Source organism: Streptomyces sp. NPDC102278 (assembly GCF_044766345.1).
Lineage (GTDB): Bacteria > Actinomycetota > Actinomycetes > Streptomycetales > Streptomycetaceae > Streptomyces.
Map to the genome: position 1 here is coordinate 1 of NZ_JBIWLV010000027.1, position 54,067 is coordinate 54,067.

General features: G+C 71.2%; 59 protein-coding genes. 27 read left to right on the plus strand and 32 right to left on the minus strand.

The window, feature by feature from the left end:
- Nucleotides 1-113, plus strand: a 113-nt coding sequence (locus tag ACIRO3_RS34715) for a sigma factor-like helix-turn-helix DNA-binding protein (protein ID WP_361786802.1), incomplete at its 5' end; no start/stop codon positions are given.
- A gap of 143 nt (nucleotides 114-256) precedes the next feature.
- Here ACIRO3_RS34715 and thpR read toward each other — a convergent pair.
- Together thpR and ACIRO3_RS34725 are read right to left on the minus strand one after the other, a co-directional pair.
- Nucleotides 257-838 (minus strand): RNA 2',3'-cyclic phosphodiesterase, encoded by a 582-nt coding sequence (gene thpR / locus ACIRO3_RS34720; RefSeq protein WP_404143490.1) that lies wholly within the window; start codon nucleotides 836-838, stop codon nucleotides 257-259.
- A 44-nt stretch (nucleotides 839-882) separates the two neighbouring features.
- Entirely contained in the window at nucleotides 883-2,286 is a 1,404-nt protein-coding gene (locus ACIRO3_RS34725; RefSeq protein ID WP_404143492.1) for an alpha/beta hydrolase family protein, read from the minus strand.
- Between the two features lie 504 nt (nucleotides 2,287-2,790).
- Here ACIRO3_RS34725 and ACIRO3_RS34730 point away from each other — a divergent pair.
- On the plus strand, nucleotides 2,791-3,213 hold the full coding sequence (locus ACIRO3_RS34730) for a subtilase-type protease inhibitor (protein WP_404143494.1): 423 nt from the start codon (nucleotides 2,791-2,793) through the stop codon (nucleotides 3,211-3,213).
- A gap of 27 nt (nucleotides 3,214-3,240) precedes the next feature.
- Here ACIRO3_RS34730 and ACIRO3_RS34735 read toward each other — a convergent pair whose 3' ends face one another.
- From ACIRO3_RS34735 to ACIRO3_RS34755, 5 genes are all read right to left on the minus strand, one after another.
- Nucleotides 3,241-3,588, minus strand: coding sequence for a VOC family protein (locus ACIRO3_RS34735; RefSeq protein ID WP_404143496.1), 348 nt, complete (start codon nucleotides 3,586-3,588; stop codon nucleotides 3,241-3,243).
- Nucleotides 3,589-3,598: 10 nt separating this feature from the next.
- Entirely contained in the window at nucleotides 3,599-3,967 is a 369-nt protein-coding gene (locus tag ACIRO3_RS34740; RefSeq protein ID WP_404143498.1) for a VOC family protein, read from the minus strand.
- Between the two features lie 277 nt (nucleotides 3,968-4,244).
- A complete protein-coding gene (locus ACIRO3_RS34745) occupies nucleotides 4,245-4,658 on the minus strand; it encodes a rodlin (RefSeq protein ID WP_404143603.1) in 414 nt (137 codons plus the stop codon).
- Between the two features lie 163 nt (nucleotides 4,659-4,821).
- Nucleotides 4,822-5,433: a GPP34 family phosphoprotein gene (locus tag ACIRO3_RS34750; protein ID WP_404143500.1), complete on the minus strand. Its 612-nt coding sequence runs from the start codon at nucleotides 5,431-5,433 to the stop codon at nucleotides 4,822-4,824.
- Between the two features lie 156 nt (nucleotides 5,434-5,589).
- A complete protein-coding gene (locus tag ACIRO3_RS34755) occupies nucleotides 5,590-7,233 on the minus strand; it encodes an alpha/beta hydrolase (RefSeq protein WP_404143502.1) in 1,644 nt (547 codons plus the stop codon).
- 266 nt (nucleotides 7,234-7,499) lie between these two features.
- Between ACIRO3_RS34755 and ACIRO3_RS34760 the strand changes: the two genes are divergently transcribed.
- Nucleotides 7,500-8,903: an FAD-binding oxidoreductase gene (locus ACIRO3_RS34760; RefSeq protein WP_404143504.1), complete on the plus strand. Its 1,404-nt coding sequence runs from the start codon at nucleotides 7,500-7,502 to the stop codon at nucleotides 8,901-8,903.
- A 152-nt stretch (nucleotides 8,904-9,055) separates the two neighbouring features.
- Here the strand turns inward: ACIRO3_RS34760 and ACIRO3_RS34765 are convergent, their stop codons facing one another.
- From ACIRO3_RS34765 to ACIRO3_RS34780, 4 genes are all read right to left on the minus strand, one after another.
- Entirely contained in the window at nucleotides 9,056-9,454 is a 399-nt protein-coding gene (locus ACIRO3_RS34765; protein WP_404143506.1) for a hypothetical protein, read from the minus strand.
- Nucleotides 9,455-9,739: 285 nt separating this feature from the next.
- Entirely contained in the window at nucleotides 9,740-10,195 is a 456-nt protein-coding gene (locus ACIRO3_RS34770) for a DUF2809 domain-containing protein (RefSeq protein ID WP_404143507.1), read from the minus strand.
- Nucleotides 10,196-10,635: 440 nt separating this feature from the next.
- Entirely contained in the window at nucleotides 10,636-11,136 is a 501-nt protein-coding gene (locus tag ACIRO3_RS34775) for a lamin tail domain-containing protein (RefSeq protein ID WP_361786778.1), read from the minus strand.
- Nucleotides 11,137-11,350: 214 nt separating this feature from the next.
- Nucleotides 11,351-11,929, minus strand: a complete 579-nt coding sequence (locus ACIRO3_RS34780) for a TetR/AcrR family transcriptional regulator (RefSeq protein WP_404143509.1) — start codon at nucleotides 11,927-11,929, stop codon at nucleotides 11,351-11,353.
- A gap of 131 nt (nucleotides 11,930-12,060) precedes the next feature.
- Here ACIRO3_RS34780 and ACIRO3_RS34785 point away from each other — a divergent pair, with 131 nt between their 5' ends.
- The gene (locus tag ACIRO3_RS34785; RefSeq protein ID WP_404143511.1) at nucleotides 12,061-12,939 is read left to right on the plus strand and encodes a hypothetical protein; all 879 of its coding nucleotides are present in this window, start codon (nucleotides 12,061-12,063) and stop codon (nucleotides 12,937-12,939) included.
- A gap of 91 nt (nucleotides 12,940-13,030) precedes the next feature.
- Here ACIRO3_RS34785 and ACIRO3_RS34790 read toward each other — a convergent pair whose 3' ends face one another.
- Nucleotides 13,031-14,089, minus strand: a complete 1,059-nt coding sequence (locus tag ACIRO3_RS34790; RefSeq protein WP_404143513.1) for a VWA domain-containing protein — start codon at nucleotides 14,087-14,089, stop codon at nucleotides 13,031-13,033.
- Nucleotides 14,090-14,361: 272 nt separating this feature from the next.
- On the opposite strand from ACIRO3_RS34790, the gene ACIRO3_RS34795 reads away from it, so the two are divergent.
- Nucleotides 14,362-14,736, plus strand: coding sequence for a VOC family protein (locus tag ACIRO3_RS34795; RefSeq protein ID WP_366001278.1), 375 nt, complete (start codon nucleotides 14,362-14,364; stop codon nucleotides 14,734-14,736).
- 121 nt (nucleotides 14,737-14,857) lie between these two features.
- Here the strand turns inward: ACIRO3_RS34795 and ACIRO3_RS34800 are convergent, their stop codons facing one another.
- Nucleotides 14,858-15,841 carry a hypothetical protein gene (locus ACIRO3_RS34800; protein ID WP_404143605.1) on the minus strand — a complete coding sequence of 328 codons (984 nt, stop codon included), beginning with the start codon at nucleotides 15,839-15,841 and terminating at the stop codon, nucleotides 14,858-14,860.
- 428 nt (nucleotides 15,842-16,269) lie between these two features.
- Between ACIRO3_RS34800 and ACIRO3_RS34805 the strand changes: the two genes are divergently transcribed.
- The 4 genes from ACIRO3_RS34805 (at nucleotide 16,270) to ACIRO3_RS34820 (ending at nucleotide 18,768) form a co-directional block, all read left to right on the plus strand.
- The gene (locus ACIRO3_RS34805) at nucleotides 16,270-16,680 is read left to right on the plus strand and encodes a MarR family winged helix-turn-helix transcriptional regulator (RefSeq protein WP_366001606.1); all 411 of its coding nucleotides are present in this window, start codon (nucleotides 16,270-16,272) and stop codon (nucleotides 16,678-16,680) included.
- A gap of 292 nt (nucleotides 16,681-16,972) precedes the next feature.
- On the plus strand, nucleotides 16,973-17,284 hold the full coding sequence (locus ACIRO3_RS34810; RefSeq protein WP_366149885.1) for a hypothetical protein: 312 nt from the start codon (nucleotides 16,973-16,975) through the stop codon (nucleotides 17,282-17,284).
- 274 nt (nucleotides 17,285-17,558) lie between these two features.
- Entirely contained in the window at nucleotides 17,559-17,753 is a 195-nt protein-coding gene (locus ACIRO3_RS34815; protein ID WP_404143516.1) for a hypothetical protein, read from the plus strand.
- 100 nt (nucleotides 17,754-17,853) lie between these two features.
- On the plus strand, nucleotides 17,854-18,768 hold the full coding sequence (locus ACIRO3_RS34820; RefSeq protein WP_404143517.1) for a hypothetical protein: 915 nt from the start codon (nucleotides 17,854-17,856) through the stop codon (nucleotides 18,766-18,768).
- 132 nt (nucleotides 18,769-18,900) lie between these two features.
- Here ACIRO3_RS34820 and ACIRO3_RS34825 read toward each other — a convergent pair whose 3' ends face one another.
- Nucleotides 18,901-19,491, minus strand: coding sequence for a TetR/AcrR family transcriptional regulator (locus ACIRO3_RS34825; RefSeq protein ID WP_404143518.1), 591 nt, complete (start codon nucleotides 19,489-19,491; stop codon nucleotides 18,901-18,903).
- Nucleotides 19,492-19,642: 151 nt separating this feature from the next.
- Complete coding sequence (locus ACIRO3_RS34830) at nucleotides 19,643-20,527, minus strand: MBL fold metallo-hydrolase (RefSeq protein WP_404143520.1); 885 nt, start codon at nucleotides 20,525-20,527, stop codon at nucleotides 19,643-19,645.
- A 149-nt stretch (nucleotides 20,528-20,676) separates the two neighbouring features.
- Here ACIRO3_RS34830 and ACIRO3_RS34835 point away from each other — a divergent pair, with 149 nt between their 5' ends.
- Nucleotides 20,677-21,105, plus strand: a complete 429-nt coding sequence (locus tag ACIRO3_RS34835; RefSeq protein WP_404143522.1) for a MarR family winged helix-turn-helix transcriptional regulator — start codon at nucleotides 20,677-20,679, stop codon at nucleotides 21,103-21,105.
- A 123-nt stretch (nucleotides 21,106-21,228) separates the two neighbouring features.
- On the opposite strand, the gene ACIRO3_RS34840 is transcribed toward ACIRO3_RS34835, so the two are convergent.
- The 5 genes from ACIRO3_RS34840 to ACIRO3_RS34860 all read right to left on the minus strand — a co-directional run bounded on the left by ACIRO3_RS34840 (nucleotide 21,229) and on the right by ACIRO3_RS34860 (nucleotide 25,192).
- On the minus strand, nucleotides 21,229-21,486 hold the full coding sequence (locus tag ACIRO3_RS34840; protein ID WP_404143524.1) for a helix-turn-helix domain-containing protein: 258 nt from the start codon (nucleotides 21,484-21,486) through the stop codon (nucleotides 21,229-21,231).
- The gene (locus ACIRO3_RS34845) at nucleotides 21,486-21,983 is read right to left on the minus strand and encodes a DUF2975 domain-containing protein (RefSeq protein WP_404143526.1); all 498 of its coding nucleotides are present in this window, start codon (nucleotides 21,981-21,983) and stop codon (nucleotides 21,486-21,488) included. Before ACIRO3_RS34845 ends, ACIRO3_RS34840 begins: the two co-directional genes overlap by 1 nt.
- Nucleotides 21,984-22,097: 114 nt before the next feature.
- Complete coding sequence (locus tag ACIRO3_RS34850) at nucleotides 22,098-22,862, minus strand: amino acid ABC transporter ATP-binding protein (protein ID WP_404143527.1); 765 nt, start codon at nucleotides 22,860-22,862, stop codon at nucleotides 22,098-22,100.
- A 46-nt stretch (nucleotides 22,863-22,908) separates the two neighbouring features.
- Nucleotides 22,909-23,871, minus strand: a complete 963-nt coding sequence (locus ACIRO3_RS34855; RefSeq protein ID WP_404143528.1) for an ABC transporter substrate-binding protein — start codon at nucleotides 23,869-23,871, stop codon at nucleotides 22,909-22,911.
- Nucleotides 23,872-24,022: 151 nt separating this feature from the next.
- On the minus strand, nucleotides 24,023-25,192 hold the full coding sequence (locus tag ACIRO3_RS34860) for an LLM class flavin-dependent oxidoreductase (protein ID WP_404143530.1): 1,170 nt from the start codon (nucleotides 25,190-25,192) through the stop codon (nucleotides 24,023-24,025).
- 668 nt (nucleotides 25,193-25,860) lie between these two features.
- Here ACIRO3_RS34860 and ACIRO3_RS34865 point away from each other — a divergent pair.
- From ACIRO3_RS34865 to ACIRO3_RS34905, 9 genes are all read left to right on the plus strand, one after another.
- Nucleotides 25,861-26,904, plus strand: coding sequence for an amino acid ABC transporter permease (locus ACIRO3_RS34865; RefSeq protein ID WP_404143532.1), 1,044 nt, complete (start codon nucleotides 25,861-25,863; stop codon nucleotides 26,902-26,904).
- A gap of 228 nt (nucleotides 26,905-27,132) precedes the next feature.
- Nucleotides 27,133-28,095 carry an amino acid ABC transporter permease gene (locus ACIRO3_RS34870; RefSeq protein ID WP_404143534.1) on the plus strand — a complete coding sequence of 321 codons (963 nt, stop codon included), beginning with the start codon at nucleotides 27,133-27,135 and terminating at the stop codon, nucleotides 28,093-28,095.
- On the plus strand, nucleotides 28,092-28,883 hold the full coding sequence (locus ACIRO3_RS34875) for an amino acid ABC transporter ATP-binding protein (RefSeq protein ID WP_404143536.1): 792 nt from the start codon (nucleotides 28,092-28,094) through the stop codon (nucleotides 28,881-28,883). The genes ACIRO3_RS34870 and ACIRO3_RS34875 overlap by 4 nt, the downstream gene beginning before the upstream one ends.
- A 106-nt stretch (nucleotides 28,884-28,989) precedes the next feature.
- The gene (locus ACIRO3_RS34880; protein ID WP_361783413.1) at nucleotides 28,990-30,012 is read left to right on the plus strand and encodes a transporter substrate-binding domain-containing protein; all 1,023 of its coding nucleotides are present in this window, start codon (nucleotides 28,990-28,992) and stop codon (nucleotides 30,010-30,012) included.
- Between the two features lie 54 nt (nucleotides 30,013-30,066).
- Nucleotides 30,067-30,801, plus strand: a complete 735-nt coding sequence (locus tag ACIRO3_RS34885; RefSeq protein WP_404143538.1) for a GNAT family N-acetyltransferase — start codon at nucleotides 30,067-30,069, stop codon at nucleotides 30,799-30,801.
- 125 nt (nucleotides 30,802-30,926) lie between these two features.
- Nucleotides 30,927-32,171 (plus strand): LLM class flavin-dependent oxidoreductase, encoded by a 1,245-nt coding sequence (locus tag ACIRO3_RS34890; RefSeq protein ID WP_404143540.1) that lies wholly within the window; start codon nucleotides 30,927-30,929, stop codon nucleotides 32,169-32,171.
- A gap of 30 nt (nucleotides 32,172-32,201) precedes the next feature.
- Nucleotides 32,202-33,575 carry an NtaA/DmoA family FMN-dependent monooxygenase gene (locus ACIRO3_RS34895; RefSeq protein ID WP_404143542.1) on the plus strand — a complete coding sequence of 458 codons (1,374 nt, stop codon included), beginning with the start codon at nucleotides 32,202-32,204 and terminating at the stop codon, nucleotides 33,573-33,575.
- The gene (locus ACIRO3_RS34900) at nucleotides 33,572-34,627 is read left to right on the plus strand and encodes an LLM class flavin-dependent oxidoreductase (protein WP_404143543.1); all 1,056 of its coding nucleotides are present in this window, start codon (nucleotides 33,572-33,574) and stop codon (nucleotides 34,625-34,627) included. The genes ACIRO3_RS34895 and ACIRO3_RS34900 overlap by 4 nt, the downstream gene beginning before the upstream one ends.
- Nucleotides 34,628-34,638: 11 nt before the next feature.
- Complete coding sequence (locus ACIRO3_RS34905) at nucleotides 34,639-35,757, plus strand: LLM class flavin-dependent oxidoreductase (protein WP_404143544.1); 1,119 nt, start codon at nucleotides 34,639-34,641, stop codon at nucleotides 35,755-35,757.
- Nucleotides 35,758-35,804: 47 nt separating this feature from the next.
- Here the strand turns inward: ACIRO3_RS34905 and ACIRO3_RS34910 are convergent, their stop codons facing one another.
- From ACIRO3_RS34910 to ACIRO3_RS34925, 4 genes are read right to left on the minus strand one after another with little or no spacing between them, the layout of a single operon-like run.
- The gene (locus ACIRO3_RS34910; RefSeq protein WP_361783394.1) at nucleotides 35,805-36,305 is read right to left on the minus strand and encodes a MarR family transcriptional regulator; all 501 of its coding nucleotides are present in this window, start codon (nucleotides 36,303-36,305) and stop codon (nucleotides 35,805-35,807) included.
- Nucleotides 36,306-36,357: 52 nt separating this feature from the next.
- On the minus strand, nucleotides 36,358-36,783 hold the full coding sequence (locus ACIRO3_RS34915; protein WP_404143546.1) for an STAS domain-containing protein: 426 nt from the start codon (nucleotides 36,781-36,783) through the stop codon (nucleotides 36,358-36,360).
- On the minus strand, nucleotides 36,780-37,862 hold the full coding sequence (locus tag ACIRO3_RS34920) for a B12-binding domain-containing protein (protein WP_404143548.1): 1,083 nt from the start codon (nucleotides 37,860-37,862) through the stop codon (nucleotides 36,780-36,782). Before ACIRO3_RS34920 ends, ACIRO3_RS34915 begins: the two co-directional genes overlap by 4 nt.
- Nucleotides 37,859-39,520, minus strand: a complete 1,662-nt coding sequence (locus tag ACIRO3_RS34925) for a PP2C family protein-serine/threonine phosphatase (RefSeq protein ID WP_404143550.1) — start codon at nucleotides 39,518-39,520, stop codon at nucleotides 37,859-37,861. The genes ACIRO3_RS34920 and ACIRO3_RS34925 overlap by 4 nt, the downstream gene beginning before the upstream one ends.
- Nucleotides 39,521-40,404: 884 nt before the next feature.
- Between ACIRO3_RS34925 and ACIRO3_RS34930 the strand changes: the two genes are divergently transcribed.
- On the plus strand, nucleotides 40,405-40,890 hold the full coding sequence (locus tag ACIRO3_RS34930) for a peptidase inhibitor family I36 protein (RefSeq protein WP_404143552.1): 486 nt from the start codon (nucleotides 40,405-40,407) through the stop codon (nucleotides 40,888-40,890).
- A 66-nt stretch (nucleotides 40,891-40,956) separates the two neighbouring features.
- Here ACIRO3_RS34930 and ACIRO3_RS34935 read toward each other — a convergent pair whose 3' ends face one another.
- Nucleotides 40,957-41,799, minus strand: coding sequence for a helix-turn-helix transcriptional regulator (locus ACIRO3_RS34935; protein WP_404143554.1), 843 nt, complete (start codon nucleotides 41,797-41,799; stop codon nucleotides 40,957-40,959).
- Between the two features lie 183 nt (nucleotides 41,800-41,982).
- On the opposite strand from ACIRO3_RS34935, the gene ACIRO3_RS34940 reads away from it, so the two are divergent.
- Complete coding sequence (locus tag ACIRO3_RS34940) at nucleotides 41,983-42,717, plus strand: SDR family oxidoreductase (RefSeq protein WP_404143556.1); 735 nt, start codon at nucleotides 41,983-41,985, stop codon at nucleotides 42,715-42,717.
- An 11-nt stretch (nucleotides 42,718-42,728) separates the two neighbouring features.
- On the opposite strand, the gene ACIRO3_RS34945 is transcribed toward ACIRO3_RS34940, so the two are convergent.
- Nucleotides 42,729-43,280, minus strand: a complete 552-nt coding sequence (locus tag ACIRO3_RS34945) for a hypothetical protein (RefSeq protein ID WP_404143557.1) — start codon at nucleotides 43,278-43,280, stop codon at nucleotides 42,729-42,731.
- Nucleotides 43,277-43,414, minus strand: a complete 138-nt coding sequence (locus tag ACIRO3_RS34950; protein WP_404143559.1) for a hypothetical protein — start codon at nucleotides 43,412-43,414, stop codon at nucleotides 43,277-43,279. Before ACIRO3_RS34950 ends, ACIRO3_RS34945 begins: the two co-directional genes overlap by 4 nt.
- A 1,083-nt stretch (nucleotides 43,415-44,497) precedes the next feature.
- On the opposite strand from ACIRO3_RS34950, the gene ACIRO3_RS34955 reads away from it, so the two are divergent.
- The 4 genes from ACIRO3_RS34955 to ACIRO3_RS34970 all read left to right on the plus strand — a co-directional run bounded on the left by ACIRO3_RS34955 (nucleotide 44,498) and on the right by ACIRO3_RS34970 (nucleotide 47,431).
- On the plus strand, nucleotides 44,498-44,701 hold the full coding sequence (locus ACIRO3_RS34955) for a cold-shock protein (protein ID WP_366001592.1): 204 nt from the start codon (nucleotides 44,498-44,500) through the stop codon (nucleotides 44,699-44,701).
- Nucleotides 44,702-45,080: 379 nt separating this feature from the next.
- Nucleotides 45,081-46,601, plus strand: a complete 1,521-nt coding sequence (locus ACIRO3_RS34960) for a DEAD/DEAH box helicase (protein ID WP_404143561.1) — start codon at nucleotides 45,081-45,083, stop codon at nucleotides 46,599-46,601.
- Nucleotides 46,602-46,646: 45 nt separating this feature from the next.
- Nucleotides 46,647-47,063: a CBS domain-containing protein gene (locus ACIRO3_RS34965; protein ID WP_404143562.1), complete on the plus strand. Its 417-nt coding sequence runs from the start codon at nucleotides 46,647-46,649 to the stop codon at nucleotides 47,061-47,063.
- A gap of 53 nt (nucleotides 47,064-47,116) precedes the next feature.
- The gene (locus ACIRO3_RS34970) at nucleotides 47,117-47,431 is read left to right on the plus strand and encodes an SCO5918 family protein (RefSeq protein ID WP_404143564.1); all 315 of its coding nucleotides are present in this window, start codon (nucleotides 47,117-47,119) and stop codon (nucleotides 47,429-47,431) included.
- A 283-nt stretch (nucleotides 47,432-47,714) separates the two neighbouring features.
- Here ACIRO3_RS34970 and ACIRO3_RS34975 read toward each other — a convergent pair whose 3' ends face one another.
- Nucleotides 47,715-48,677 (minus strand): alpha/beta hydrolase family protein, encoded by a 963-nt coding sequence (locus ACIRO3_RS34975; protein WP_404143566.1) that lies wholly within the window; start codon nucleotides 48,675-48,677, stop codon nucleotides 47,715-47,717.
- Nucleotides 48,678-48,912: 235 nt separating this feature from the next.
- On the opposite strand from ACIRO3_RS34975, the gene ACIRO3_RS34980 reads away from it, so the two are divergent.
- Nucleotides 48,913-49,509: a TetR/AcrR family transcriptional regulator gene (locus tag ACIRO3_RS34980; protein ID WP_404143567.1), complete on the plus strand. Its 597-nt coding sequence runs from the start codon at nucleotides 48,913-48,915 to the stop codon at nucleotides 49,507-49,509.
- A 138-nt stretch (nucleotides 49,510-49,647) separates the two neighbouring features.
- A complete protein-coding gene (locus ACIRO3_RS34985; protein WP_404143569.1) occupies nucleotides 49,648-49,998 on the plus strand; it encodes a protease inhibitor I9 family protein in 351 nt (116 codons plus the stop codon).
- On the opposite strand, the gene ACIRO3_RS34990 is transcribed toward ACIRO3_RS34985, so the two are convergent.
- The 4 genes from ACIRO3_RS34990 to ACIRO3_RS35005 form a co-directional block, all read right to left on the minus strand.
- Nucleotides 49,982-51,196, minus strand: a complete 1,215-nt coding sequence (locus ACIRO3_RS34990; RefSeq protein ID WP_404143570.1) for a S8 family peptidase — start codon at nucleotides 51,194-51,196, stop codon at nucleotides 49,982-49,984. The two genes, ACIRO3_RS34985 and ACIRO3_RS34990, sit on opposite strands and share 17 nt — an antisense overlap.
- Nucleotides 51,197-51,397: 201 nt before the next feature.
- Nucleotides 51,398-52,576, minus strand: a complete 1,179-nt coding sequence (locus ACIRO3_RS34995; protein WP_404143572.1) for an oxygenase MpaB family protein — start codon at nucleotides 52,574-52,576, stop codon at nucleotides 51,398-51,400.
- 63 nt (nucleotides 52,577-52,639) lie between these two features.
- Complete coding sequence (locus ACIRO3_RS35000; RefSeq protein ID WP_404143574.1) at nucleotides 52,640-53,713, minus strand: polyprenyl synthetase family protein; 1,074 nt, start codon at nucleotides 53,711-53,713, stop codon at nucleotides 52,640-52,642.
- The gene (locus tag ACIRO3_RS35005; RefSeq protein ID WP_361783334.1) at nucleotides 53,706-54,065 is read right to left on the minus strand and encodes a hypothetical protein; all 360 of its coding nucleotides are present in this window, start codon (nucleotides 54,063-54,065) and stop codon (nucleotides 53,706-53,708) included. The genes ACIRO3_RS35000 and ACIRO3_RS35005 overlap by 8 nt, the downstream gene beginning before the upstream one ends.
- Nucleotides 54,066-54,067: the final 2 nt, after the last annotated feature.

Consider the following 54,067-nt stretch of genomic DNA (forward strand, 5'->3'; position numbering starts at 1 on the left):
CCGAGATCGGCGCCGAACTCGGCATCTCCCAGATGCAGGTCTCCCGCCTCCTGACCCGCACCCTCACCCGCCTGCGCACCGGAATGCTCGCCGGCCAGACAGACCGTCTCTGACACGCACCCATCCCACCGGGGCACCGCTCCGAATCACCTCGCGAGGGGCTCTTGGAACCGGCCCCCACCTCCACCGTCGGGGCCCGGCGCGACCGCGCCCCGACGGCGCCCCCTCCCGCCGGAGGCCCGCGCCCGGCTCCCGGTCAGTGCCCCTCGAAGCTCCACGCCTCGATGTCGCGGTAGTGGATCGCTCCCGGGCCGCGCCCGATGTTGCTGCCCACCAGGTGCAGGCGCCGCGCCTGCCACCAACGCCCGGTGAACCCGGCGAGTCCGGCGGCCGCCTTCACGACACTGGAGGGATCGTCGCGACGGGACCTGGCCAGCGTCAGGTGCGGGCGCAGCGGCCGTTCCTCGAAGTCCACACCGCACTCCCTGACCACGCCCCGCACCTCGCCGGCGAGCCGGTGCAGCCCGTCCAGGTCCCCCTCGATCCCGCTCCACAGCACCCGCTCGTCGAAGTGCCCGCCGCCGCGCATGGCCAGGCGTACGGGGCGACGCGCCGCCGCCAGCCCGGCCAACGGCGCCCGCAGCAGCGGCACCGTCGCGACCGGCAGCTCCCCCAGGAACGCCAGGGTGATGTGCCAGTCCTCGATGCGGTTCCACCGCATGCGGGGGTACGCCTCGTAAGCCGGCCCCAGCTCCCGTGCCAGCTCGTCCTTCGCGTCGTCGGGCGGAGCGAGCGCTATGAACACGCGGACGGTCGAGCCTTGAGTCTGTTCGTTCACGTAGGAATTGGTACCACCGGCCGCCGGCCCGCTCGGGGGCGGGGTCAGTTGCCCGACAGCGTGTCCTGGAGCCAGTCGAAGACGACCTCGCAGTGCAGCTGTGGGGCCATGGGTGAGCAGTGGAGCTGTGCGCCCTCCGCGGCGGTCAGCTTCAGATAGTCCTTGGGCGAGGTGAGCTTGTCGTACATCTGGCGGGGCTGGCCGGGGTAGAACTGTTCGTCGTCGTAGTCCAGGACCAGGGTGGGTGCCTTGATGCGGCTGACGACCGAGGTGATGGCCAGTGCCTGGATGCGGGTGGCGGGGGTGTAGAAGTCGGTGAACAGCTTGCCCTGCCGGGCTTCGAGCATCGCCGGTACGGAGAAGGGCTCGAAGCGCTTCTTCATCACGGCGGCCGCGTCCGGCGGCAGTTCGGGAACGACCTTCTTGTTCCAGATGTCGTTCGTCTCCCCTTTGTCGGGAGTGAGGATCTCCCGGATCTCCGGCGGGAAGCCCAGCCACGGTTCGACGCAACCCGGCATGGCCACCAACGCGGCGATCCGGTGCTCGAAGGCCGCAGCCCGGGGAGCGAGGTCCCCCGCCATGCTCAGACCGGTCAGTGCGATCTTGGTGGCGTCCACGTCGGGGCGGGCGGACAGCCAGTCGACAAGCGGGCTGACGACCTTCTCCCAGGTGGGGGTGAACACCACCCGGTCGACGAAGAGCAGTTGCCCCTGACCCGGCCCGTCGTAGACGAGCGCGTTCCAACCGCGGTCCAGTGCCGCCGGCACGCCGTAGGTCCACATGTCGACGTTCTGCCCGTCACTCCCGTTGGTCAGGATCACGGTGGGGCGGGGAGCGTTCGACTCGTCGGGGCGGAAGAACCACACCGGCAACGGTGTCGTGCCGTACGGGACCGAGGCCTTGACCGGGGCGGGCTCGCACCGGTCGCAGAACGCGTCCCAGGCGCCGCGCCCCGACTTGTACAGCTGCTCCTCCGTCCCCGGATCCTTGGAGCCGAGGACGAAGAACAGTGCCTGCCCGTAGTACTGGGCGGCACGCAGCGCCCGGAACCGCTTGGTCTGGTCGTCGGCCGGCGCTCCCGGCGGCGGCTTCAGAAGCTTGTCGCCGAGCTTGCGGAACGTCTCGACGTACGTCTGCGCGGAGAGGCCGGCCTGGTTGATCGCGTTCACGGCGGTGAGGACCTCGCCGACCTCACTGGCTCCGGCCCCGGCGGCGCCCAGCGCGAGGAGACCGTTGAAGTTGTACGCCGGGTCCTCGAAGAGCGTCATGGCACCGGGAGTGGAGCCATTCGCGGCCGCGCCGGTGGAGCCACTGGAGGTGGGCGCGGGAGCGCCACCCGCGCCCCCGGGTGCGCAGCCGGCGGCGAGAGCGGCCCCTGCCCCCGCGCCGGCGACGAGCAGGGCGCGGCGACTGGGACCGGACTCGTGGGGGCGCGGTGCGTACGTCATACCAGCGGAACGTAGTCCCGACGCGGCGGGACGACATCTCGTCCTGCCGCCGAACGGCCTACGCCCCACCCTGCGCGCCACGCCCGTCCGGCCGTGAAGCGGCAGGTCACAGGGGTCCACTCGCCCCGACGACGCGCTACACCCCTCCGGGCGGGACCCGCCCGAGCGGCGCGGTGCCCGCCCCGCTCGCCGGGTACGCGGACGGTGGCGATCCGGCCAAGCTGAATGACCGTCCGGTGAACCGCGCACGGCCGACGGCAGGTCAGACGACTCAAGAAGGCACGTCGCGCGCGAGGTGACCATGTGTCGGCGCACGGCTACGGAGGGCGCACGTCCCGCCTGAGCTGCCCGAACGACCATTCGGTCGCCGATATGTGAACAGGGTGTCCGTAAAGCGGCCATCGATGTGCAACTCCCCTTCGGATCCGACAGGGTTGACCACATCGAAGCGCGAGAGTGCAAACATCCATCGCGCTCAACCTTTGAATCGAAAGTGAGCTTGTCGTGCGTCACCGCTTCGCCACCGTCTCTGCCGCTGCCCTCCTCAGCCTTGCCGGCGTCGCCGGCGTGGCGGAGGCACAGCCCGCGAGCCTGTACGCCCCGTCCGCCCTGGTCTTCTCCGTCGCCCAGGGAGACGACGCCGCGGCGACCGTGCTCCGGGCGTCCACCCTCAGCTGCGCCCCGAGCGCGCAGGGCACGCACCCCGACCCCAAGGCCGCCTGTACGACCCTCAAGGCCACCGGCGGGTCCTTCGACCGCCTGCTGGCCGCCCCCGACCCCGGCCGCGCGTGTCCGATGCACTACGACCCGGTCACCGTCGCCGTGGACGGCGTGTGGCAGGGCAGCCGCCTCGCCTGGAAGCACACCTTCTCCAACGCCTGCGCCATGTCCGCGACCCTGAACGGAAACGCCGTCTTCGCGTTCTGATCCGACCCCACCGGGGAACCTCGGACGTCAGGCGTGACCGAGCACGTTGACGACCTGGCCGTTGGGATCGCGGACCAGGAAGCGCCTGACCCCCCACTCCTCGTTCTGCAAGGGGTGGACGATCTCGGCGCCTTGTTCCAACACGGCCGCGTAGGCCGCGTCCACGTCGTCCACCTCGATGCTCAGGTCGGGGTTGACCGGGGCGCTCTTGTCGGCGCTCATGAAACTGATCTGCGCCGTCGGACTGGACGGTGAGGCCAGCGTCATGATCCAACCGTGGTTCATGACCTCCTCGAAACCCAACAGCCCGTAGAACTCGCGGCTTTCCCGCGCGGCCTCGGAAACGATGTTCGGCACGACACGGCGTACGGCCATCGACCCCTCCTCAGCCGTGGCTCGTGTCGATGACACAGAAGCGGTTGCCGTCGGGGTCGGCGAGGACGACGAAGTCGGGGTCGGCGGGGTAGAGGTCCCAGTCGACCCGCTCGGCGCCCAGGGACACCAGCCGCGCCACCTCGGCCACCTGCTCGGCCGCGTCCCCCGCGTACAGGTCCAGATGGGTCCGAGGCTCCTCCTGTACCGGCGTCCGACTCAGGCCGAGCGCGAGGTGAACTCCGGCCCCCGTCGCGGGCATCAGCACGGCCCAGTCCTCCTTCACCTCGTCGCGCGGCACGTACGCCAGGGCCCGCGTCCAGAACGCGACCGCGCGCCGTACGTCCGACACACCCAACACGACCGATCCGATGTTCAGCATGCGCCGATTATGACGCTGGCGGTTCCCCGGCGCTTCAGGGTTGCCGCATCGCGGTGTCCATCGGGAGAGGACGTCGCGCACACGGAGGAGCCTCCCACCCCGTGAAGGGTGGGAGGCTCCTCTGCGTGCCAGTGGGTATCCCGCCTGAACGGCCCCTCGGGCGGCGCGTGGTACGCGCCGGCGAACGATGCGAAGCCGTGGATCGGGATGAGCAAGCCGGGGCCTCGTGGGCACTCGCGCAGGCGTCGGAGGCCCCGGCCGGTGGGGGAGCGGTGCCTCAGCTGCCGGCCGAGACGTTGCCGGACAGGACCGGGATGTTGTCCAGGATGTGCGAGAGCGGCTCGTCGCCCTTGGCCTGGGTGGAGTTCTCGGCGCACTGCTGGTTCTGCGGGTTGGACAGGACGTTGACGTCCTGGACACCGATGTTGGCGATCACGGCCACCAGGGACTGGGCGTTGACCTTGGCCGGCAGGCCGATGCAGGGCTTGTTCAGGGTGCCCTGGACGAGGCTGAGCTGCGGGCTCTGGTTGCCGCTGGTCTTCTGGTTGCCGTAGATCTGCGAGGCACCGTTGCCGTTGACGGTGTTGACCCCGTTGTCGTTGCCGATGGCCATGGCCGGGGCGGCAACGGCGGCACCCGCACCGAGGATGGAGGCGGTAGCGGCGGCGGTGGCCATCATCTTCTTAATCATCATTGATCTCTCTGGTGCACGAGCGGACGGTGACAAGTGCCTTGATCAACGCCCGGGCCCCGCACAGGTTGCGCCGGTTCGCCGGGTTCACCCGTTCAGCCGCACGTCCACCCGATCGACCCCGGTGCCGTCCACTCACGGCCCGGTTCCGCGTGCGTTGCCGTCACGGGCCCCGCCAGAGGTTGGCGAAGGCCGAGTTCTCGATGGACCGCCTCTGGCGTACGGCTTCCAGTTCCATCACGGCGTCGTTGACGACGGCCAGCACGGTCGTCACCGCGTCGTCGTCGAGGCGCGGCTCGTCCTCGGACGGCTCACCCTCGATGCCCACGACCGAGGCGAGGGCGACGAGGACGGGCTCGGCGGCCTCCCAGCGGCTCAGCGCATGGCGCCGGGCAGGCGAATCGACCAGCTCCAGGCGTGCGGCGCCGAAGGGCGACAAACCCCCGCGTCGCGGGGCCAGTTGACCCTCCTTCTCCAGAGCGGCCTGATAGTTCCCGGCGAGGTCGCTGCCCCTGCGCCAAAGCCACTCCTCGACCCGCTCGTACGGCACGTGGCGAGCGAGCGACTCCGCTGCCTCGCCCAGGAAAGGGTCGTCCGCCGAGGGTGACTGCTGCGGCTCCGGCACGATCCGGTCGCCCTCCAGGGTGACGGTGTGCGCGCCGATGAGATCGATCAGCTCGGCTCCCGCGAGCGCGAGCGACAGGTCGCCCTGCCCCACGGACTGGTTCACCTGCCGCTCCATGGCGAGGATGAACAGGTCTTTCGCCGTTGTCATGAACGGCTCCCCTCGAAGTCTCGGCAGTGAGGCGCCGCCACCCGCCCGGCCCGATGCGTGGGGCCCCGAAGAGGCTCCCGCGCGTGGAACCCCAGTATGTCCCCTCGTCGCGCGCGCAGGCGTGGTTCCGGGCGCCGGGAGGATCCCGGGGAGGTGTCATCCGCTCCGGAACGCCCCGGCGGCGACGCCCGCGTGGGGCCGGGGCGAGGCGAAGGGCAGCGTGTCGGGTCGGCACGTCGTTCCCGGCGGCGGGAGGGCGCCGTCGACGAAGTAGCGGCTCTCGTACGAGTTCACGCAACTGCTGGAGTTGTTGAACAGCGCGGTGTGCCCGTACCCGTCGTGGGTGAGGAGGCGGGCGTTGGCGAGTTCCCTGGACATGGCCTGGGCGTCGGAGTAGGGCGTGGAGGGGTCGTACGTGGTGCCGACCACCAGCACGGGGTGAGCCGTGGCCCTGTCCCACGGACCCCGGTAGCGGTTCGCGGAGCGGGCCGGCCAGCCGGCGCACGGCTCCGCGGCCCACGTCCAGTACCGACCGGCGTCGCCCGCACGGGCGGCGCTGTCCCGCTCCAGCGCGTGGTAGACGGCGGGGTCGCGCGGATTGGGGCTGTCGCCACACCACACGGCGGCCGCCTGCTCGTCACCCAGGTACGGATTCGGCTGGGCGACCGGGGGCGGAGGAGGGTACACCGGCTGCCCTGGCACGCGGCCCCGCCACAGATCCTGGAGCCGACCCGCGAGATCCGTCCACCCCGGGTGGACGATGTAGAGGCCGCTCACCACGTCGGCGATCGTCCTGGAGTACGTCCACTCGCCCACCGGGCGCTCCCGCAGGCGCCTCGTCAGCCCGTCGAACTTCTCGCGGGTCGCCTTCGGATCGCCGGCGGAGAAGGCGCAACGGGCGGTCGTGGTGGATCCACACAGGGCGAGGAACCGGTCCAGCGTCGCCGCCGCCGTACGATCCGAACCCATGCGCAGGAGCGTCGTGGAACGCGGTTCGCCCCGTGCGGCGTGGTCCGTCCAGGCCTGCGGGTCGATGTTGCTGTCCAGGACCATGGCGCGGACCTTGTCGGGGAACAGGTTCGCGTAGGTGGCGCCCAGGAAGGTGCCGTAGGAGACCCCGAGGTAGTTGAGCCGCCGCTCGCCCGCCGCGCGGCGGAGCAGTTCGAGGTCCTGAGCGGTGTCCGCGGTCGACACGTGGCGCAGGAGTTCCGGGTCGGTGTCCCGGCACCGCCGGCCCAGATCCTTGTAGGCGGCGATCCAGGACGCCCGCTGCTTCGCGCCCACCGGGAAGCCGGCCGGTTTGCCCGCGGCCCAGGCGGCGGCCTTCTCCGGGCTGTCGAAGCAGTTCACCGCGGTGCTGTTGCCGATGCCGCGGGGATCCCAACTGACGATGTCGAACCGCTCCCGCAGCTCCCGGGGGAAAGCCGTGTAGTTGGCGGGCATCTGTACCGTCCCGGGGCCGCCGGGGCCGCCCGGGTTGAAGAAGAGGGTGCCGACGCGCCGTCCCGGGTCGGTGGCCTTCCGCCGGACCACCGCCAGGTCGATCTGGCGTCCACGGGGTGCGGCGTGGTCCAGCGGCACCTTGAAGGTCGCGCAGTCGAACGGGCTGCCGGCTACGCAGGGACGCCAGTCCAGTCGCCCCGTGCCCGCCGTCGACGCGGACGCGGTCACCGACGGCGACGGCATGCCGTCGGCCGGGGCGAGCGTCGGGCCGAGGAAGAGCGTGGAGCCTACGGCCGTCACGGCGAGCGTCGCCGCGTAGTGCCGGCGGCGGCCTCTCATGGATCCGGGTATGGACATGCTCCGCGGTTCTCCCTCACCGTCGGGCGCCCGTCGCGGCCGACGGTGCGATGCCGTGCACAGCGCGGTGCGCGTTCCTTCGCACCACGACACTGTGGTCCGCCGCCGCGCGCGAGCCGACCGCACCCGAACGGGGCGCGGACGGGCCGCGCTCTCGGACTTCTCCGGCCAGGCCCGAGAGGCCGGGGGGCGGTGCCCGGCCGCGCCCGATTGCGGCGCCGACCGTACGGCGGGACGCTGGAAGGGCCCGCTGTCAGGAGACCGCCATGAACGCCACCACGCTGGAGGCGATGCGGACCGCACTGCGCGGCCCCGTCATCGGCCCGCAAGACCCGGAGTACCACGAGACCCGCAAGCTCTACAACGCGATGATCGACCGTCGCCCGGCCGGCTTCGTGCGGTGCGCGGACGCGGCGGACGTGAAGGCCGCGATCGGCTTGATACGTGACAGCGGCCTCGACATCGCCGTGCGCGGCGGGGGCCACAGCGGTCCCGGTCTGTGTCTGCTCGACGGCGGAATCACCCTCGACCTGTCGCCGATGCGCTGGGCCCGTGTGGATCCACAGGCGAGGACCGCCATCGTGGGCGGGGGCACCCAAATCGGCGACCTCGACCACGCGACCCACGGCTTCGGCCTGGCCACGCCCACCGGGATCATGTCGACGACCGGAGTCGGCGGCCTGACCCTGGGAGGCGGACACGGCCACCTCACCCGCAGGTTCGGCCTGACCATAGACAACCTGCTCGCCGCGGACGTGGTGCTCGCCGACGGCACCTTCGTCACGGCGAACGCCACGGAGCACCCGGACCTGTTCTGGGCGCTGAGGGGCGGCGGTGGGAACTTCGGCGTGGTGACCTCCTTCACCTTCCGACTGCACCCGGTCGACACGGTGGGCGTGTCCATCACGCTCTGGCCGGTCGACGCCACGCGCGAAGTGCTGCGCTGGTACCGGGAGTTCCTGCCGGCGGCGCCCGTGGAGCTGAACGGCTTCTTCGCGGCGCTGGCGGTACCGCCGGGCCCGCCGTTCCCCGAGGAGATCCACGGGCACAAGATGTGCGCGGTCATCTGGTGCTGGACCGGTGATCCCGACGACCTCGGCGACGTCCTGGCCCGCGTGAGCGAACCGGGGCCGCCCGCCTTCCACTTCACGACCCCGATGCCGTACCCCGCCCTGCAGACCATGTTCGACGAGCTGATCCCCAAGGGCTTGCAGTGGTACTGGCGCGGGCACTTCTTCGACCGGATCACCGACGGGGCGCTGGACGTCCACCTCAAGTACGCCGAGAACCTCCCGACCGGCCTGTCGACCATGCACCTCTACCCGATCGACGGGGCCGCGGCCCGGGTCGGCAAGGACGACACGGCATGGGCCTACCGCGACGCCGTCTGGTCGGGCGTGATCGGCGGCATCGACCCGGACCCGGCGAACGCGGAGCTGATCCGGCAGTGGGCCGTGGACTACTGGGAGGAACTGCGCCCGCACTCGATGGGCGGCACGTACGTGAACTTCATCGGGGCGGGGGAGGACCAGGACCGGGTGCGCGCGACGTACCGCGACCACTACGACAAGCTGGCGGCGATCAAGCGGACGTACGACCCGGACAACTTCTTCCACGCCAACCAGAACATCGCACCCGCCGGCGCGGACCAGGCCCCGTCCGCCCCGTGATCCGCGCGTACCCGCCTGATCGGGTCAGGCCTTCAACGCCCGGCCGACGACCGTGAGGGCGAGCCGGCGGGGGGGGCCAGGCCGGAGAGCCGGCTGCGGAGGCCGGCCACCACGCTGCGGCGTCGCGATTCAGCGGTTCGCGGGCCGCGGTGTCACGCCGTTGCCCCGGGCGTACGGCGCGGACGGGGTGTCGTGTCGAGCAGCGCCCAGACGCGGCGTCCGTCGGGGGCGGCGTCGGTGCCGCAACTGTCCACGGCACGTACGGCCGCGAGTTCGGCCAGCACCGCGTCCTCCGGGGCGCCGGGCCGGTGACTGAGCGCCACCATCAGGATCTTCCGGTCCTGGTCGGCGAGGTGAAGACTCACCCGCTTGCCCCCGTCGGCGACGGCCGTGTCGACGAGGATGTGTGCCGCCACCGTGAAGTCCTCCGCGTCCAGGGACGCATACCCCCAGGAGCGCGCCTTCGCCAGCGCCTCGTCGGCGGCCTTCCCCGCTGCCCACCGGTTCGCCGCGAACGTCAGGCCGGCTGTCCGACGGTTCCTGATCTGCATGCGTGGCCGTGCCCCCACGGCCACCTGGTCGGTCTTCGTGTCGGGCGTGGGCCGCGGCGGCTGCGCGGGTCGCGGCTGTGGCGGTGGGGATTTCGGCGGATGGTCCGGCGGCAACCTGGGTCCCGCGGCCTCTGGCGTGGTCATCTCGTCCTCCCCGAGTCGGGGTCGCGGCGCGTGCCGTCCATCCTGGCACTGTCCGAGATCGCCGGAGGGCAAACGCCCGCACCGGCGCGGTCACCGCCGCCGCGACGTTGACGCGGGCCCGGGGCGGGAGGCGGCCGCCGGTCAGACGGGCTCGGGGCGCCCCGCCGCCCGCCGGCGCCGGCGTCGCGTCAACGAGACCAGTGAGGTGTGGACGAGGCAGCCGAGTGCCGCGCCCACCGTGTACCAGAACAGGTCCGGGGGATTGAAGGTGGACCCGAGGACGAGGCGGGCGATGGTGCTGCGCTCGGAGAGTTCCGCAGGGACCGTGCCGAGCTGGAGGAATTCGACCGCCCAACTGGTCGCCAAGGCAACCGCGGCGGCCCGCAAGGGCGTTGCGCGCGGCGCGACCGCGACGAACAGGGCGAGGAGCAGCACGGTGTAGAGCGCGTCTCCGCCGTACTTGGCCACGCTCCCCGCTGCCACGATCCTGAGCCCCAGCCCGGCGCCGACGATGAGAACCGCGGCCCCGGCCGCCACCAGCCGGGCGCTTGCCGACTCGGCGCCGGTGCGGGCACGGTTGAGGGGTGGGGAGATCACCGGACCATGGTGCAGGACGGTTCGCGCGGGCCGTCGAGCGGGTCGGGACCGGCGGTCACTTCCGAGCCCTGTCGGCGGCCTCGGGTCGCCGCCGGAGAATGGCGGACGTCGCCCCCTTCGACCGCGAGGGCACTCGTCGCGGCCCTCCGGATCGACCGGGCGGGGGGAGAGCACGGTCCCCGAGTTCGCCCAGGGACTGCCGGAACGCCGGGTGGTCTGGTGCGACGTCGATCTCCACGCGCGTAGCGCGCGGCTACCACGGCGCCGATGGTGCCGGCCACGTCGAGACCCGCCCGGCCGTCGCGATCCGAGAGGAGCCGCGTCGTGGTGGCACGCGCTGCCGGCCGTGGACCGGCGAACGCGTCGGGCCCCCCTCCCTGCCAGGGACGGGGGCCCGACGCGTCGACCCGCGTGGCTCGCGGGCCGGGTGGTGACAGGACCTAGCGGCCGCTGTGGTGAGCGCCGCGGCCCTTGCCGGGGCCCCAGTTCTTGCTGTCCAGGATGCGACCGTGGTCGTTGCGCAGGGTGGCGGAGTCGCGCTGGTCCCAGACGTAGTTCGTCCGGTCCTGGTAGACGTCACGCAGGGTGTTCCTGCCCTTGCCGGTGTGGACCTTGACGGCGGAGTGGCCGCCGAGGAGCAGGCCGCGGAAGCGGTAGCGGTTGCCCTGCTTGTCGGTCAGCGTGTAGCCGCGCAGTTCAACGGACTTCCTGCCGGTGTTCTTCACCTCGACCCACTCGCCGTTCAGGCTGCGGTTGCTGCGGTCGTTGCGGCCGGGGCTGTCGTACTGCACCTTGCCGATCGTGATCGTGGAGTGCTTGCCGGTCGCGCCGTGGTCACGGCCGTGGCCGTCGGCTGCCGCCGGGAGGGCGGCGGACGCGAGAGCGGCGACGGAGGCCACGAGGGTGGCGATGACGCGGCGGGTGCTGCGAGAAGCAGACATGAAGATGTCACCTCAAGGACGTGCGGGTCCCCGGCTTGCTGCCGGGAACCCATACTTTGGCCCGCCCGCGAAGAGTTTTCTGGCAAAACGCCCCAAGATTGCCAAATGAAGACAAACCAGTCCGATTCTCTGACCAATCGGTGATCGGATCGGCGTGCGGCCGGCCCGGGCCCCGACGCCACCAAGGCGTCGGGTGAAACGTCGGAGACGGGTCCTACGACAGTTCCGTCGCGGGGTGGTTCGCGAAGAGCGTGCGGAAGGTCTCGGAGGGGTCGTCGTCCAGGGCCGGGAGGCTGCCGCTGAGCTGGAGGGCCGCGAAGCCGTGGGCGAGCGACCAGGCCGCCAGACCGGCGCGTCGCGCGTCTGGGCGCAACGCGCCGGGCAGTTCCTCGATGCCGGAGCGCAGAGCCCGGGAGGCGCGCTCCTTGGCGGCGGTCAGTTCCGGGTCGTCACCGTGCAGCAGTTGAGGTCGGAACATCACCTCGAAGTGGGCGGGGTGCCCGACGGCGAACTCGACGTACCGCGCCCCCATTTCGCGCAGCTTGCGCGCGGTGTCGGGCGGCACCGAGGTCAGCGCGTCGGCCAACAGGTCGAAACCTTCGGTGGCGATCGCCGTCAGCAGTCCGGCCTTGTCCTTGAAGTGGTGGGCGGGTGCGGCGTGCGAGACCCGGGCTCGGCGGGCGAGGTCGCGAAGGCTGATCGCCGCGACACCGTCGCTGCCGATGACCTGGAGCGCGGCGCGGATGACGGCCCGGCGCAGGTCTCCGTGATGGTACGTGGGGGTCGCGGCCATGGATGGCAGGTTACCCCACATCTAGGCATTGACAGGATGGCGACGACCTCGCAATCTAGGCAGTGTCAAGTTCTGGATGCGCGACTGGGGCAGCGGCAGTGGCGACGACTGGTGACAGCGAGGGAATCGACATGACGCGCGGCCTCGGCACGATCCGACAATTGTGGCAACTGCTTGAGCCGGTACACGCCACGCTCTACTACGCGCCGGAGGCGTTCGAGCAGGCGGCGGCGCTGGGTTACGCCACCGACGAGCGCTGGCCGAGCTACTTCGCCTACCGGGCCGCCCCATTGGGCCCGGTAGGCCCGCACGTGGTGAACGCGTTGTTCTACAGCCTCAGCCCGCGGATGGTGGAGCGCCACACCGCGACGGCCTGGCGCACGGCCTCGGTCGAACGGGTCCTGGAGGCACGGAGCGCCGGCGTGGACCGGGCGCTGCGCAAGCTCCTCGGTGACCGGATCGGCTCGCCGGACCTGCGCGAAGCCGCGGAACTCGCCCGCCGAGCCGCCGAGTCGGCGGACACCGCAGGCCGCCCGATGGCCGCCGCGAACGCCGCGCTGCCGTGGCCCGAGGAGCCCCACCTCATGCTCTGGCAGGCCGCCACCATCCTGCGTGAACACCGGGGTGACGGTCATGTCGTCGCCCTCCAGGCGCACGACATCGGCCCGACCGAGGCCCTGGTCTCACACGCCGCCGCCGGCGCCGCACCGGAAGAGGTGTTCAGCAGCAGGCAGTGGACCGACGAGGAGTGGAGCGCCGCGCGCGAACGTCTCGCCCGCCGCGGCCTGTTGGAAGCGGACGGCCGAATCACCGAGGGGGGCCTGCGGGTGCGTACTTCGATCGAGAAGCTCACCGACGAGCTCGCCGCGGCACCCTGGAGGGCACTCACGGTCGCCGAGACGGCACGGTTGGCGGAGCTTCTCGTCCCGCCGGTGCTCGACATCGTCGGCGCCGGGCTCCTCCCGACGCAGAGCACCCTCGGCATCGGTATGACGTACGACTACACGTGAGCCGGCCGCCCCTTGAGTGGGCCGAGCTCACGGCGGTGCGCCGAGCGATCCCGCCCCTTGAACCGCTTGCTCCCCACCCGTCTCGCGCGTGTCAGAGCATGATGAGTAGACGCGTCTTCGGCTTGAGCTTCCTGTTCACCGACCGGCTCTGCACGTATACCTCCAGCTTGGGATTGTGTCCCGCCTTCACCGAGACGGTCCCCTGGACGCCGGTGCCGAACAGAAGACTGCGCGCCGCATCGCCCGTGTACGCGCGGTCGGTGTCCTTCTCCACCACGACGACTTCCTTGTCGGGCTGGACCTGGACCCGCGTACCCAACTGGTAGTAACAGGAGCCGCGTTCGTACGTGACGCCCGGATGCGAATCGACGAAGGATCGAATCTCGACCTCCGTGTCGACCTTCAGGAGCCGGTACTTGTCGGCCGGGACCGGTTCGAGTTTCGCCCGCACGTCGTCCACCGATATGTCCTGGCCGACCGTGAACAGGTTCTTCGTGCCCCGCACGCCCTTCTCGCGGCCACGCAGGAAGCTGGTGGCGGCAGCGCGCACGGTGCCGATCGCCTCCTCGACGCCCGCCTGGGAATCCGCGTCCCAGATGGCTATGTTTCCGGCCGGGAAGCCGTAGTTCTGGGCGGTTCGCTTGGCCAGGGAGTTGGGAACGAGGATCGCGGACGTCCAGTGGCCCGGGAGCGCACCCATCTTCGCCGCGATCTTGTCGAGCCAGGGGCCGAGGATGGCCATGTCGCCGTCGTGCCGTCGGTCGCCGCCGGAGGCGTTCTCCTCGCCGTCCGTCACCACGATCTGGAGGAAGCTGTGCTCGCCGTACGCCTCCCAGATGTGGCCCAGGTCGTCCAGGGACTTCAGAGAGGCCTCGATGAGGGCGGTGGCGCCGTTGTTGACCTTGTACAGGCCCCGCATGGACGGCAGATGCTTCACGTCCATGTCCCAGACCAGGTTCTCCACGGTGTGGTCGAAGGAGTAGAGGCTGATCCGGGTCTCGTGGCCGAGCTTGTCCGACTCGGCCTTCAAGCCCGCCACGAACTCGTCGACGATACGGATGAGTTGACCCTGATGCTGATGCATGGAACCCGAACAGTCCACGACCAGCGCGACGTGATTCACCTTGTGCTGGATCTTGTTTGCGGACATGATTCTGCTCCTTCTCCGTGCTCCCCGAGTGATGTCTTCACACTATGGGGAGCCACTGACATCGGAGCTTGACGGGCCATCACCCCTGCCGACCCGCGCCGGACGCCGGGGCGCCCGGGTGTGAGACGGGGCGCGGGGGCCTGCGGCGGGAGTCGCTCCGGTGAATGGATGCCGCGGGGACCGATGACTTTCGCCGGCGCGGGCGGTCATGACTTCGACAGCGCGCATCAGCGGCGCAACGAGCACGAACGAAACGACGGAGAGGCTCACCCATGTCAGCCCCGAGCAACATCACCGGACTGGGAATCATCCTCGGCAGTGCGGACCCCGCACCGCTCATCGCGTGGTACCGCGCCGCGCTGGAGCCCTTGGGCGCCCGCTGGGACGAGCACATGCTTGTCATCGGGCAGCAGGCGATCATCGGATTCGACCGGCGCGACGACGTCGCGGACAAGGCCGCCGAACCCGGGAGGCACCTGATCAACATCACGGTGCGCGACATCCGAGCGGCGGAGAAGCACCTCGACACCCTCGGCGTGACCTGGGTCCGACCGGTCGAGGACGTGGGTGGTGGATGGATCTTCTCCACCGTCCTGGACCCGGTGGGCAACTACCTCCAGATCCTGCAGGGCCCCACGACGCTCTGAGCACGCGCGGTCACGGACACGCCCATCGGGGGTTCTCCCCGCACGCCCGTCGCGTCGCCCGTGCGGCCCCTGGTGGGGTGCCGCACGGGCGACGCGACGGGCAGGAGCGCCCGGGGGAGTGTCAGACGCCGACCGCCTCCTCCATCTCCTCTTCCTCCTCGGCCCGGACAGGAAGGGCCTTGGCCGCCGCGGCCTCGTTCGTCGCGCGGCGCCGTTCGGCCGCGGCGGCCGCGACCGTGAGGGCCAGGCCGACGAGCAGCCAGGCGGTGAGGGTCAGGACCTGGCGCACCAGGCCGTCGTGGCCGAAGTAGAGGATGGAGCGCAGGCCGCCCACGTAGCCGGCGCCGTTCCAGAAGGAGTGCAGGGCGCCGAAGAACCCGTTCTGCAGCTCGGGCCGGAACAGTCCGCCGGAGCTGGTGAAGTTGAGCATCACGAACAGCACCATCATGGCGAGGGTCGTCCACCGCTTGAGGAAGGTGTGCAGGCCGACGCCGATGAAGAGGATGCCCGCGGAGTAGAGCCAGCTCAGGCCCCAGACCCCGGCGAGGCCGTGGTGTGCCAGGTGGAAGACGGGCCCGGCCAGCAGTGCGCCGATGGCGCTGACGACACCGGAGACCCTGACGACCAGGAGGGCGCGGCCCCACATGCGCAGCGCGGCGCCCGCACCGCCCAGGACGGCCACCGAGGCGTACGAACCGATGCTGACCGCGACCAGGAGGAAGAACAGCCCCTGGCCGGTCGGGTCGTCGTCGACGTTACGGACGACATCGGTGACCTTGAGGGGGGCGCCCTGACCTGCGGCGATCGGTGTGAAGATCTTCTCGACCACGGTGGCGCCGGTGTCGGAGGCCGCCGTGGCCACGATCAGCTCGGGAGCCGAGTCACTCGGCACGTAGGCGCCGGTGATGTGGCGGTCCCGGAGTTCGGCGACGGCGTCGGAGCGGTGGGCGAGCGTCCGGACGTCGAGGGCGTCGCCGGCCTCGTTCTTGACCGTCTGCGCGAAGGCCATGGCCTGCGGGCCCTCGCCGACGATCGCCACCGGCATGTGGTGCGGCTCCGGGTGGACGAAGGCGCCCATGTACGCCAGGCCCATGCCGAGGCACATCAGCAGCGGGGTCAGCAGGTGGGTCAGTACGTGACGCACCGCGGGACCACGCAGCCCGGTGGCGACACCCTCGGCGGCGGCGCGCAGGGTCCCGGGGGCGGCGGGGCCCCCGGCGTGGTGGTGTGCGGGTGTGCGACCGGACATGCGACAGGACCTCCGAAGTCGGCGCGGGCCGTGGGTGCGGCCAGGGTCGGCAAGTAGTTGGTATATACATCTTTCGTTTCAGTTGTACTATACAACTAAAACCGAGGGAGGTCACTGTGACGACGGAGACAACCGGTACGACTGACCCGACCGGGACCAGGCAGCCGGCAGGGACCACGGGCCTGGCCGGGGCCACGGAGCCGGCTTGGGCCACGGGGCCGGCAGGCGGGAGCGGTCCGGACGGGGAGCGCCGGGACGCGGCCATAGAAACGATTCAGCGCGAGATGACCTCCTTCGCCCGGCGGGCGCGGGCGGCGGCCGCGCGGATGCACCCGGAGCTCTCCCTGGTGTCCTTCACGCTGCTCAGCCACCTGGAGGAGCGTCGGGGGTGCCGGGCCGCGGACCTCGCCGCCCACTACGCGCTGGACAAGTCGACGGTCAGTCGCCAGGTCGCGGCGCTGGAGCGGGCGGGGTTGGTCGAACGCCGCGCCGACGCCGCGGACCACCGGGTACAGGTACTGGAGCTCACGTCCGCGGGCGCGGCGGTCCTGGCCCAGGTGACGCGCAATCGGCGCGAGATGTTCCGCGAACGGCTCGTGGACTGGCCGCGCGAAGACTTGGACCGCTTCGCCGCATACCTGCTGCGCTACAACGACACCACCCAGAACGGCGTCGGGAGCCGGCGCGCGGGGTGAGGAGCGGGCGCCGTACCGCGACCGGACGGCGCCGGCAGGTCGCGATCGGGGGGAAGGTGCATGGGATGGAGTCCGCGCACGGTCCGGGTGGCGGAACGTCGTGACGGGCCGGGCGTGACGGTCCGGGCGTGAAGGTCCGGGCGTGACGGTCCGGGCGTGCAGGTCCGGCCGGACAGGGAACCGGCCTCCGCGCCGGAGATGGCCGCGCGGTGCGCCCTTCGGGATCGCGAGCCGGCGACGGAGAGCTCGGCCAGGCCGAGGGCCGGTCGTGCGGGTTGGATAGGATTTCCCGATGAGCGGCATACGGCTGTGGGGGAGTGGGCGTCGGCCGGACGGGCCGATGGCCGTCATCGTCGGGGTGGGGAACCTGCTCGTGAGCAGCGTGCTCGTCATGATGATGATCGGCGGACCGTGGTTCTTCGAGGCCACCACCCGGCAGGAGGAGACGGCCGGTTGGGAAACGGCCATCCCGATCTTCGTCGGATGGCTCGTGGGTGGACTGGCGTTGTTCCTCGTCCTGGGCATGACGCGGACTGCGGTGAGCCACTTCATCACGATGCTCTTCCCGCCCACCGCACTGGTTGCCATCCTGCTGGCTCTGTGAGGCCGGCCCGGTGCCCGATGGACTCCCGTACGACCCGCATACGCTCCAAGCGTGCGAAGGTGCCGTACCAGGCGCAGCGCAGTCATTCGATGGGCGCCGAGCGTCACGACTTTCGCCTGGGCCCCGCCCCGGCTCCGCACAGGTGGACATCTTCGAGGCCGAACATCACATCGAATTGCCTGGATGCGCTGCAAGGCAATCTGTTCCTCCACATCGCGGAGATGGGCTGTACCGACCTGTGCCTCATCGGTGTGAACGGCCCATCACCGGCCGCATGGTCACCGGCAATGCCGATGGCTTCCGGCGCCCGAACGTCTCCTCGGCCCATGACTTCCTGAGCTGGTACGAACGCCGGATCAACCACCTGGGGGACGGCAAGGACAACAAGGCACTGGGCCTCACCTCTCCGGTGACCGCCGCCGGCGCCCCCTGGGGCCCCCGGGTCAGGGTCCGAGACAGGCGATCGTGACGGTGATGCGAGACGGTGGCCCCCTCGCCCGCCGCCGTGGCCGGCCGCAACGGCGGCGTCGGTCCGTGACGGAGCGCTGCCGGCGGGGGAGAGTGGTGGCGTGGATGTCGACGCGCTGACGCATGAGCTGTACGGATTGCGGCCCCAGGAGTTCACGGCGGCCCGGGACGCCCGCGCGTCCGAGGCGCGTGTGGCCGGTGAGCGTGCCGTGGCGAAGCGCATCGCGGAGCTGCGCAAGCCCACGTTGGCCGCCTGGTGCGCGAACCTCCTCGCGCGCGCCGACGAAGCTCAGGCCCGGCGGCTTCTCGAACTCGGCCAGGCGTTGCGTGAGGCACATCGGACGTTGGCGGGCGAGGAACTGAGGGAACTGTCCGGTCGGCAGCACGTGGTGATCGCCGCGATGGCCCGCCAGGCCCGCGTCCTGGCCGGTGAGGCCGGACAGCCGGTCTCGGAGGGCGTCCAGCATGAGGTCGAGCAGATCCTCCACGCCGTCCTGACCGACCACGATGCCGCCGAGGCCTGGGTGGGAGGTGTCCTGGTGAAGGCACCACACGCGGCCGTGGGCTTCGCCGGACTGGAACCCGTGCCCGACACCACCTCACGGCGCACATCGACGACCGCGCCCGCACCGCCTTCGGCTGAGACCCGGGCCCGGGCCCGGTCGAGGGCTCAGGCAACCGCCCAGGCGAAGGCCGAAGCGAAGACGAAGGCAAAGGCGTTGGCGGAGCGGGCGGCGGGGGAGGCGGAGCATGCCGAGGCCGTACTCGCGGAGGCGGAGGCCGAGTTGAGCGACCAACGGGCCCGACTCGCCGCCCTCGAAGAGGAGATCGCGTCCCTGAAGGAGAAGCTCGCCCGTGCGGGCGCGGAACGCGATCGCCTCACGCCAGATGTCGACACGGCCACCCGACGCCAGGACCGGGCCGAACAACGGGCGAAGAAGGCACGCGAGGCAGCCCTGAAGGCGGCTGACGCGCTTGACGCGCTCCGGGACGCATCGAGTGCGGCTTCGGGCTGATCGCCCGGTGCGAGCAGTCACATGAGTGCCCGAACCCGGCTCGGTACCCGATCGCCGACGCGACGCGAGGTTCGAGCGGACCCGCGCCGCCCATCGGGCGCCGCGGGCCCGGCCTGATCCGAAAGACAGACCCTAGCGGCGGACCGACCGCCAGATGTGTTCGGGCAGTGCGCCGGCGGCTTCCTCCAGATCCAGATCCCCCACGGTCAGCCAGCGGCGGACGGCGCCGACGACCGGACCCATGACGAGGGACTCGATCATGGGGGTGGACAGTTCGGCGAGTTCGCCGGATTCCCGGTGCCCCTGGATCCAGAGGGCGATCGGTGTCAGCCGGGCCTCCTGGGAGTCACGGATCTGCCCCGCGTGGGCCATGCCCTCGCGGTCCGCGGCGACGGAGTGCATGAGGCGGGCCGCGTCCGGATGGGCCCGTACGAAGTCCAGGTAGGCCAGGACGACGGCTTGGATACCGGAACGGGCGTCGGCCGTCCCCGTCAGCGCCGTCAGCAACGTCCTCAGGAGTTGCTCCAACGAGCGGTGCGCGAGTGCGGCGACCACTCCATCGAGACTGCCGAAGTGGTGGTAGATGCTTCCGGAACTGACCCCGCTGGCCTTGGTGATGGCGCCGAGCGTGAGACCGCTCTCCCCGGACGAGGCGTAGATGCGGAGCGCCGCGTCCAGGACCTGTTCGACGGTGGCTTCCCCGCGTTGCTGCTTCGGGCTCATCGGGCAGGCGTCCTCGGTCTCGTGCGGCGGATCGCTGTGGTCCTCGTCGTGCCACAGCGTAGGACACCCGTGTCGGAAGTGTTCCCGGAGACCTTTCCGGCTCTGGAGGTGGGGCGCCGCACCGACTTCGTTCCGGCGGCGCCCCGTCGGGTCAGGCGTCCACCGGCTGCCACGCAGGGCCGGTCCCTCCCTGACGGACGTGGCCGAACACCACGTCGGCGAAGTGGATGCCGAAGCCGAGTGTGTCGGGTTCCGCCAACTCCGCGACGAGCCGGCGACGGTGGTCGGCGGTCAGGGCCGGGTCGTGGTCGAAGGCCGAGGACCACTCGGGGTGGTCGATCTGGATCGGCGAGTGCACGGCGTCTCCGAAGGCGATCAGGCGTCGGCCGCCTCCGGTGATGACGTACTCGGCGTGTCCCACGGTGTGGCCGGGGGTGATCCGCGCCCGTACCCCGGGGAAGATCTCCTGCCCGTCCGTAATGGTACGCACGTGCGGTGCGAGGGTCGCGGCCTGCTCGGCCATGCCCTGCTCCTCCAGGAGGTCGCGTCGGTCCCACTCCTGCTCGGAGATCAGGTACTCGGCGTGGGCGAACACGGGCCGGTCGCCGCCGGGGGCGGGATGGCAGGCCCAGCCGATGTGGTCGGAGTGGAGGTGGGTGAAGGCCACCGCTTCGATGTCCTCGGGCCGGCGACCGAGTTCGGCCAGGTTGTCGAGGAGCGCACCTCCGTGGATCGTGCCGAGAGGGCCGTCCGGGGCCTGGAGCGTCTGCGGCCCGAAGCCCGTGTCGATCAGGAGCGCGCGACCGCCGTGTTCCACCAGCAGGGCGCCCATGCTCGCCACGAGGTGGCCCGTCGGGTCCAGGTACTCCGGGTGTGCGGCCCACAGCTCGGCGGTGGTGTCCTGGAGCAGGTGCAGCGGCCGGAGCTGCGCATCTCCGTCCGGCACGTACGAGACCTTGGTGTCGCCCAGCCGTATCGAGCGGATTCCCGCCGCCCGGCGCAGTCGCATGCCTTCGTCAACCGTCAGTTCGATCATGGGAGTTCTCCTGTGATGCGTCGGCAGGTAGTCGTCAGGTGGTAGTCAGGTCGTCGCGATTCCCGCGGCGACGACGCCACCATAAGCATCAAGTTCGAATCATTCAAGCTGTAAATATGTAGCCTTGATGGACTTGCTAGACTGATGACATGACGACGTCCCCCGAGATGCAGGCCATCGCCGAGCGACAGCTGTGCGGTCTGGTGAACGGACTGGCGCAGAGGATCGCGGAGCACGTACGGGAGCGCGCCGCGACCCTCGGTCTCACGGCGCCCCAGGCGACCGCGCTGCGGGAGATGAGCGGGCCGATGACCATGCGGGAACTCGCCGAACGCATGAGTTGCGAGCCCTCCAACACCACCTTCGTCGTCGACAAGCTGGAGAAGCAGAGCCTGGTCGAGCGGCGTCCGCACCCGACCGACCGCCGCGCCAAGCACCTCGTCCTCACCGCCGAGGGCGCGGCGCTGCGGACGCGTCTCCTCGGGCTCCTCGCCGTCGACTCCCCGCTGTCCGGCCTCACCCCGCAGGAGCAGCGCGTCCTGCGGGGCCTGTTGGAACAGGCCGTCACCTCGCCTTGAGCCCTCGCCGGCCCCCGTCCCGCGTCAGCCAGGCGCGGGAAGGGGGCCGGTCGGGGTCGGACGAGTCAGGTCGGAACGGGCCGGGTCGGACGGGTCAGGCCGGGTCGGGCCGGGGCGGATGGGTCAGGGCAGGTCAGGCTGGGACGGGCCGGCGTCGGACGGGCCGGCGTCGGACCGGTCGGGTTCCCAGCGCAGCAGGTCTCCGGGCTGGCAGTCGAGCGCCTCGCACAGCGCGGCGAGCGTGGCGAAGCGCACTGCCTTGGCGCGGCCGTTCTTGAGCACGGCCAGATTGGCCGGAGTGATCCCGACGCGCTCCGAGAGCTCGCCCACGGACATCTTCCGCCGGGCCAGCATCACGTCGATGTCGACGGCGATCGGCATCAGATGACCTCGTTCAGCTCGGCTCGCAGGTGAGCCGCCTCCACGTCACGGGCGACGGCCTGCGCGAGCAGCATCCGGAGCACGAGCACGATGAGCGCGACCCCCAGGACCCCCGTGCCGGCCCCGCCGATCAGCAGGACCATGCCCGGCGGAACGGCCTCGCCCGGCGCCAGGACCACTCCCAGGGCGAACACCAGCAGGGCGGCCGCGACGACACTGCCCATCACCACGTCCACGTATCGGAACGCGGCGTGGGAGAACACCGTGCCGCGTTTCACCATCGTCACCAGGCGCCACACGCACACCAGCACCACCTGGATCGCGACGACGCCCAGAACCGTGAGGGCGAGGAGCGGGACGCGCAGGTGCGCGTACTCCGCGTCGAGGTCCTCCAGGTCGGTGGCGAGCAACGGAACCATCACCCCCAGTACGAACACCGTGCCGGCCGCCAGCATCACGAGCACGGCGCGCAGCGCGAGCACCGTCAGTCTTCCCATCGTCTCTCCTCGGACCTCGGATCGAGTAACGATGGAAACCTATCGAAAAACGATAGGCGCCGGCAAGTGGGCCGCGGGCTCGCGATCGCCCCGGGGCCCGGAGGCCCGACCCGCTCAGAGCACCTTGGCAAGGAAGGCGCGGGTGCGGGCATGCCGGGGGGCGTCCAGGACGGCCGCGGGCGGGCCCTGTTCGACCACGACACCGCCGTCCATGAACACGACGGTGTCGGCGACCTCGCGCGCGAAGCCGATCTCGTGGGTCACCACGATCATGGTCGTTCCGGCGCGGGCCAGGTCCTTGATGACGTCCAGGACCTCACCCACCAGCTCCGGGTCGAGCGCCGAGGTCGGCTCGTCGAAGAGCAGCACCTTGGGTTCGAGGGCGAGCGCGCGGGCAATGGCCACCCGCTGCTGCTGACCGCCGGACAACTGTCGCGGGTAGGCGTCGGCCCGGTCGGCCAGACCGACCCTGTCCAGCAGCCTGCGGGCCGTCTCCTCCGCCTTCGTGCGCGGCCGGCGCAGCGCGGAGAGCGGCGCCTCGACGACATTGGCCAGCACCGTGAGGTGGGGGAACAGGTTGAAGTTCTGGAAGACGAACCCGATGTGCGTGCGCTGCTTCAGAACCTCCTTCTCCTTCAGCTCGTGCAGCCGGCCCCGGGCACTGCGGTAGCCGATGAGCTCGCCGTCCACGCTGATCCGGCCGCGATTGACCTTCTCCAGGTGGTTGATGGTGCGCAGGAGCGTGGACTTCCCCGAGCCGGAGGGGCCGAGGATCACCGTGACCTCGCCGGCGCGCACTCTCAGGTCCACGCCGCGCAGCACCTCCAACGGCCCGAAGCTCTTGTGGACGCCCTGGACGTCGACCATGAACTCGCTCAAGATTCCTCCTTCTCGGTGCGCTGACCGACGGGACCGGGGAAGACGCTCACGTGTGTTCGGCCGGGTTGGTCCGCGACGTGTCGATCTTCGAATCGGTGGTGCCCCACTTCTTCAGGATCCGGTCGTACGTCCCGTTCTTGATCAGCTCGTTGACCGCTGCCTGGAAGGCGGGGGTCAGCGGGGAGCCCTTCTTGAAGGCGAAGCCGACGTCGAGGCGGTGGTACTCGCCGAGGAAGGTGGACCGCGCGGCGGGCTGCGCCGCCTGGTAGCGCAGGCCGTTGATCGTCGACATGACGACGTCGATGCGACCCTGCTGGAGCGCGGTGGTCACGGCTCCGTTCTCGGAGAAGACCTTGACCTCGTAGGGCTTCTTGCCCGCCGCGGCGCACACGCCCTTCTGTGCGGTGAGGGTCTTCTCGAACGTCGTTCCCGCCCCGGTGCCGATCGTCAGCCCGCACAACTGCGTGAGATCGTCGACCTTGCCGGTCAGCGTGGTGCTGCCCGTCTTGACCGCGAAGCCCTGACCGTCGTTGATGTACGTCACGAAGTCGATGGACTTCAGACGCTCGGCGGTGACGCCGAAGTTGCCCGTGCCGAAGTCGTACTTGCCGCTGCCGAGGGCGGGGAGGATCGTCTCGAAGGAGGCGTCCTGCCGTTCCAGCTTCACGCCGAGGACCTTGGCCACCGCGTCGGCGATGTCGATGTCCTGACCGGCGGGCGGCTTGTCCTGCCCGTTCGGGTAGTACGCCGAGGGCGGGGCGCCGACGGAACTGCCGACCCGCAGGGTGCCCGCCGTACGGACGCCGGACGGGAGCAGCGCGGCGATCGTGTCCACGGTGCGGACGCCGGCGACCGGGTCGTCGGCCGGCGCGGGGGAGACCTGGGCGCCCGCCACCGCAGGCGCCCCGCCGTCGGATCCGCAGGCCGCCGTCAGCGTCAGCAGGGGCAGGAGGGCGAAGGCGGCGAGAGCGCGGAGGTGGGAGCGGGTCCCGTTCCCGGGGAGGTTCACAGCGGGGAGGCCTTTCCGTGGCGGGGCGTGTTGACCGAGCGAGGTGTGTTGACGGGGCGGGGCGTGTTGACCGAGCGGGGTGTGTTGACGGGGCGGGGCGTGTCGATCGGGAGGGGCGTGCCGGCCGGGCGGGGCGCGCACGTCGCGGAGGTCATCCGCGTACCGCCGTCAGGTTCTCTCGGGGGGAGCGCGCGGCGTTCGCGGCGTCCTGTCGGGCTCCACGCGCGGCGTCGCGCTTCGCGACCTCCTCGCGGACGAGCGGGATCACGTACCGGCCGAAGTCGACGGCGTCGCCCAGCAGGTCGTAGCCGCGGGCCGAGAGGATGTCGACGCCGAGGTCGTAGTAGTCCAACAGGGCCTGGGCGACCGTCTCCGGGGTGCCGACCAGGGCGTTGGAGTTGCCCGCGCCACCGGTGGCGGCGGCGGTCGGGGTCCACAGCGCCCTGTCGTAGCGCTCGCCGGCCTCGGCGATGGCGATCAGCCGTTGTGATCCGGTGTTCTGGGGGGCCGCGGCGTGCAGGACCCCGTTGCGGTGGTGGCGTGCGAGGCCCGCCTCCCGGCGCTGCTTGATGGCTCCCACCGTGCGGTGGGCCTTCTCCCAGGCCAGTTCCTCGGTCGGGGCGATGATCGGACGGAACGCGACCTGGATGCGGGGGACGTCCGTGCGGCCCGCGGCCTCCGCCGCGGCCCTCACCGCGTCGATCTGCTGGGCGGTCTGCTCCAGCGGTTCACCCCACAGGCAGTAGATGTCCGCCTCCGCTCCGCCGGCGGCGTACGCGGCGGCCGAGGAACCGCCGAACGACACGGCGGGGCGCGGCTGTTGAACGGGGAAGACGTCACTGACGAAGTCGTGGAAGCGGTAGTGCTCGCCCTCGTGGTCGAAGGGCTCGCGGGAGGTCCAGATCCTCTTGACGATCCGGATGTACTCGACGGTGCGGGCGTAGCGCTCGTCCTTGGTGAGGGTGTCGCCCTCCCGGCCCTGTTCGTGATCGTTGCCGCCGGTGATGAAGTGCACGGCCAGCCGGCCTTCGCTGATCTGGTCGAGGGTGGCGAAGGTCTTGGCGGCGAAGGTGGGGTACGAGACGTTGGGGCGGTGGGCGAGCAGGATCTGGAGGCGGTCCAGTCTGCTCGCGATGTACGCGGCCGCCGGGGCGGGGTCCGGGGAACCGGATCCGTAGGCGAACAGCACCCGGTCCCAGTCGTGGTCCTCGTGCGCCCGGGCGAGCCGGAGCGTGTACTCCTTGTCGAAGGCCGCGCCGGAGCGCGCGGTGGTTTCGGAGCCGTCGTTGGTCGCGGCTATGCCGAGGAATTCCACGGGCATGGGGTGGCCTTTCGGGAACGGTGGTGGGGCGGGGGCGCGCTCGGGCAGGACTGAACCGCCGTATGTGCAGCACAATGTGAGGACACGTCAGGTAGGCGCGCGCGTCGGATGGGCGCAGCGCGGGCGGCGGGGCGACGGTACGGGCGTGACGACGCGGGGCGTCGGGAGGAGTGATCGGGGTCGCGCGGCAGCGCACGTCCGGGCTCGCGGCAGCGCCTTCTCACGCGGGCCGCAGCACGCGCACGCTGGTGACGCGAAGGGAGAACTCGGCCCGCGACGGGGTCACCGAGGGAGGGAAGGGCCGGTCAGACAGCCCGCTGCCGCGTCAGGCGCAACACGCCGCGGACCACACCCGACCGAAGTCGATGTAGTCGCGCGAGAACAAGCGCTGATGGGCATTCATATGACTACTTGAGCAGTACATGAGGCGCTTCGTCAAGCAAAGGCCCGCGTGCCGGACGGCCTCGGCGTACGGAACACGCACGGTTGACACCGGCATGCCACGGGCGCATACGATCGACGGAGGACGGGTTCCGCCGCGCGCGGAAGCCGTTCCGGTCGCGTTGAGGGACGCGGCGAGCGTGACGACACGAGCATCCGCTTCCCGGCGGCCCCGGCGCCGCCGGGCCGTCATCCGCGCCCGCCTCCCTCCCTTGGAGAGCCTTCCCATGGCCATCCCTTCCGACGTGTCCGACGCCGCCGACGTGTCCGACTCCACTGCCGTCCCCGCTCCCGACCCCGCACCCTCGGCCGGGTCCGTTACGAAGCCCGCGGAAGCCGAACACGGCTTCGATGCCGAGGTGCCGCCCATCGTGCCCCGCCGGCACATCGGCCGCCTGCTGTCCGCGGCCGTCGCCCTGCTGGTCCTCGCCATGGTGCTGGCCTCCATCGTCCGCAACGACGCCTTCCAATGGGAGGTGGTGGGACGGTACTTCACCACCACCGCCGTACTCGACGGGCTGCTGCTGACGCTGTGGTTGACCGGCGCGGTGATGGTGCTCGGCTTCCTGCTCGGCACCCTGCTGGCGGTGATGCGCCTCTCCGGCAATCCGGTGCTGCGCACGCTGAGCTGGGGCTACGTGTGGATCTTCCGCTCCACACCGCTACTGGTGCAGCTGTTGTTCTGGTTCAACATCGGCGCCCTCTACCCCACCCTGGGCCTCGGCATCCCCTTCGGACCCGAGCTGTTCTCCGTCAAGACGGTGAACCTGCTCGGCCCGACCCTCACCGCCGTCATCGGCCTGACCCTGCACGAGAGCGCGTACGCCGCCGAGGTCGTGCGCGGCGGGATCCTCTCCGTCGATCCCGGCCAGACCGAGGCCGCACAGGCGCTCGGCCTGAGCAGGCGCCGGACCCTGCGCCGCATCGTCGTACCGCAGGCGATGCGCTCGATCGTGCCGACCGCCGGGAACATGCTGATCGGCACCCTCAAGGGCACCAGCATCGTCAGCGTCCTGGCCGTCCACGACCTGCTGTACTCCGTGCAGTTGGTCTACAACCAGAACTACCAGGTCATCCCGCTCCTGATGGTGGCCACCCTCTGGTACGTCGCCGTCACCACCGTGCTGAGCGCCGGTCAGTTCCACGTCGAGCGGTACTACGCCCGCGGCACCTCCCGCGACCTGCCCCCCACACCACTGCGGCGGCTGCGGATCCGGCTCGCCGGCCTGCGCGCCCGGCTGCGCACGGTGACCGCGCCCGGCGGCCACTGACCCGAAATCGCGGCCGTCGCGGCCCCGTTTCATTTCACCAGGAGGCATTGTGTGTACGGCGGATGAAATCGGTACGCGCTTCTCCGCTTTCCGATATCAAGACCGTTGACACCCCCTCTCGGGGCTGCCTAGCTTACGCCGCAGATAAACGATATCGGCGGCCTCTCCTGTCCGGCATGACGGCTGCTTTTCCCGATTCTGCTCCTTATCGCAGCCGCTGGAGTGTCCTTGACCGAATCGCTGCTCCTCTCCGCGCCCGTCGCCCCCTCCGGGCCGCCCGGTCCGGCCGCGCGGGTCCTCCCGCTGCGCCGGCCCGGGCGGTGGGTCGCCGCCACCGTCGTCCTGGTGCTGGTCTCCCAGGCGGCCCACGGGCTGATCACCAATCCCTTCTACCAGTGGGACCGCTTCGCGTACTGGTTCCTGCGCCCGGTCGTCCTGGAGGGACTGCTCATCACCCTCCAGGTGGCCGCGTACAGCGCGGTCGCCGGTCTGGCGGGCGGCGTCCTGCTCGCCCTCGGCCGACTCTCCGGCAACCCGGTACTGCGGTCGGTGAGCTGGACGTACATCTGGCTCTTCCGTTCCGTGCCGCTGATCGTCGTCCTGCTCTTCCTCTACAACCTCAGCGCCCTCTACCCCACCCTCAGCGTCGGCGTGCCGTTCGGACCCGCGTTCTTCACCTTCGACGAGTCCCGGCTCGCCACCGACATCGTCGTCGCGGTGGTCGGCCTGAGCCTGTGCGAGGCGGCGTACGCGGCCGAGATCGTCCGGGCCGGTGTCCTCTCGGTCGACCAGGGCCAGCACGAGGCGGCCGCGGCACTGGGCCTGCCCCGGCGCTACCAGTTCGCCCGGATCGTCTTCCCGCAGGCGCTCCGGTCGATCGTCCCCTCGTACGTCAACCAGCTGATCGGCCTGCTCAAGGCCACCTCGCTCGTCTTCTACGTGTCCCTGCTCGACCTGTTCGGCTCCGTACAGAGCCTGGCCGGCACCTATCCCGGCGACGTGGTGCCCCTGCTGCTGGTGGCGACCGTCTGGTACGTGATCCTCACCAGCCTGGTCTCCCTCGCGCAGTTCCACGTCGAGCGGTACTACGCCCGCGGCGCGCTGCGCACCGTACCGCCCACCCCCCTTCAGCGGGGCCGGGCAAGCCTGCGCGACCTGCGGATCCGCCACCGGAAGGAGACGGCCCGATGACCGCGACCGACCTCGCCGCGACCGTCCGGCCCGCCGCCATCGAGGTGCACGACGTCCACAAGTGGTACGGAGGCCACCGCGTCCTCGACGGGGTCAGCCTGACCGTCGCGCCGGGCACCGTGACGGTGATCCTGGGCCGTTCCGGCTCCGGCAAGTCCACCCTGCTGCGCGTCCTGAACCACCTGGAGAAGCCCGAGGCGGGCCACGTCAGCGTCGGCGGCGAGCTGATCGGCGTCCAACGCCACGGGGACCGGCTCAAGGAACTCGGCGAACGGGCCATCCTCGTCCAGCGCAGCCGGATCGGCTTCGTCTTCCAGAACTTCAACCTCTTCCCGCACCTGACCCTGCTGGACAACGTCGCCGCCGCCCCGGTGGCCACCGGCCGGCTGCCCCGCCCACAGGCGCAGGCACTGGCGCGCGAACTGTTGCAGCGCGTCGGGCTGGGAGACCGTACCGGCGCCTACCCGCGACAGTTGTCCGGCGGACAGCAGCAGCGGGTGGCCATCGCCCGGGCCCTCGCGCTGCGGCCGGGGGTCATCCTCTTCGACGAACCCACCTCCGCGCTCGACCCCGAACTGGTCGGCGAGGTCCTGTCCGTGATCAAGGACCTGGCCACCGGGGGCACCACCCTCGTGATCGTGACCCACGAGATCGGCTTCGCCCGCGAGGTCGCCGACGAGGTCGTCTTCCTGCACGAGGGCCGGATCGTCGAACAGGGCCCGCCCGAACAAGTGTTGGACCACCCGGCACACCCGCGTACGCGCGAGTTCCTGAGCAAGGTGCTCTGACCTCCCCGGATCCCGGACCGGGCCCACCGGCCCTCGGCCCCGGGCGCAGCGTGCCCCCTTTCCCACTTACCTCCCCACCTCACCGAACCCTCGACGAAGGAACGCCATGCAACGCCAGTCCACCCTGCGCACCAGACTCGTCCGCGGCCTCGGCGCGGCGACCGCCACCGTGGCTCTCGCCTCTGGGCTCACCGCGTGCGGCGGTGACGCGAACGCCACCGACGCCGGCACCGCGACGGGCAAGGTGACCATCGGCGCCGTCTCCAACGGAGCCGCCCGGCAGGCCGAACTGTCCGCCCCGGTCGTGGAATCCCTGCGGGCACACCTGCCCAAAGCCGTACGTGAACGCGGGGAACTGGTCATCGGAGTCGGCGCCCTGCCCGCCGGATACCCGCCCCTCGCCTACGTCGGCACCGACCAGAAGACCTTCACGGGCGCCGAGCCGGACCTCGGTCGACTGGTCGCCGCGACCCTGGGACTCAAGCCCGTGGTGAAGAACTTCACCTGGGAGAACCTCTTCGTCGGCATCGACAGCGGAAAGGTCGACGTGGCCTTCACCAACGTCACGGTCACCGAGGAACGCAAGAAGAAGTACGACTTCGCCTCCTACCGGCAGGACAACCTGGCCTTCGAGGCGCTCAAGGAGAACACCTGGAACTTCAGCGGCGACCACCGCGACCTCGCCGGCAAGAAGGTGGCGGTCAGCTCGGGCACCAACCAGGAGAAGATCCTCCTGGAGTGGCAGAAGAAGCTCCGGTCCGAGGGCAAGGACGTCGAGGTCAAGTACTTCCCGGACGCCAACAGCGTCAACCTGGCGCTGAGCGGCAAGAAGATCGACCTCAACTTCGGGCCGAACCCCTCGATCGCCTACCACATCACCCAGACCGCGAGCGGCAACGCCCCCACGCGCAACGCCGGCTCGTTCTCCGGGGCGGGCGAGTCCCTCCAGGGACTGATCGCCGCGACGTCGAAGAAGGACAGCGGTCTGGCCGCGCCGGTGGCGGAAGCGATCAACCACCTGATCAAGAACGGCCAGTACACGCAACTCCTCACCGCGTGGAACCTGCCCAACGAGGCCGTGACCACCTCCGAGGTCAACCCGCCCGGCCTGCCCGTCACCAACTCCTGAACCCGCGGGCCGACGCCGGCCCGGGCCGCCCCACGGAAGGAGGGCCTCGTCCCCATGAGCGCCGCCACCCCCACCTCGGTCACCCCGCACATCCTCGACAACCCGGCCTGGGCCTCGCTGTCCGGCCCGCACACGGCCTTCGCCGAGCGAGCCGGCGGCCACGCCGCCCGCTACGCCCGGGACGTCGCCCCGTTCGCCGCGATCGCCGATCCGGCCGACCCCCGGTCCTGGGACGGCCTGCGCTCCCTGACCGGCGCCGACGGGATCGTGACACTGGCCGGGGTGCTGACCCCGCCGGACGGCTGGGAGCTCGTCGACACGATCGAGGGAGTCCAGTTGGTCGACACCTCCCTGCGCGCCGAACCCGCCCCCGAGGCGGTGCGGCTCGGCCCCGCCGACGTACCCGAGATCCTGGACCTGATCGAGCTGACGAAACCGGGACCCTTCCTGCCCCGCACCGTCGAACTGGGCACCTACCTCGGCATCCGCCACCAGGGCCGACTGGTCGCCATGGCAGGCGAGCGACTGCACCCGCCCGGCTGGACGGAGATCAGCGCGGTGTGCACCCGTCCCGGAGACCGCGGCAAGGGGCTGGCCACGCGCCTGGTGCGCGCCGTCGCCGCGGGCATCCGCGAGCGGGGGGAGGTGCCGTTCCTGCACACGGCCGCGAGCAACACCGGAGCGATCCGGCTCTACGAGTCGATCGGTTTCACCGTGCGCCGCCGGCCGTTCTTCATGGCCCTGCGTGCCCCGGGAACACCGCTCAACACTGCTGCCAAGTTCTCTTAATATTGCGGTCATTGTATGCCCCCTCCATCGGGCGTAGCGTTTTTCGAAGAAATGGCTGACGGGACGAATTCGCGACCCCGCACCGGCTCATCTTCCGTACGCCGATCAGGAAGGCGCATTTCGACGTGTCCGCATCCCCGTCACCTTCTGGCACTCCGTCCCCTTCCGGTTCCTCGTCATCCTCCGCACCGCTCCACCTGGCCGTCGCGCTCGACGGCGCCGGCCGGCACCCCGCCGCCTGGCGCGAGCCCGGGGTGCGCCCCGAGGCGTTGTTCACCGCCCGCTACTGGGCCGACGCGGTGGCGGAGGCCGAGGCCGGTCTGCTCGACTTCGTCACCTTCGACGACGGGCTCGCCCTCCAGTCCACCTCGACCGACGGTCCGGACGGGCGCACGGACCTCGTCCGCGGGCGGCTGGACGCCGTCCTGACCGCCGCCCGCATCGCACCGCTGACCCGGCACATCGGTCTGGTCCCGAGCGTGACCACCACCCACACCGAGCCCTTCCACATCTCGAAGGCCATCGCCACCCTCGACCACGTCAGCCGCGGCCGGGCCGGCGTGCACGTCCAGGTCTCCGGACTGCCCCACGAGGAGCGGTACTTCGGCCGCAGGCCCGCCCCGCTGTCCGGCGCGGACCTGTACGAGGAGGCCGCGGACCACGTCGAGGTGATCCGGCGGCTGTGGGACAGCTGGGAGGACGACGCGGAGATCCGTGACGTGTCCACCGGCCGGTTCATCGACCGGGACAAGCTCCACTACATCGACTTCGAGGGCCGCCACTTCAGCGTCCGGGGGCCCTCGATCACCCCGCGCCCACCGCAGGGCCGGCCCGTGGTGAGCGCGGTGGGCGCCCCCGGGGACGGGGAGGCCTCGTACCGGCTCGTCGCCCGTTCCGCCGACATCGGATACGTGAGCGCGCGCGACGCCGCCGGGTCGGCGTCCGCCGTCGCCGCGATCCTGCGGGCCCGGGAGGCGGCCGCCCCGGGGGAGGAGCCCCTGCGCCTCTTCGGGGAGCTGACCGTCTTCCTCGACGAGGACGGCCCGGCGGCGGCCGCACGCAAGGAACGCCTCGACGCGCTCGCGGGCCACCCGTACGAGGAAGACTCCGAGGTGTTCGTCGGAACCCCCGCCCGGCTCGCGGACCTGCTCGCGGAGCGACGTTCGGCGGGACTGTCCGGCTTCCGGCTGCGGCCCGGCGTGATCGCGCACGACCTGCCCGCCGTCACCCGCGGGCTGGTGCCCGAACTCCAGCGGCGCGGCCTCTTCCGCACCGCCTACGAGGCGGACACCCTGCGCGGACTGCTGGGACTGGACCCCCACCCGGCCAACCGCTACGCCACGCCGCCCTCCGCCGGCACCGCCGCCTGACCCGGAAGCTCCGGAAGGACGAACCGAACCATGAGTACCAAGCCGCTCAAGCAGATCCACCTCGCGGCCCACTTCCCGGGCGTCAACAACACCACCGTGTGGGGCGACCCGGCGGCGGGCAGCCACATCGACTTCGACTCGTTCACCCACTTCGCGCGCACCGCCGAACGCGCCAAGTTCGACTTCCTCTTCCTCGCCGAGGGACTGCGGCTGCGTGAACAGGGCGGGAAGATATACGACTTGGACGTCGTGGGCCGCCCGGACACCTTCACCGTCCTCGCCGCCCTCGCGGCCGTCACCGAGCGGCTCGGTCTGACGGGCACCATCAACTCGACCTTCAACGAACCGTACGAGGTGGCCCGCCAGTTCGCCTCCCTCGACCACCTCTCCGAGGGCCGCGCCGCGTGGAACGTGGTCACCTCCTGGGACGCCTTCACCGGGGAGAACTTCCGGCGCGGCGGATTCCTGCCCCGCGAGGAGCGCTACTCCCGCGCCCGGGAGTTCCTGTCCACCGCAAACGAGCTGTTCGACTCGTGGAACGGCTCGGAGATCGCCGCCGACGCCGGGGCGGGCACCTTCCTGCGGGACGCCCGCGCCGGGGCCTTCGCCCACCGGGGACGGCACTTCGACATCGAGGGCCACTTCAACGTGCCCCGCAGCCCGCAGGGCCGGCCGGTGATCTTCCAGGCGGGCGACTCCGACGAAGGACGCGAGTTCGCCGCCTCCGGCGCCGACGCCATCTTCGGCCGGCACGCCACGCTGGACGAGGGCCGCGCGTTCTACGCCGACGTCAAGAGGCGCCTCGCCGCGTACGGCCGCACGCCCGACCAGCTGAAGATCCTGCCCGCCGCCACGTTCGTGCTCGGCGACACCGACGCCGAGGCCCACGAGAACGCCCACGAGATCCGCCGCCTCCAGGTCAGCGGGCAGACCGCGATCAAGTACCTGGAACACGTCTGGAACCGGGACCTGTCCGCCTACGATCCGGACGGCCCCCTCCCCGACGTCGATCCCGAGGTCGGCGAGAACACCATCGCCCTCGGGCGCGCCGGCGTGCGGCAGTTCCACGACCCCCTGACCACGGCACGGGAGTGGCGCGAGCTGGCCGAGGCCAAGAACCTCTCGATCCGTGAGCTGGTGATCGCGACGACCGCCCGCCAGACGTTCATCGGCACCCCGTCCACGGTCGCCGAGTCGATCGACTCCCTGGTGCAGCAGGACGCCGCCGACGGCTTCATCCTGGTCCCGCACCTCACCCCCGGCGGCCTGGACGTCTTCGCCGACACCGTCGTCCCGCTGCTCCAGGAGCGGGGGGTGTTCCGCTCCGAGTACGAGGGCACCACCCTGCGCGACCACCTGGGGATCTCCGTACCCGGCGTGGACCGGGAGGTCGCGGCCCCGTGAAGTTCCTGGCCATCACCCTGATCACGGACAGCGCCGACCCGGTGACGGGCGCCCCGACGCCCGTCCGCGAGCGCTTCCGGCAGGTCGTCTCCGCCGCGGTGCAGGCCGAGCAACTCGGCTTCGACGGGTTCGGGGTCGGCGAACGCCACGAGCGACCGTTCCTGTCCTCGTCCCCGCCCGTGGTCCTCAGCCACATCGCGGCGCTGACCAGCGAGATCCGGCTGTACACGGCGGTGACCACGCTGAGCCTGCTCGACCCGGTACGGGCGTACGAGGACTACGCGACGCTCGACCACCTCAGCGACGGTCGCCTGGAGCTGATGATCGGCAAGGGGAACGGCACGGCACAGCGCGAACTGTTCGACGTGAGCCCCGACGACCAGTGGGAACGCAATTCGGAGGGGTACGGACTGTTCCGACGGCTCTGGCACGAGGACAAGGTGACCGCGCGGCCGCGCTTCAGGCCCGCCCTGACCCGCGCCGAGGTACTGCCCCGGCCCTACCAGCGGACCCTGCGCGTCTGGCACGGCAGCGCCACGAGCCGGGAGTCAGTCGACCTCGCGGCGCGCCACGGCGATCCGTTGTTCTCGGCGAACGTCACCCATCCGATCGCTCCGTACGCCGAGTTGATCCGCCACTACCGCGAACGCTGGGAGCACTACGGACGCGACCCGGCCCACGCCGTCGTGGGCGCGGGCACGGCCGGCTTCCACACCGCGGCCACCTCGCAGAGGGCGGTGGCGGCGTACCGGCCGTCCTTCGAGCGCTACCTCGCCGCCCACCGGGCGCAGGGCGTAGAACCTGTCTTCGCGACCCTGGAGGACTTCGTAGAGCGGAGTTCGGCCCTGATCGGCAGCCCACAACAGGTGATCGAGAAGGTGCACCGCTACCACGAGGAGTTCGGCCACACGGTTGTGCACCTCCAGGCCGAACCCGGCGGACTCACCGACGCCGAACACCGGGCATCCCTCGAACTCTTCCAGTCACAGGTCGCTCCGGTGCTGCGCCGCTCGATCCCGGACCCCGCCTTCCCCCCTGCCCCCGACCTGTAAGGAGTACGGCCATGTCCGGCATCCCCCTCGGCGTCCTCGACCTCGTACCGATCGCCTCCGGTTCCACCGCCACCGAGGCCCTGCACCACACGATCGACCTCGCCCGGCAGGCGGAGACCTTCGGTTACGCCCGCTACTGGTTCGCCGAGCACCACCTCAACCCGGGCGTCGCCGGGACCTCTCCGGCGGTCGTCCTCGCGCTGACCGCCTCCGCGACCACGACGATCCGCATCGGCTCGGGCGCCGTCCAACTGGGGCACCGCACCGCGCTGTCCACGGTCGAGGAGTTCGGCCTGATCGACGCCCTGCACCCCGGCCGCCTCGACCTGGGGCTGGGCCGCTCGGCCGGACGCCCGCCGAAGCCCGCGCCGGACGCCGAGCCGCCCTTCCAGGGGAGGACGGCGAACGGCCTCCTGATCCCGTCCCGCTTCTCCTTCGCCCACCTCCTCGGCCACCCGCGCGTCGCCCTCCAACAGCGGCTGCTGAACCTTCCCGGAGCCACCCCGCAGGACTACGCCGAGCAGGTGTCCGACGTACTGGCCCTGCTCCGGGGCGAGTACCGCTCCCCGGAGGGCGTGGAGGCGCACGCGGTACCGGGCGAGGGCGCCGACGTACAGGTGTGGGTCCTGGGCAGCAGCGGCGGGGTGAGCGCGGAGACCGCCGGCCGCAACGGCCTGCGCTTCGCGGCGAACTACCACGTCAGTCCCGCCTCGGTGCTGGAGGCCGCGGAGGGCTACCGCGCCGCGTTCAAGCCCTCGGACGAGCTGGACCGGCCGTACCTGACCGTGTCCGCCGACGTCGTGGTGGCCGAGGACGACGACACGGCGCGCGAGCTGGCCACCGGGTACGCGCCCTGGGTGCGCAGCATCCGTACCGCCGAGGGCGCCATCCCCTTCCCGACGCCCGACGAGGCACGCGCACTGCCGTGGACGGACGCGGACCGGGAGCTGGTCGCGGACCGGGTGGACACGCAGTTCGTGGGCTCGGCGCGGACGGTCGCCGACCACCTCGACCGGCTCCAGGAAGCCACCGGCGCCGACGAACTGCTGATCACCACCATCACGCACGACCACGAGGACCGGGTCCGCTCCTACCGCCTGCTCGCCGAGGAATGGGCGCGCCGCACCTGACCCGGCCCGGCGAGGCGGCGCTCCCGCGGCCGGGTCGGGAGGCCGGGTCAGGAGGCCGGGTCACGGGACGGGTTCTTCTGCTGGGGGAAGGCGGCGGCCGTGATGCCGAGTTTCAGGGCCGCGAGTCCTGTGGCCAGAGCGCGGCGGTTGTCCGTGGTCATCGATTCGAGGGCTTGGGCGAGCGTCTGCTCACGGTTCTCGCGTATCCGCGCCAGATGTGTCCGCCCGGCCGGAGTCAGCCTCAGCGTGATCTCACGGCCGCTGTCCGGGCAGGGATGGCGCTCAAGGAAGTCGATGGCCTCAAGGCGGTCGCACAGCCGGGTGACGGAGGGCGCTGCCGCGCCGAGGAAGTCGGCCAGGGCGCGCATGCGGATGCCCGGCCGGCGGTCGACCAGGTACATCAGACGGAGCTGGGAGGTGGAGGCGGGGGCAGCCGCCGTGTTCTGGCGGGCGTTCTCCCATATGACGTCGAGGAGTTCGACGATGTCCCCGACGGAGCGGGCCTCTTCGTGGCCGGTGCCGTGCGGGTCGGTGGCCGGTACTGGCATCTGTGTTCCCTCCACACGACCGGATCGCTCGGCGCGCCGGCGCGTTCCGGCGTCAGACGCCGGTGTCCGGGCTGCCGGAGCGGGCCGGTATGGACTTCTCCGAAGTGGCGGACGGTCTCTCCGCGGTGGAGGATCCGGACGTGCCCCCTGTGTCCGTGAGGTGCTCCAGCGTACCGGTGACTTGCAGGAGCCGGTCCAGTTTCGCCGTCCGGTCGTCGAGGTGCAGGCGTAGACCCGCCGCGTCGGTGTGCCGCCTGATCATCAGCAGCACCGACAGACCGGTCGAGTCGACAGCGGTCACCTCCGCGCAGTGCAGGTGCAGGTCGCGCAGGCCGGTCCGCTCGATCAGCAGGCGGCCGACGGCGTCCAGGAGGAGGTCCGCGCTGTCGTGGTCCAGGTCGCCGCGCAGTTCGATGCGCACGGTTTCCTCCGCGTCGACGCACGTCACGTGCAGCGGGCTGGTGGGCGGGTTGGTCATTCGGCGGTCCCGGCGGTGGTGAGAGGGCTACTGGTCAAGCGGGCGGAGCCGGATCGCAGGATGCCGGCCGCGCGGGGGAAGTCCTTCAACTCGCGGCCCAGGAGCGCCAGGGCCGGCAGGAGCGAGTGGGCGGGGACACCGCGCGAGGTCAACACATCGGCGGTCCACCGGATGAATCCGGCGAACAGCTCCTCGTCGTCGGCGTACAGGGCGGTGGCGAGGAACTCCACGATGTGGGCCAGGTCCTCGGCGGTGCGTTCGCGCTGGATCTCGCTGTAGCCGCGCATCGCCGGGTAGGCGTCCTCCAGTCCGGTGAAGACCACCCGTACGAGTTGCGGGCGGGTCCGGGCGACGAGGGTGTACTCCTGGTCACTCAGGTGCGGGAGGTCGTCGATGGCCTGATGGGCCGGCTGGGGACGCGGCAGCGGGGCGCGGGCCAGGCAGTCGGCGGCGGAGCGGGCGTCGGGCGCCCAGGCGTCCGCGCCCAACAGCCGTGCGTAGCGGCCGTCGGGCCCGAACGCGGCTCCGCCCACGAGCACGGGCGTACCGGCCGCCTGGCAGGCGGTGATCGTCGCGTGCGCGGTCGGCAGACGCGTGGCGATCGAACCGGAGAGGGCGACGGCGTCCGGGCCGGTGCGGTGCAGGTGCGCGACGAGGTGCGGCATGGGGACCTGGGCGCCGAGGTAGTCGACGTGCCAGCCGCGCAGCCGCAGCACCTCGGCCAGGAGCCGGGCCGGCAGGGCGTGCCATTCGCCGTCCACGCAGGCCACCGTGACCCGGCCCCGGGTGGGAGTCCTCTGCGCCGAGGGATGCCGGGCGAGCGCGGCGACCGCTCGCTCGTTGATCGCGGTGGCGGCGTGCTCCTGCGCGACGGTGATGCGGTTGGCGGCCCACTCCTCGCCCACCCGGCCCTGAACGGGGGCGATCACGTCGAGCAGGACGCTCTCGGCGTCCAGACCCTCGTCCAGCGCCCGCAGAACGGCCGCGATCACGGCCGCCTCGTCGAAGCCGAGGGCCCCCTCCCACAACTCCTTCGCCAACTGCGCCGCCGCGGCGGCCTCCGTCTCCCGTGGGCTCACGCGGTGAACCTCCCCCGGGTGTGACCGTCCACCGCGCTCAGGTGGTTGGTGCGCGGAGCGGAGATGACGACGACGGCCATGTCGTCGTGCCGGCCCGTCCCGACCCACTGGGAGGCGAGCATCTGCACCCGCTCCACGACGGCTTCGGCGGGCATGCCCGCGCACTCCGAAAGCGCGCGGCGCAGGCGGGCCTCGCCGAACATCGTCCCGCCGAGCGGTCCGCCGCGCGCCTCGCTGATCCCGTCCGTGTAGAGGACGCACACCTCACCCGGTGCGAGCGTGACCAGCGCCGTACTGGCGGTGACCGTCGGCAGCGCGCCGACGAGGGTGCCCTGGGTGGCGGCCTCTTCGACCCGCCCGTCGGAACGCAGGATCAGGGGCGCCGGATGACCGGCACTCGTCAGGCGCAACCGCACCGCGTTCCCCTCGCGTGCCGCGGAGGCCAGGACCATGGTCGCGAAGCGGGCGTCGTGCGTGTTCAGGAGCGCGGTGTTCAGCAGGCTCAACATCCGCTGGTGGTCGTCCGCCAGGGGCAGCAGGGCGTGCAGGGTGTTGCGGATCTTCCCCGTCATCACCGCGGCTTCCAGGCCCTTGCCGCACACGTCCCCGAGCACGACGAGCGAGGACTCGCCCTCCACCGCCGGGGGGTGGACGTCGTAGAAGTCCCCGCCGATCCGCTCGTGTTCCAGTGAGGGCCGGTAACCGCCCGCGTACTCGACACCGGACACCTGGTGCAGCGACGGGGGCAGCAGTTCCCGCATCAGCGTCTCGGTGATCGAGGCCTGCTCCGCGTACAGGCGGGCGGCCGACATCGCGGCGCCGGCGCGGGCGGCGAACAGCCGGGCGAAGACCTCCTCGTCCTCCGTGAACGCGGCGCCGTCGGCATGGCGCAGGAGCACCAGGGCGCCGGCGGGCACCCCGTGCCCCGGCAGGGGAGTGATGACGATCGACCCCACCGCGCCGAAGCCGTCGGGAATGAGCCACGAGGGCGCGGCATCGGGATCGATCCAGCGGGAGGGAACGGGCGGGAAGCCCTGGAGAGCCTCCCCGAGCCCCGGTACCTCGTCGGGATCGGCGCCCACACCGAACGTCCTCGGAGTTCCGCCGCGAACACAGGCCACCACGGGCAGTTCACGGCCGCGCGACGGGGCGATCACCAAGGCCGCGTCGGCGAGGTGCTCCGCGGCCATCTGCGCCGTGACGTCCATGCACCGGTCCAGATTGAGTGAGGAGAGCAGGAGGTTGGAGGCCTGGGTCAGGAACGTCGTGCGCTCCCGCTCCATTCGCAGGGCTTCACGGGCCAGGCGGTGGTCGGTGTCGTCGACCAGCCACCACACCACCGTGCCGTCCTCACGCACCGTCGGATGTGCCTCGTAGGTACGGTCGCCGACCGGGCCCTGCACCATCGGTCTCCGATCGGCGCCGGGGCGCTGTCCGGGAACCGCCCGCAGGTACCGCGCGTGCGCCGACGACAGCCACGCGGGCACCGCGTCCGACAGCGCCGATCCCGAGCGGGCGTCCGGAAAGACCAGGCCGGCCGCCTCGTTGACGAAGAGCAGGTCCGCATCGGCGTCCGCCACCAGAACCGGGTAGGGGGCCTCGCCCCACGGAATGCCCACCGCGGTCGAACCGGCAGATGACTGGGTGGAATTCACCAAACGTAGAAGGCCCGCTGCGCGAACCCCTCACCTCATCGTCTCGAAGGAAATATCCTTGCCTTCCGGCAACCATCCTCCATCTGTCGGTCCCTTGGCAACCAGGCCCCCCTCGTGGCGGCATCCCCCACGGGACGTACACCGAACGAACACACCGCCTGCTCCCGTGCGGCGGGAACCCGGCACCGTGAGAACCGTCACCCGATCACGGCGGCCCGGGCACGGGATCCGGCGGTGTACTGCGCCTCGCGGCCGCCCCGGGCTCGGTGGCCCGCGTCTTCGCGCTGACCGGCCTGGACCAGGTGATCGCCGTGCACCCCACCCCGCAGAGCGCCCTCTCGTCCGGCGCCGGTTCACGGGAATCCGGCAACGGGACCGCCGCGCCTTCGACGCGTCCGGCGCGCGAGAGGTCGACAGGGCGATGACCCGAGTTCCGGAACGTGACATCGAAGGGGTGCACAGCCACCCGGAGGATGACCTGCAGGCCCTGTTCGGCCACTCCACGGCCGTCTTCGCCTCCCTGGCAGGCCCCGCACACAGGGCGGAGGACGCCAACGCGGCCTTCTTCAGCGCGATCGGGGCCGGAGAACCCGTACGCACCGGGACCCCGCTGAAAGCGGTGATGCCCCGACCGGAGGCACAAGGCATCCTCACCCCTGCTGGACCGGGTCTACCGGGGCGGCGAACGCCACGCCCGCGACTGGGGCCGCGCCCGGTACCGCCACCGAGGCCCCCGGTCCGTAGGCCCCGCGCCGCGCCACAGTGCGGCGCGGCGCGTCCGGGGTGCGGTCCGCCCGGAGGGGAGGTGCGATGGAGTGAGCACCCGCCCCCAGCCGACGACCGGCCGGACGGAGCGCGGTGGTGGCCGACAGAGCGGAGTGATCACCGTGAGCACACCTCCCGTGACCGCGACTGCCGTGGCCGCACCTCGACGGGCCGGGCGCCGGGGAGCCGGGCGCCGGATCGGCGTGTCCCGGGTTCTCGGCGCCGCGTGCCTCGTTCTGGCGCTCGCCCCCGCGACGCGGGCCGGGGCCGACGGCTTGCTCGTCCCCGCCGAACGGTGCACCCCGGGCTGGGTGTGCGGCTGGACCGGACCCGCGTACACCGGTGTGGTGAGCCTGGTCGCACTGGACATGCCGCGGTATCCGGAGACCACCGCCTACGTCGGCTTCAACGACGGAGCTTCGGTGTGGAACGGCGCCGGTACCTGGCGGGTCGAAGGCGCCCCCTGGGGTCGGTGCGTCACCGTGTACAACCAGGCCGGCTACACGGGACGGAGCCTGACCGTCGCTCCCGGCCAGGGCGTCGAGCAACTCGCGGCGTCCTTCGGGCACATCCGCTCCGGCCGCTTCCACACCTGCCGACTGTCCTGACCCAGACCCGGACCCAGACCCAGACCCTGACCCCGACGCGACCCGCACCGGGGGCACAGGCACGTACTACCGCTCCGCCGAGGACTCCCGCCGCCGCGTGGCCCCGAGGCTGCCGAGCAGGGAAAGGGCCTGGGCACTGGGGCTCTCCGGTTCGGCGTGGTAGATCACGACCTGCTGGCCGACGGCTCCCCGGACGTCGAAGGCGTGGTAGGTGAGGGACAGCGGCCCGACCTCGGGGTGGACGAGGTCCTTGGCGTCGCGGGACTTGCCGTAGACGGTGTGCGAGGACCAGAGCGCCGCGAACTCCTCGCTCGCCTCGCCGAGGAAGCCCACCAGCTCCGGCAGGCGCGGGTAGCGCGGGTCGACGCCGGTTGCCTGGCGCAGGCCGGCCACGACCGCCTCGGCCGCCCGGTCCCAGTGCGTGAAGAAGGCTCGGGCCGCCGGATCAAGGAAGATCATCCGGGCCAGGTTGTCCACTTCTCGGAACGGGGAGAACAGGGCGTCGGCCAGGGCGTTCGCCGCCAGGAAGTCCGTTGCCGGATTCAGGACGAACGCGGGGGTGCCGGTGAATCCGTCCAGCAGTTGCCTCAGCATCACTGCGGCGGTCTCCCTCGGCGGCGCCCGATGGCCGTCCGGCACGGCACCCGCGAGCCGGTACAGGTGCTCCCGCGCCTCGACGTCCATGCACAGGGCGTCGCCGATCACCTCGAGGATCTGCGCGGAAGGGCTGCGCTCGCGGCCCTGCTCCAGGCGTGCGTAGTAATCGGTGTTCATTCCGGCCAGGACGGCGACCTCCTCGCGTCGCAGTCCCGCCACCCGGCGCCGGCCGTGGGAGGCCAGCCCCACGTCGCCGGGCCGTAGGCGTGCGCGGTGTGCGCGCAGGAAGTCTCCGAGATCGTTGCTGGTCACCCCGACAGGCTAGGGGGCGTTGCGGTGGTGTGCCTGGGTGCGTCGTACCCCGGCACGACCTGCCCTGGCTGCTCCTGCGTCCGCGCCCCAGACTCCGGAGGGCGAACACGCTCCGGGCGACGTCCCCGACGACGTGTCCCACCACCAACGACTGGCACTTCGCCCCCACAAGGAGAACCGAGCATGACGCAGACAGGCAAAGTCGTGGCGATCACCGGCGCGAGCAGCGGCATCGGCGAGGCGACCGCCCGCCGACTCGCCGCCGACGGGCACCGGGTGCTCCTCGGCGCACGCCGCACCGACCGGCTGGAAGGCCTCGTGGAGCAGATCGTCGCCGAGGGCGGGACCGCCGCCTTCCGCGCGCTGGACGTCACCGACGCCCAGGACGTGCGGGCGTTCGTCGACGCCGCGCGCGCCGAGTTCGGCCGCATCGACGTCCTCGTGAACAACGCGGGCGTGATGCCCCTGTCTCCACTGGAAGCGCTGAAGACCGAGGAGTGGGACCGCATGATCGACGTCAACGTGCGCGGGGTCCTCCACGGAATCGCCGCCGCCCTGCCGGCGATGCGCGCACAGGGCGCCGGCCACATCGTCAACATCGCCTCCGTCGGCGCGTACGAGGTCTCGCCCACCGCCGCCGTGTACTGCGCCACCAAGTTCGCCGTCCGCGCGATCTCGGAGGGACTGCGTCAGGAGTCCGGCGGGGACCTCAGGGTCACGTTGGTCTCGCCGGGGGTGACCGAGTCCGAGCTCGCCGACAGCATCTCCGACCCGGCGGCCCGCGAGGCCATGAAGGCCTACCGCGCCGTCGCGCTGCCCGCCTCGGCCATCGCGGACGCCATCGCCTACGCCCTTTCCCAGCCCCCCGGCGTGGACGTGAACGAGATGATCGTCCGACCCACCGCGAGCGCCCAGTAGCCGGTGGGGAGCTACTGACCGGTGTCCATGTGATGAGCGCGGAGCCATTGCGCCTCGAACTCGTCCCGGCCGATCTCCATGCCCGCAAGGTCGGGGTCGAAGAAGTCCACGACGGGAGGGTTGTACGCCCAATCGTCCGGACCGCTCTTGACGGCGGTCCCGTCGCCGCCGAGCTCCACTTGACGAAGCCGGCGCCCGTCTGACCCGACCTCCATCAGATAGTCCGCCGGACCGACGCCGTCCTCGCCGTCCCACCGGCGCCGCAGGTACACGACACTTCGGTCGGCCAGGGCGCCGAAGCCGGGCCGGTCGCGCTGAGCACGGCGCTGAGTCCTCAGGGAGTCCAGGCCGTCGGGCAGGGTCGGTGCGTCGATGTCGATCGCGTTCAGGTTCCACGTCTCTGCCCGGTCGACCGTGTCCGAACGGTCGATGACCTCGACCTCGGCGAACGTCTCGACGATTTCCCGGGGCGACCTCGCATGGATCCACCACCACAATGCGCCCATGCCGTAGTCGTGCAGGACGAGGAAGCGCGTCTTGCCCGCGGCGTCAGTGTCGGTCACGTAGGCCGAGCCATGCGGCGGTTGCCCTCGCGGTGGGTGGGGAACCGGTCGGCGTCCGTCCAACGCCGGACCGTGTCGACGGGGTTGGCCACGCGCGGCGGTTCGGACGCCTGACCCATGGTGTAGGACTCCATGCGGCACAGCGTAGAAGCCGGTCAGGCCCGCCGGCGACCGGTGTCAGGCGCAGACCACGGGCGAAGTGGCCGTGCGCGGGTGCGCCGCCGCCTTCGACTCCGCACGGAGGGCGCCGACATAGCTGTTCGAGTTCGATTGCCTGACCTCCGAACACCCATAAATCTATGCCGACGGTAGTAGACATCGGGTGTCAGTGTGGCTATGGTTTCCCCCGTAGCCGAGATGAGCGAGATCTGCGGGGCCCGGCAGGGAAGAACTGCCGGGCGGCAGGACACGTAGTCGCAGTGCGCAGTAACGCGGTGCCGCGGTAACGCGGTTCCGTTGGGTGAGTGAGAGTTCCCAGAGGGAAGAACGGAGGGATTGGTCGCCATCAGGATCGCCCGGGCGGAAGTCTTGAGTCCGGGTACCGCAGGACATCGTGAGTGAGGTGGTCTCCGGTCAAGCAACCGCGATCCCCGCAGTCCGGACGGCAGGTCCGTCGGATCTGTGGAAACAGAAGGCCGGCACATCACTAGCGCCGGCAGATGGTGTGGCAGTCCCTTCGGGGCCTTGGTGCCGTACGGCACCAAGGCCCCTCGACGCGTTTGGCAGAGCGGCGCGAGGACACCAGGCGATTCGTACGGCCGAGTGGATGACGACGACCATCCCGCCTGCGCGATGGGCGGGGCGGCGGACTCGGGACCGCACCCGTTTTCCTTCGCGCCCCCTTCGTACGGGCGTGCCGGTCCGGTCGGTGAACGCGGGCCCCGGATTCCGCGGTCCGCGAGCGGCAGCGGCCACCCGGAACACGGACCGGGATACGGCAATACCTGTGACGGCGGCATGAGGGTTTAATGTCCGCCGCGCGGAAGGTATGTGCGGTAACAGCCCGAGCGGAATTATTCAACGCACTCGAGCCGCTACGGCGTGCTACTGTCGATCTCAGTTGCAGTTGTGGTTCCCAAAACTTCAAGCGGTTCCACCGGCTTTTTCGCCGCTGGAAGCCTTGCTTATTTCCGGTCCTTTCCCGGCGGGGCATCATCGCGGCGACCCGGCATCCGCACATCGCGGGTCCCGGCGTACTGCCCCAAGGGAGACTCGACATGGCGTCTGGCACTGTGAAGTGGTTCAACGCGGCAAGAGGGTTCGGGTTCATCGAGCAGGATGCCGGCGGCGCCGACCTATACGCCCACTTCGCGCACATCACCACTCCGGGCATCAGTGAACTGCTCGAAGGCCAGAAGGTCACCTACGACATCGCGCAGGGCCCGAAGGGTCCGCTGGCGGAGAACATCGTTCCCGCCTGACGCCGACACGCACTTCGTAGCTGGGACCCGCATCCCTCGGGGTGCCGGCCCCAGCTGCGGACATCTCCCGCGGTGTTCCGCCCCCGCACTTCCCGCTCGCGCCGCGACCTCGGTATCCGTGGAGTCCGGCGGCCAGGGCGGACCTTTTCCCGGCACCGGCACAAACACTTCGGCCGACGCGCTCCCTCCCCGAGCCGCGGCCCGGATTTCGCCTCCAGGGGAGTCGCCCGGCACCGCCCGTCTCGGCGTTCGTGCCCGCAGTTGTTTTTGTTTGTATTCAGACGCTTTCGCATTCCATCCGGCTCGTTCTCGTGTTTTCCCGTGCTGCTCTTCCGCCGCGGGAATTCCTTGATACGCGCTATGTCAAGGAAGGTTCTCGATGAACCCCACACGTACGAACGACCGCTCCCCTCGCACTCGCGGCCGTAGCGGCAGCACCGCCTACAGCTCGGCGGCCGGCTCGGGCCGGGGCAGCCGCTTCGGTTCGTCCTCCCCGAGCCGTTCGTCCGCCCCGAGCCGTTCGGGTGGATACGGCCGGCGGCCCGCCTCCCTCCAGGGCGAGTTCGCCCTGCCGAAGACGATCACCCCGGGGCTTCCCGCCGTGGATGCGTTCGCGGACCTCGACATGCCCGGGGAACTGCTGGCCGCGCTCACCGCGCAGGGCCTGAGCGTTCCCTTCCCGATCCAGGGCGCGACCCTGCCCAACACCCTCGCCGGCCGCGACGCGCTCGGCCGAGGACGCACCGGCTCGGGCAAGACCCTGGCCTTCGGCCTGGCCCTGCTGGCCCGCACCGCCGGGCAGCGCGCCGAGCCCCACCAGCCCCTGGCCCTGGTCCTGGTTCCCACCCGCGAGCTCGCCCAGCAGGTCACCGACGCCCTCACGCCCTACGCCCGCTCGGTGAGGTTGCGCCTGACCACGGTCGTCGGCGGTATGTCGATCGGCCGCCAGGCCGCAGCCCTGCGCAACGGCGTCGAGGTGGTCGTCGCGACGCCGGGACGCCTCAAGGACCTCATCGACCGTGGCGACTGCCGGCTGAACCAGGTCGGGATCACGGTCCTGGACGAGGCCGACCAGATGGCCGACATGGGCTTCATGCCCCAAGTCACCGCCCTCCTGGACCAAGTCCGCCCCGAAGGCCAGCGGATGCTCTTCTCCGCCACCCTCGACCGCAACGTCGACCTCCTGGTGCGCCGCTACCTCACCGACCCGGTCGTGCACTCCGTGGACCCGTCCGCCGGGGCGGTCACCACGATGGAGCACCACGTCCTGCACGTACACGGCGCCGACAAGCAGCGGACGGCCACGGAGATCGCGGCCCGCGAAGGCCGAGTGATCATGTTCCTCGACACCAAGCACGCCGTGGACCGCCTGACCCTGGACCTCCTCAACAGCGGAGTCCGCGCCGCCGCCCTGCACGGCGGGAAGTCGCAGCCCCAACGCACCAGGACCCTCGCCCAGTTCAAGACCGGGCACGTCACCGTGCTCGTCGCCACGAACGTGGCCGCCCGCGGCATCCACGTCGACAACCTCGACCTCGTGGTGAACGTGGACCCGCCGACCGACCACAAGGACTACCTCCACCGTGGCGGCCGTACCGCCCGCGCGGGCGAGTCCGGCAGCGTCGTCACCCTGGTCACCCCCAACCAGCGCCGCGAGATGACCCGGCTCATGGCCGCCGCCGGCATCGTGCCCCAGACCACCCAGGTCCGCTCGGGCGAGGCCGAACTGCACCGGATCACCGGCGCCCAGGCCCCCTCCGGCATCCCCGTGACGATCACCGCTCCGGTGGTCGAGCGGTCCAAGGGCACCGCCGCCCGCCGCAGGCGCAGGCCCGCCATGCCCGCGGCGGCCCGCCGCGCGAACGTGCGACAGCCCTCCTCCTTCGATGCGGCGGCCTAGAACATCGCCATGAGGAAGCTGACCCATCTCTGCAGGAGGTACCTTTTGACGCTCGTTCAGATGCGGCCCCACCAGTCGAGGACCAACCCCGCGCACCCGACGACGGTCGATATCGCTGACGCGGACGCCCTCCAGGTCGGCGACGACATGACCGTCGAGGTGGCCCTGTCCGTCATGGCCGGCGCCCGCGCGAGTCACCTCCTCGTCCGCGACCAGGACGGCCAGTGCGCGGGCACGGTCACCCGGTCCGGCCTCACGGCCTTCCGAGACAGCTCCGCCTACACGGACCTGGTCCGGCTGCGCGACATCCCCGGTGACCGCGGGCCGCTCGACGCGCCCGTGGCCACGGCGCCCGAACCGGTGCCCGGGCCCGCGTACGCGCCGCGCCCCGGCCGGCCCGACGCCCTGCCCGTCGCCGGGGAACAGGGCGCCGCTGCGGGCGGCTTCGCCCTCGCACGCTGAACCGCCTCACCCGGTACCACCGCATCCCGTCCCCCCTCTCCCTGTGAGGCATCATGCGCTGCGTCATCGCCCGTTTCCCGTTCGACCTCACCAAGAGCGGCGTCCTGGAAACGATGAAGGGCGTCAAGCCCGAACAGATCACCGCCGAATCCGTGATCATCGGCCGCCGCACCTACCCCGCCAAGCAGGTCGGCCAGGTCATCACCCGCCAGGACCGCCGTGACTTCAGCACCGGCGAAGTCCTCCGCGCCATGGCCCAGCTCGGCTTCACCTGCCGCGACCTTCCCCCGGCCGCCAGGCCCGCCCGCGCCGCCCTCAGCCCGCTCCAGCAGGCGTCCGCGATGCTCGGTACCCCCGTGGCCGTCTGACCCGAGGGAAACAACCGGCCGGGACCGATAAGGCCCGGCCGCCCACCGCCGTTCGCCGTCCCGCCTGCTCCGATGCCTCGGAGCAGGCGTCTCGGTTTCATCCGGCCCCTTCGACGTACGAGGCGAGGTCGGCCGGCGAGGAAGCCACTGCGGCCCGGTGGTCCGCCCGGTCGATGCCGGGCCGTTCGTGGGGTCGAGGTTCGCGCGATCAGGGCCGCAGGGCCCCGATGGTGGGCGGGTGGGACGCTCGTGTGCCTCCCTGCCGCCGTCTCCACGCGGTCGGCTACTTGGACTCGGCTCGGCCGACCGGGCGGGGGCCGGTCGTCAGCGCCTCGCACTCCGTCTGCCAGTCGTGGTTGCCGGGCTGGAACCGGCTGTGCAGGTACGCCGAGGTGAGGCGTGCCAGGGCGGCGACCCGTTCGGGGTTCTCGTCGGTGGTTTCGTCGGCGTCGTATCCGGCGATCCCGCCGAGTCCGTGCTCCGCGTCGAACAGGGTGAGCAGGCTCTTGGGCGCGGGGGAGAGGTGGTAGGGGTCCGCGTGCCAGTCGGGGCCGATGTCGGTGAAGTGCCGGGAGTCGTCCTTGTCGCCGGCGACGACCAGGGCGGGTGTGGTCATGGTGGAGAAGTCGGTGCCGTGGAGGATCGACACCCGCTCGGCCATGAACCCGTTGAGGATGTCGCCGCCCCTGCCGGGCGCGGCCAGCAGCACCCCCGCCTTGATCCGGGGCTCGATCAGGTTCACCACTTCCCCGGTGTCGGGGTCGGTGATCCGGGCGCCGAGCAGGAGACCGGCGGTCCATCCGCCGAGGGAGTGTCCGGCGACGGCGATCTTGTCGTGGTCGATCCGGCCGGCCAACCGCGGCACCGTGTCCTCGATCGTGTCGAGCCGGTCGAGGATGTGCGTCATGTCCCGGGCTCGAGAGCGCCAGAAGAACGGGGCTCCCGGGGCGTCGGCGAGCCGGTCGCCCAGCGTCCGGGAGCTGAGGTGAGTGGGCTGGATGACGACGAACCCGGCCGCCGCCCAGAGGTTGGCGATCGGTGCGTAGCCGTACAGGGAGGAGAGGAAGTTCGAGCCTCCGTGACCGTGGGACAGGAGGATGACGGGAAGACCCGTCCCCGACACGGGTGCGGTGACGCGGACCTGGAGGTCCACGGGGCGCCCGGATACGCGTAGCACCACCGGGCTGTACGACAGGACCGGGGCGGGCGGGCACAACGTTTCGGTGGTGACGGTGGATGCGCTCATGATGCGAGGTTCCCTTCTGAGAGGCCATGCCGACTGTTGGCGCCGGTCTCCTCGGACCGAGGCCGGACCGGGGCCGGACCAAGGCCGGACCGACGCCGGATCGAGGAGACCGGGGCAGGGCGAGGCGGCCGCGGCCGTGCCTGGCGGCGGCCCGCTTGGGCTATCCTGAAACGGAGCACTGCTCCGATTAATATGCGGAGCGCTGCTCCGTTTTGTCAAGCGGAAGGAGAGCGTGATGCCCCCCCAGAGCCCCGTTGAGAAGACGCCGCCCCGCAGCAAACGGGCCGATGCGCTGCGCAACCAGGAGGCGGTGCTCGGCGCCGCCGCCGAGGTGTTCGTCACCTCCGGCGTCGACGCGCCGATCCGCCAGATCGCCGCCCGGGCGGGCGTCGGGATGGCCACGATCTACCGCCACTTCCCGACCCGGGCGGATCTCGTCACCGCCGTCTACCGCCACCAGATCGAGGCGTGCGCCGAGGCCGGCCCCCACCTGCTGGCCACCGCCGATACCCCGCTGGCCGCACTGCGCCAGTGGATCGACCTCTTCGTCGACTTTCTCGTCACCAAGCACGGGCTCGCCGACGCCCTGCAGTCCGACAGCAATCGCTTCGCAGCGCTGCACACCTACTTCCTCGCCCGCCTGATGCCCGTCTGCGCCGAACTGCTCGACGCCGCCGTCGAAGCGGGTGACATCAGGCCCGGTACGCGGCCCTACGAGTTGATGCGGGGCATCGGCAACCTCTGCATCGGACGCGACAGCGACCCGCGCTACGACCCTCGCCGCTTGATCGACCTGCTCCTCCAGGGGCTGAGGCAACCCCAGAAGCCCTGATCGCCCTGACCGGTCGGGTGGCCGGGAGCCTCCGGCGACACGCCGGCCCGGTACGGGTGACGCGGGCGGATGTTCAAGGCGAGGGGCGCGGTGGCCGAAGGAGGGGGTGGCAGTCGTCCCCTCACCCAGGAGTTCCCCGTGCGCCGTTCGTCTGTGATCCTGCGTCCCGCCCTGGCCGCCGCCCTGCTGCTCGCCGCTCCCGTCGCGCTGGCGCCCGCCGCGTACGCCCACCACGGCGTCCAGGAGACGGGGGAGCGCACGGCGTACATCGTCACCCTCGCTCCCGGCGCCGATCCCGAGCGGGTCATGCGCGAGACCGGCGTCACGGACGCCCGGTACGTCTACCGCAGCGCGGTGCGCGGCTTCACCGCCGACCTGGACCGGCGGCAGCTGGCGGCACTGCGGGCGCGCCCCGACGTCATGACCGTCGAGCGGGACGGCGAGGCCGTCGGGACGCCGGTGGAGGAGGGGACTACAGACCGTTCGTGAAGAGCAGCTCGTTGGGGCTGCTCTTGCTGACGGCGCTCAGAACGTCCTTGGTGGACTCGGCGGACAGGAACTCGGCCACCTCCGCGGCCGGCGCGGCCGGGTGTGCCTGCTTGTAGAGCGCGGCGACGCCGGCGGCGTGCGGGGAGGCCATGGAGGTGCCGTTCAGGGAGACCGTGCCACCACCGAGCTTCGCCGAGACGATGTCCTCGCCAGGTGCGTAGATCTCCAGGCACGTGCCGTAGTTGGAGAAGGAGGTCTCCTCGTCCCACCGGTTGGACGCCCCGACCGTGTACACGCGGTCGGCGGAGGCCGGGGAGACCTGGCAGGCGTCCTTGGAGTCGTTGCCGGCCGCGATGACGGGGAGGACGCCCGCGTCGGACAGCGCGGTGGCGGCGTTGTTGAGGGTCGCGGACCTGTCCCCGCCGAGGGAGCCGTTCAGCACGGCCGGCTGCTTGGCGTTGCGCAGCACCCAATCCAGTCCGGCGATCATCCCCGAGTACGAGCCCCGGCCGTCGCAATCGAGGACACGGACGCTGACGAGGTCGGCCTTGCGCGCCACCCCGTACGTCTTGCCGGCGACGGTCCCGGCCACGTGCGTGCCGTGACCGTTGCAGTCCTGGCCCTGACGGCCGTCGCCGACCGCGTCGAAGCCGAAGGCGGCCCGGCCGCCGAACTCGTCGTGGGCGTAGTCGATGCCGGTGTCGAGGATGTACGCGGTCACCCCGGCGCCGTTGCCCTGGGGGGTGAACTGGCCGTCGCCCCGGCCGTTGGCCTTGTCCCACTCCCGCTGGTCGATCCGATCCAGACCCCAGGACCTGGACGGAGCCCGGGTGCCCGGCGCGGTGACCGGGTGCGGCGGAGCCATCACCCTGACGTCCTGTTCCACCCCCTTCACGCCCGGGTTCGCCCGGACGATGTCCAGCTGGAGCTTGTCGAGCGGGGCGGCGAAGCCGTTGATGGCCTTGCCGTAGACGAACGTCGGCTTCAGCTTCAGCCGCTGCGTGAGCTTGGCCGCGTCCACGCCCGCCCCGAGCGTCACGATGTAGGTGCCGGGCACCCCGTTGGCGGCTGCCGTGGTCAGCGGCGCGGGGGTCGGCTCCGGGGCCGCGGGGGACTGGGACGCGGTGGCGAGGGGGGCGCCGAAGGCCAGGGCGGCGGTGACGGCGGTCGCGAGCGCGAGCTTGGTGCGTGTGGTCATGCCGGCGAGTGGATCATGCAGAAACGATCAGGGTCCACGACATCGCCCGGTGGTTCGGGCGCTGTCCGAGGCGTACCTGAATGCGCTCCGCCGAGCGGGCGCCCCGACCGACCCCGCGCCACCCCCGCCGCCGCGCGGTCGGCGGGCGGCGGGGGCCGGCGGGGGTCGGACGGCCCGGTCGTGCGGGGCCGGACGGCTCCGTCACGCGGGGGTGGGTGCCGGTGGCACCCACCGGTGGGTGCGCGGGGCCTGTGACCGTACGCCGTACTCGCCCTTGAGTTCCTCCGGGATGGCGTACTGCATGACCCGGCCGCGGGTGAGCGAGGCGAGTTCGAAGGTCGTGAGCAGGGCGCCGGCCTTGTCCAGCGCCCACTCGCCGAGCGGGCTGCTGTCCTCCACGGTCTCCAGCAGACCGAGGACGACGGGCACGGCCTTCGCCGCCGTGTCCCAGGGGCCGCGCGGGATCTCCAGCCAGTCCGCGATCGTGGGGCCGATCAGGAAACGGATGGTGGCGGGGACGATCGGGTCGAAGAGGGTGCCGGGAACCACGTCCTCGTACATCCGCATCAGCTGGTTGTTGAGCCGGACCCCGTCCTCGGAGGGGCCGAGGTTGCGACTGAGGTACAGGTCGGCGAACGCGCGGGCCTCCGTCAGGTTGTCCGGCGTGGCCGTCATGTCGCAGCCCAGGATGGAGCCCACGACCCGCCAGGCGTAGTAGTAGGCCTCTGCTCCCTCTTCGCTCATGTGGATGCCGAGGCGGTGCATGGCGTCCAGGACGAGGATCGAGAAGCAGATCTGCCCACCGATCATGTCTTCCTGGCAGAGCGGGACACCGTCCTGCGCGATGTCCCAGCGCCCGGACCTGGTGAGGTGGTGACGCACCGCCGCGTGCAGCAGCCGGACCTTCTGGGCGGCCGGGATGAACTTGCTGCCCTCCTCGAAGGCATTGGTCTGCATCAGGTAGGTGACGAACTGTCCGGTGTTCGCCATCCGGCGCGACGGATAGTCCATCGAGTGCGTCGAGGCCAGTAGCTTGGCGACGCGCGGCACCGCGTACGTCGCGGGCATCGCCGCGAAGGACAGGCCCGTGTTGATGTGCGCGGCGTTGTCCATGAAGAACAGCCGGGCGCGCTCCATGATGTCCCAGTCCACCCACTTGGGCGGCATGCCGGTGGCCTCCAGGAACGACACCGCCGACGGGGGGAGCCCCTCGGGCAGCTTGTGGCCCGCGGTGCTGAAGAAGCGCATGAGGGTGTTGAAGTCCCGCACCTCACCGCGGTCGAACATGGCGGCCACGGTCTCGTCGGCGAAGGGATCGCCCTGTTCGCGCAGCTGGTCGAGCTTCGCGTCGGTGTAGCGCGACCGGGTCTCGGTTGTCACGTCGTGCTCCTCGTATTGCTCGTGCCGGTACGGTCCCGCCCGGCGGATTGTCCACGGGGCTGTTCAGAGGGTCCGTGCGGTCGCCGAGCCGGCCAGGGCGCCGAGCGCCATCCGTACGTCCACCGGCAGTGCCACGGAGTCCAGCGCGCTCCGGGCCGTCGCCACCCGGTCGGAGATCATGTCCTCGACGCACTGGCGGGCCCCGCATTCGTCCATCAGCCGCCGCACCAGCGCGGCGTCGGACTCGTCCAGGGAGGGGTTGTCCAGGGTCTTCTCCAACAGCGCCCGGTCGTGCGCGTCCAGCAGGGCGAGCGTCGTGGCGAGCAGCGCGGTGGGCTTGCGGTCCCGAAGGTCGTCCAGGTTCGACTTGCCGGTCTCGGCGGGGTCTCCGAACGTCCCGATCAGGTCGTCACGCAACTGGAACGCCTCGCCCAGGGGCAGCCCGTACGCGGTGAAGGCAGCCATGACCCGGCGAGGCGCGCCGCCCAGAGTGGCCCCCATGTGCAGGGGACGCTCCACCGTGTACTTGGCCGTCTTGTACCGCGCGACTTCCAGCGACTCGGCAACCTCGGGTGCGTCGGAACCCGTCCGCAGGACCTCCAGGAACTCGCCCGCGACCGTCTCGCGCAGCAGCGTCGACCACAACGGGACCGTCCGCGCCACATACGCGCCGGGCAGCCCGCAGGTGGCGAAGACCTGGGCCGCGTATCCCATCAACAGATCGCCCAACATCATCGCCAGCGCGGCGGACCGCTCCTGCCGTACGACCCGGGTCCGCGCTCCGGCCCCGCCCCACCGGCCGGCACCGCCTTCGGAGAAGGCCGCATGGGCGGTGGGCACGCCGTGCCGCATACGACTGTCGTCGATGATGTCGTCATGGGTACAGGCGGCCGCGTGCACCAACTCCATGGCCGCGGCGGCCCTGATCACCCCGTCGCAGTCCGGCTGGCCCGCGGCCCGCCAGCCCCAGTAAAGGAACGCGGCCCGCATCCGCTTGCCGCGCGTCAGAGAGCTGCGCAACTGGTCACAGAGGGGGCCGAGTTCGCCGGACAGCCGTAACAGCTCGGCCTCCTCCTCGTCGACCAGCCGACGCAGGTGGGCATCGATGCGCCGCCGGAACGCCACGTCGTCATGCATGGGCGGGCCCCGTGCTCGGTGCCGTACCGGTACTGGCGGCCCGGGCCCGCCGCTCGGCGGCCCGGCGTGCCATCAGTTCCAGATAGTTGTCGTCGTCCGCCGCGACGACGCGCCGCGAGGCGAGTTCCCCCCGCGCCCGCAACTCCTTCACCCCGTCGGCGACGAGTTCGCGCAGATCCGAACGCCGCACCACGTCCTCGCCCCGGCCCGTGGCCTGTCGTACCTGGTCCAGCGCCAGATCGACGGCTCCCAGAGCGAGCAGACCGACCTCCTCCAGGGCCGCGAACGGACTCCAGGGCGCCGCTCCGCCCTGCCGAGCCTGGTCGGCCTGATCCCGCGATTCTCCGGTCATGC

Bases quoted from the DNA above. Each gene is read 5' to 3' on its own strand.
- ACIRO3_RS34980 (WP_404143567.1), top strand. From the start codon at position 48,913: ATGCCCCCCCAGAGCCCCGTTGAGAAGACGCCGCCCCGCAGCAAACGG.
- ACIRO3_RS35000 (WP_404143574.1), bottom strand. From the start codon at position 53,713: ATGCATGACGACGTGGCGTTCCGGCGGCGCATCGATGCCCACCTGCGT.
- ACIRO3_RS34905 (WP_404143544.1), top strand. From the start codon at position 34,639: ATGTCCGGCATCCCCCTCGGCGTCCTCGACCTCGTACCGATCGCCTCC.
- ACIRO3_RS34790 (WP_404143513.1), bottom strand. From the start codon at position 14,089: ATGTCCGCAAACAAGATCCAGCACAAGGTGAATCACGTCGCGCTGGTC.
- ACIRO3_RS34840 (WP_404143524.1), bottom strand. From the start codon at position 21,486: ATGCCGATCGCCGTCGACATCGACGTGATGCTGGCCCGGCGGAAGATG.
- ACIRO3_RS35005 (WP_361783334.1), bottom strand. From the start codon at position 54,065: ATGACCGGAGAATCGCGGGATCAGGCCGACCAGGCTCGGCAGGGCGGA.
- ACIRO3_RS34815 (WP_404143516.1), top strand. From the start codon at position 17,559: ATGGTCACCGGCAATGCCGATGGCTTCCGGCGCCCGAACGTCTCCTCG.
- ACIRO3_RS34885 (WP_404143538.1), top strand. From the start codon at position 30,067: ATGAGCGCCGCCACCCCCACCTCGGTCACCCCGCACATCCTCGACAAC.
- ACIRO3_RS34845 (WP_404143526.1), bottom strand. From the start codon at position 21,983: ATGGGAAGACTGACGGTGCTCGCGCTGCGCGCCGTGCTCGTGATGCTG.
- ACIRO3_RS34940 (WP_404143556.1), top strand. From the start codon at position 41,983: ATGACGCAGACAGGCAAAGTCGTGGCGATCACCGGCGCGAGCAGCGGC.
- ACIRO3_RS34725 (WP_404143492.1), bottom strand. From the start codon at position 2,286: ATGACGTACGCACCGCGCCCCCACGAGTCCGGTCCCAGTCGCCGCGCC.
- ACIRO3_RS34895 (WP_404143542.1), top strand. From the start codon at position 32,202: ATGAGTACCAAGCCGCTCAAGCAGATCCACCTCGCGGCCCACTTCCCG.
- ACIRO3_RS34970 (WP_404143564.1), top strand. From the start codon at position 47,117: ATGCGCTGCGTCATCGCCCGTTTCCCGTTCGACCTCACCAAGAGCGGC.
- ACIRO3_RS34765 (WP_404143506.1), bottom strand. From the start codon at position 9,454: ATGCAGATCAGGAACCGTCGGACAGCCGGCCTGACGTTCGCGGCGAAC.
- ACIRO3_RS34955 (WP_366001592.1), top strand. From the start codon at position 44,498: ATGGCGTCTGGCACTGTGAAGTGGTTCAACGCGGCAAGAGGGTTCGGG.
- ACIRO3_RS34800 (WP_404143605.1), bottom strand. From the start codon at position 15,841: ATGTGCCTCGGCATGGGCCTGGCGTACATGGGCGCCTTCGTCCACCCG.
- ACIRO3_RS34760 (WP_404143504.1), top strand. From the start codon at position 7,500: ATGAACGCCACCACGCTGGAGGCGATGCGGACCGCACTGCGCGGCCCC.
- ACIRO3_RS34785 (WP_404143511.1), top strand. From the start codon at position 12,061: ATGACGCGCGGCCTCGGCACGATCCGACAATTGTGGCAACTGCTTGAG.
- ACIRO3_RS34875 (WP_404143536.1), top strand. From the start codon at position 28,092: ATGACCGCGACCGACCTCGCCGCGACCGTCCGGCCCGCCGCCATCGAG.
- ACIRO3_RS34960 (WP_404143561.1), top strand. From the start codon at position 45,081: ATGAACCCCACACGTACGAACGACCGCTCCCCTCGCACTCGCGGCCGT.
- ACIRO3_RS34735 (WP_404143496.1), bottom strand. From the start codon at position 3,588: ATGGCCGTACGCCGTGTCGTGCCGAACATCGTTTCCGAGGCCGCGCGG.
- ACIRO3_RS34825 (WP_404143518.1), bottom strand. From the start codon at position 19,491: ATGAGCCCGAAGCAGCAACGCGGGGAAGCCACCGTCGAACAGGTCCTG.
- ACIRO3_RS34740 (WP_404143498.1), bottom strand. From the start codon at position 3,967: ATGCTGAACATCGGATCGGTCGTGTTGGGTGTGTCGGACGTACGGCGC.
- ACIRO3_RS34755 (WP_404143502.1), bottom strand. From the start codon at position 7,233: ATGTCCATACCCGGATCCATGAGAGGCCGCCGCCGGCACTACGCGGCG.
- ACIRO3_RS34780 (WP_404143509.1), bottom strand. From the start codon at position 11,929: ATGGCCGCGACCCCCACGTACCATCACGGAGACCTGCGCCGGGCCGTC.
- ACIRO3_RS34835 (WP_404143522.1), top strand. From the start codon at position 20,677: ATGACGACGTCCCCCGAGATGCAGGCCATCGCCGAGCGACAGCTGTGC.
- ACIRO3_RS34950 (WP_404143559.1), bottom strand. From the start codon at position 43,414: ATGGAGTCCTACACCATGGGTCAGGCGTCCGAACCGCCGCGCGTGGCC.
- ACIRO3_RS34990 (WP_404143570.1), bottom strand. From the start codon at position 51,196: ATGACCACACGCACCAAGCTCGCGCTCGCGACCGCCGTCACCGCCGCC.
- ACIRO3_RS34865 (WP_404143532.1), top strand. From the start codon at position 25,861: ATGGCCATCCCTTCCGACGTGTCCGACGCCGCCGACGTGTCCGACTCC.
- ACIRO3_RS34880 (WP_361783413.1), top strand. From the start codon at position 28,990: ATGCAACGCCAGTCCACCCTGCGCACCAGACTCGTCCGCGGCCTCGGC.
- ACIRO3_RS34795 (WP_366001278.1), top strand. From the start codon at position 14,362: ATGTCAGCCCCGAGCAACATCACCGGACTGGGAATCATCCTCGGCAGT.
- ACIRO3_RS34910 (WP_361783394.1), bottom strand. From the start codon at position 36,305: ATGCCAGTACCGGCCACCGACCCGCACGGCACCGGCCACGAAGAGGCC.
- ACIRO3_RS34860 (WP_404143530.1), bottom strand. From the start codon at position 25,192: ATGCCCGTGGAATTCCTCGGCATAGCCGCGACCAACGACGGCTCCGAA.
- ACIRO3_RS34775 (WP_361786778.1), bottom strand. From the start codon at position 11,136: ATGTCTGCTTCTCGCAGCACCCGCCGCGTCATCGCCACCCTCGTGGCC.
- ACIRO3_RS34830 (WP_404143520.1), bottom strand. From the start codon at position 20,527: ATGATCGAACTGACGGTTGACGAAGGCATGCGACTGCGCCGGGCGGCG.
- ACIRO3_RS34915 (WP_404143546.1), bottom strand. From the start codon at position 36,783: ATGACCAACCCGCCCACCAGCCCGCTGCACGTGACGTGCGTCGACGCG.
- ACIRO3_RS34745 (WP_404143603.1), bottom strand. From the start codon at position 4,658: ATGATTAAGAAGATGATGGCCACCGCCGCCGCTACCGCCTCCATCCTC.
- ACIRO3_RS34810 (WP_366149885.1), top strand. From the start codon at position 16,973: ATGAGCGGCATACGGCTGTGGGGGAGTGGGCGTCGGCCGGACGGGCCG.
- ACIRO3_RS34750 (WP_404143500.1), bottom strand. From the start codon at position 5,433: ATGACAACGGCGAAAGACCTGTTCATCCTCGCCATGGAGCGGCAGGTG.
- ACIRO3_RS34805 (WP_366001606.1), top strand. From the start codon at position 16,270: ATGACCTCCTTCGCCCGGCGGGCGCGGGCGGCGGCCGCGCGGATGCAC.
- ACIRO3_RS34975 (WP_404143566.1), bottom strand. From the start codon at position 48,677: ATGAGCGCATCCACCGTCACCACCGAAACGTTGTGCCCGCCCGCCCCG.